The 57,671-nt window shown below is 41.4% G+C and carries 49 protein-coding genes and 1 tRNA gene (2 of these 50 only partly in view); 20 read left to right on the top strand and 30 right to left on the bottom strand.

Going from position 1 to position 57,671, the window contains the following annotated elements:
* Together ACPZ3T_RS29060 and ACPZ3T_RS29065 are read right to left on the bottom strand one after the other, a co-directional pair.
* Positions 1-146: the beginning of a hypothetical protein gene (locus ACPZ3T_RS29060; RefSeq protein WP_490272895.1), read on the bottom strand. 316 nt of this gene lie to the left of the window's left edge; the window shows 146 of its 462 coding nt (coding positions 1-146); its start codon is at positions 144-146; the stop codon falls past the left edge of the window.
* A 21-nt stretch (positions 147-167) separates the two neighbouring features.
* On the bottom strand, positions 168-506 hold the full coding sequence (locus tag ACPZ3T_RS29065) for a 2Fe-2S iron-sulfur cluster-binding protein (protein WP_490272896.1): 339 nt from the start codon (positions 504-506) through the stop codon (positions 168-170).
* 76 nt (positions 507-582) lie between these two features.
* Here ACPZ3T_RS29065 and cimA point away from each other — a divergent pair, with 76 nt between their 5' ends.
* Positions 583-2,262 carry a citramalate synthase gene (gene cimA / locus ACPZ3T_RS29070; RefSeq protein ID WP_490272897.1) on the top strand — a complete coding sequence of 560 codons (1,680 nt, stop codon included), beginning with the start codon at positions 583-585 and terminating at the stop codon, positions 2,260-2,262.
* A gap of 195 nt (positions 2,263-2,457) precedes the next feature.
* Here the strand turns inward: cimA and ACPZ3T_RS29075 are convergent, their stop codons facing one another.
* Together ACPZ3T_RS29075 and ACPZ3T_RS29080 are read right to left on the bottom strand one after the other, a co-directional pair.
* Entirely contained in the window at positions 2,458-3,423 is a 966-nt protein-coding gene (locus ACPZ3T_RS29075; protein WP_490272898.1) for a sulfurtransferase, read from the bottom strand.
* A gap of 482 nt (positions 3,424-3,905) precedes the next feature.
* Complete coding sequence (locus tag ACPZ3T_RS29080; protein WP_490272899.1) at positions 3,906-4,661, bottom strand: choice-of-anchor W domain-containing protein; 756 nt, start codon at positions 4,659-4,661, stop codon at positions 3,906-3,908.
* Between the two features lie 270 nt (positions 4,662-4,931).
* Between ACPZ3T_RS29080 and holB the strand changes: the two genes are divergently transcribed.
* Positions 4,932-5,897 carry a DNA polymerase III subunit delta' gene (gene holB, locus ACPZ3T_RS29085; RefSeq protein ID WP_490272900.1) on the top strand — a complete coding sequence of 322 codons (966 nt, stop codon included), beginning with the start codon at positions 4,932-4,934 and terminating at the stop codon, positions 5,895-5,897.
* Here the strand turns inward: holB and ACPZ3T_RS29090 are convergent.
* The 3 genes from ACPZ3T_RS29090 to ACPZ3T_RS29100 all read right to left on the bottom strand — a co-directional run bounded on the left by ACPZ3T_RS29090 (position 5,894) and on the right by ACPZ3T_RS29100 (position 8,253).
* Complete coding sequence (locus ACPZ3T_RS29090; RefSeq protein ID WP_490272901.1) at positions 5,894-6,010, bottom strand: histidine kinase; 117 nt, start codon at positions 6,008-6,010, stop codon at positions 5,894-5,896. The genes holB and ACPZ3T_RS29090 overlap by 4 nt on opposite strands.
* A gap of 39 nt (positions 6,011-6,049) precedes the next feature.
* Positions 6,050-7,168, bottom strand: coding sequence for an ABC transporter permease (locus tag ACPZ3T_RS29095; protein ID WP_490272902.1), 1,119 nt, complete (start codon positions 7,166-7,168; stop codon positions 6,050-6,052).
* A 209-nt stretch (positions 7,169-7,377) separates the two neighbouring features.
* Complete coding sequence (locus ACPZ3T_RS29100; protein ID WP_490272903.1) at positions 7,378-8,253, bottom strand: Npun_R2479 family HD domain-containing metalloprotein; 876 nt, start codon at positions 8,251-8,253, stop codon at positions 7,378-7,380.
* 568 nt (positions 8,254-8,821) lie between these two features.
* Between ACPZ3T_RS29100 and ACPZ3T_RS29105 the strand changes: the two genes are divergently transcribed.
* A tRNA-Gly gene (locus ACPZ3T_RS29105) sits at positions 8,822-8,893 on the top strand.
* Positions 8,894-9,429: 536 nt separating this feature from the next.
* Positions 9,430-9,594 (top strand): hypothetical protein, encoded by a 165-nt coding sequence (locus ACPZ3T_RS29110; protein WP_490272904.1) that lies wholly within the window; start codon positions 9,430-9,432, stop codon positions 9,592-9,594.
* Here the strand turns inward: ACPZ3T_RS29110 and cas12k are convergent.
* Positions 9,559-11,298, bottom strand: a complete 1,740-nt coding sequence (gene cas12k, locus ACPZ3T_RS29115; protein WP_490272905.1) for a type V CRISPR-associated protein Cas12k — start codon at positions 11,296-11,298, stop codon at positions 9,559-9,561. The two genes, ACPZ3T_RS29110 and cas12k, sit on opposite strands and share 36 nt — an antisense overlap.
* Before the next feature lie 158 nt (positions 11,299-11,456).
* On the opposite strand from cas12k, the gene ACPZ3T_RS29120 reads away from it, so the two are divergent.
* The gene (locus tag ACPZ3T_RS29120; protein WP_192881541.1) at positions 11,457-11,618 is read left to right on the top strand and encodes a hypothetical protein; all 162 of its coding nucleotides are present in this window, start codon (positions 11,457-11,459) and stop codon (positions 11,616-11,618) included.
* Between the two features lie 73 nt (positions 11,619-11,691).
* On the opposite strand, the gene ACPZ3T_RS29125 is transcribed toward ACPZ3T_RS29120, so the two are convergent.
* The 3 genes from ACPZ3T_RS29125 to ACPZ3T_RS29135 all read right to left on the bottom strand — a co-directional run bounded on the left by ACPZ3T_RS29125 (position 11,692) and on the right by ACPZ3T_RS29135 (position 14,341).
* The gene (locus ACPZ3T_RS29125) at positions 11,692-13,557 is read right to left on the bottom strand and encodes a GmrSD restriction endonuclease domain-containing protein (RefSeq protein ID WP_490272906.1); all 1,866 of its coding nucleotides are present in this window, start codon (positions 13,555-13,557) and stop codon (positions 11,692-11,694) included.
* 127 nt (positions 13,558-13,684) lie between these two features.
* On the bottom strand, positions 13,685-13,999 hold the full coding sequence (locus ACPZ3T_RS29130) for a hypothetical protein (RefSeq protein WP_490272907.1): 315 nt from the start codon (positions 13,997-13,999) through the stop codon (positions 13,685-13,687).
* A 141-nt stretch (positions 14,000-14,140) separates the two neighbouring features.
* Positions 14,141-14,341, bottom strand: coding sequence for a hypothetical protein (locus tag ACPZ3T_RS29135; RefSeq protein ID WP_490272908.1), 201 nt, complete (start codon positions 14,339-14,341; stop codon positions 14,141-14,143).
* Positions 14,342-14,845: 504 nt separating this feature from the next.
* On the opposite strand from ACPZ3T_RS29135, the gene ACPZ3T_RS29140 reads away from it, so the two are divergent.
* From ACPZ3T_RS29140 to ACPZ3T_RS29165, 6 genes are all read left to right on the top strand, one after another.
* Complete coding sequence (locus ACPZ3T_RS29140; RefSeq protein WP_490272909.1) at positions 14,846-15,949, top strand: DEAD/DEAH box helicase; 1,104 nt, start codon at positions 14,846-14,848, stop codon at positions 15,947-15,949.
* A 28-nt stretch (positions 15,950-15,977) separates the two neighbouring features.
* The gene (locus ACPZ3T_RS29145; protein WP_490272910.1) at positions 15,978-16,772 is read left to right on the top strand and encodes an IS5 family transposase; all 795 of its coding nucleotides are present in this window, start codon (positions 15,978-15,980) and stop codon (positions 16,770-16,772) included.
* A 104-nt stretch (positions 16,773-16,876) separates the two neighbouring features.
* Positions 16,877-18,619 (top strand): DUF8741 domain-containing protein, encoded by a 1,743-nt coding sequence (locus ACPZ3T_RS29150; protein WP_490272911.1) that lies wholly within the window; start codon positions 16,877-16,879, stop codon positions 18,617-18,619.
* Positions 18,620-18,667: 48 nt separating this feature from the next.
* On the top strand, positions 18,668-22,582 hold the full coding sequence (locus tag ACPZ3T_RS29155) for an Eco57I restriction-modification methylase domain-containing protein (RefSeq protein ID WP_490272912.1): 3,915 nt from the start codon (positions 18,668-18,670) through the stop codon (positions 22,580-22,582).
* A gap of 17 nt (positions 22,583-22,599) precedes the next feature.
* The gene (locus ACPZ3T_RS29160) at positions 22,600-23,388 is read left to right on the top strand and encodes an Rpn family recombination-promoting nuclease/putative transposase (RefSeq protein ID WP_490272913.1); all 789 of its coding nucleotides are present in this window, start codon (positions 22,600-22,602) and stop codon (positions 23,386-23,388) included.
* Between the two features lie 104 nt (positions 23,389-23,492).
* Complete coding sequence (locus ACPZ3T_RS29165; RefSeq protein ID WP_490272914.1) at positions 23,493-28,862, top strand: DEAD/DEAH box helicase; 5,370 nt, start codon at positions 23,493-23,495, stop codon at positions 28,860-28,862.
* Positions 28,863-28,923: 61 nt separating this feature from the next.
* On the opposite strand, the gene ACPZ3T_RS29170 is transcribed toward ACPZ3T_RS29165, so the two are convergent.
* The 6 genes from ACPZ3T_RS29170 to ACPZ3T_RS29195 form a co-directional block, all read right to left on the bottom strand.
* Positions 28,924-29,433, bottom strand: a complete 510-nt coding sequence (locus tag ACPZ3T_RS29170; protein ID WP_490272915.1) for a TniQ family protein — start codon at positions 29,431-29,433, stop codon at positions 28,924-28,926.
* A 29-nt stretch (positions 29,434-29,462) separates the two neighbouring features.
* Complete coding sequence (locus tag ACPZ3T_RS29175) at positions 29,463-30,269, bottom strand: TniB family NTP-binding protein (RefSeq protein WP_490272916.1); 807 nt, start codon at positions 30,267-30,269, stop codon at positions 29,463-29,465.
* Between the two features lie 3 nt (positions 30,270-30,272).
* Positions 30,273-32,237: a TnsB C-terminal domain-containing protein gene (locus ACPZ3T_RS29180; RefSeq protein WP_490272917.1), complete on the bottom strand. Its 1,965-nt coding sequence runs from the start codon at positions 32,235-32,237 to the stop codon at positions 30,273-30,275.
* 167 nt (positions 32,238-32,404) lie between these two features.
* Complete coding sequence (locus ACPZ3T_RS29185) at positions 32,405-32,686, bottom strand: helix-turn-helix domain-containing protein (protein ID WP_490272918.1); 282 nt, start codon at positions 32,684-32,686, stop codon at positions 32,405-32,407.
* 454 nt (positions 32,687-33,140) lie between these two features.
* Positions 33,141-33,752: a hypothetical protein gene (locus ACPZ3T_RS29190; protein ID WP_490272919.1), complete on the bottom strand. Its 612-nt coding sequence runs from the start codon at positions 33,750-33,752 to the stop codon at positions 33,141-33,143.
* A 73-nt stretch (positions 33,753-33,825) separates the two neighbouring features.
* On the bottom strand, positions 33,826-34,056 hold the full coding sequence (locus tag ACPZ3T_RS29195; RefSeq protein WP_490272920.1) for a hypothetical protein: 231 nt from the start codon (positions 34,054-34,056) through the stop codon (positions 33,826-33,828).
* A 50-nt stretch (positions 34,057-34,106) separates the two neighbouring features.
* Here ACPZ3T_RS29195 and ACPZ3T_RS29200 point away from each other — a divergent pair, with 50 nt between their 5' ends.
* The gene (locus tag ACPZ3T_RS29200; RefSeq protein WP_490272921.1) at positions 34,107-34,523 is read left to right on the top strand and encodes a biotin carboxylase; all 417 of its coding nucleotides are present in this window, start codon (positions 34,107-34,109) and stop codon (positions 34,521-34,523) included.
* Between the two features lie 49 nt (positions 34,524-34,572).
* Here the strand turns inward: ACPZ3T_RS29200 and ACPZ3T_RS29205 are convergent, their stop codons facing one another.
* The 3 genes from ACPZ3T_RS29205 to upp form a co-directional block, all read right to left on the bottom strand.
* Complete coding sequence (locus ACPZ3T_RS29205; RefSeq protein ID WP_490272922.1) at positions 34,573-34,851, bottom strand: YggT family protein; 279 nt, start codon at positions 34,849-34,851, stop codon at positions 34,573-34,575.
* A 145-nt stretch (positions 34,852-34,996) separates the two neighbouring features.
* Complete coding sequence (locus ACPZ3T_RS29210; RefSeq protein WP_490272923.1) at positions 34,997-35,347, bottom strand: ssl2009 family thylakoid membrane protein; 351 nt, start codon at positions 35,345-35,347, stop codon at positions 34,997-34,999.
* Between the two features lie 209 nt (positions 35,348-35,556).
* Entirely contained in the window at positions 35,557-36,207 is a 651-nt protein-coding gene (upp, locus tag ACPZ3T_RS29215; protein WP_490272924.1) for a uracil phosphoribosyltransferase, read from the bottom strand.
* A 509-nt stretch (positions 36,208-36,716) separates the two neighbouring features.
* Between upp and crtH the strand changes: the two genes are divergently transcribed.
* Positions 36,717-38,234, top strand: coding sequence for a carotenoid isomerase (gene crtH / locus ACPZ3T_RS29220; protein WP_490272925.1), 1,518 nt, complete (start codon positions 36,717-36,719; stop codon positions 38,232-38,234).
* Positions 38,235-38,438: 204 nt separating this feature from the next.
* Here the strand turns inward: crtH and ACPZ3T_RS29225 are convergent, their stop codons facing one another.
* The 6 genes from ACPZ3T_RS29225 to ACPZ3T_RS29250 form a co-directional block, all read right to left on the bottom strand.
* Positions 38,439-41,780, bottom strand: a complete 3,342-nt coding sequence (locus ACPZ3T_RS29225) for a PAS domain S-box protein (RefSeq protein WP_490272926.1) — start codon at positions 41,778-41,780, stop codon at positions 38,439-38,441.
* Between the two features lie 635 nt (positions 41,781-42,415).
* Entirely contained in the window at positions 42,416-43,576 is a 1,161-nt protein-coding gene (gene bioF, locus ACPZ3T_RS29230; protein ID WP_490277409.1) for an 8-amino-7-oxononanoate synthase, read from the bottom strand.
* A 317-nt stretch (positions 43,577-43,893) separates the two neighbouring features.
* A complete protein-coding gene (locus ACPZ3T_RS29235) occupies positions 43,894-44,151 on the bottom strand; it encodes a type II toxin-antitoxin system RelE family toxin (protein WP_490272927.1) in 258 nt (85 codons plus the stop codon).
* Entirely contained in the window at positions 44,129-44,350 is a 222-nt protein-coding gene (locus tag ACPZ3T_RS29240; protein ID WP_490272928.1) for a hypothetical protein, read from the bottom strand. The genes ACPZ3T_RS29235 and ACPZ3T_RS29240 overlap by 23 nt, the downstream gene beginning before the upstream one ends.
* A 41-nt stretch (positions 44,351-44,391) precedes the next feature.
* Positions 44,392-45,030, bottom strand: coding sequence for a Holliday junction branch migration protein RuvA (ruvA, locus tag ACPZ3T_RS29245; RefSeq protein WP_490272929.1), 639 nt, complete (start codon positions 45,028-45,030; stop codon positions 44,392-44,394).
* Positions 45,027-45,776, bottom strand: a complete 750-nt coding sequence (locus tag ACPZ3T_RS29250) for a sucrose-phosphate phosphatase (RefSeq protein WP_490277410.1) — start codon at positions 45,774-45,776, stop codon at positions 45,027-45,029. Before ACPZ3T_RS29250 ends, ruvA begins: the two co-directional genes overlap by 4 nt.
* A 146-nt stretch (positions 45,777-45,922) precedes the next feature.
* On the opposite strand from ACPZ3T_RS29250, the gene ACPZ3T_RS29255 reads away from it, so the two are divergent.
* Positions 45,923-46,183 carry a hypothetical protein gene (locus ACPZ3T_RS29255; RefSeq protein ID WP_490272930.1) on the top strand — a complete coding sequence of 87 codons (261 nt, stop codon included), beginning with the start codon at positions 45,923-45,925 and terminating at the stop codon, positions 46,181-46,183.
* Positions 46,184-46,339: 156 nt separating this feature from the next.
* On the opposite strand, the gene ACPZ3T_RS29260 is transcribed toward ACPZ3T_RS29255, so the two are convergent.
* Positions 46,340-47,806: a diguanylate cyclase gene (locus ACPZ3T_RS29260; protein ID WP_490272931.1), complete on the bottom strand. Its 1,467-nt coding sequence runs from the start codon at positions 47,804-47,806 to the stop codon at positions 46,340-46,342.
* A 284-nt stretch (positions 47,807-48,090) separates the two neighbouring features.
* The gene (locus tag ACPZ3T_RS29265; RefSeq protein ID WP_490272932.1) at positions 48,091-49,497 is read right to left on the bottom strand and encodes a glycosyltransferase family 2 protein; all 1,407 of its coding nucleotides are present in this window, start codon (positions 49,495-49,497) and stop codon (positions 48,091-48,093) included.
* 583 nt (positions 49,498-50,080) lie between these two features.
* Here ACPZ3T_RS29265 and ebsA point away from each other — a divergent pair.
* The 5 genes from ebsA (at position 50,081) to ACPZ3T_RS29290 (ending at position 53,755) form a co-directional block, all read left to right on the top strand.
* Positions 50,081-50,458, top strand: coding sequence for a type IV pilus biogenesis protein EbsA (ebsA, locus tag ACPZ3T_RS29270; protein ID WP_490272933.1), 378 nt, complete (start codon positions 50,081-50,083; stop codon positions 50,456-50,458).
* A gap of 296 nt (positions 50,459-50,754) precedes the next feature.
* Positions 50,755-51,843 carry a phosphotransacetylase family protein gene (locus tag ACPZ3T_RS29275; RefSeq protein WP_490272934.1) on the top strand — a complete coding sequence of 363 codons (1,089 nt, stop codon included), beginning with the start codon at positions 50,755-50,757 and terminating at the stop codon, positions 51,841-51,843.
* 258 nt (positions 51,844-52,101) lie between these two features.
* Complete coding sequence (locus ACPZ3T_RS29280) at positions 52,102-52,605, top strand: DNA recombination-mediator protein A (RefSeq protein WP_490272935.1); 504 nt, start codon at positions 52,102-52,104, stop codon at positions 52,603-52,605.
* Between the two features lie 76 nt (positions 52,606-52,681).
* On the top strand, positions 52,682-53,077 hold the full coding sequence (locus ACPZ3T_RS29285) for an MAPEG family protein (protein WP_490272936.1): 396 nt from the start codon (positions 52,682-52,684) through the stop codon (positions 53,075-53,077).
* Between the two features lie 186 nt (positions 53,078-53,263).
* The gene (locus ACPZ3T_RS29290) at positions 53,264-53,755 is read left to right on the top strand and encodes a YajQ family cyclic di-GMP-binding protein (RefSeq protein WP_490272937.1); all 492 of its coding nucleotides are present in this window, start codon (positions 53,264-53,266) and stop codon (positions 53,753-53,755) included.
* A 329-nt stretch (positions 53,756-54,084) separates the two neighbouring features.
* Here ACPZ3T_RS29290 and ACPZ3T_RS29295 read toward each other — a convergent pair whose 3' ends face one another.
* The gene (locus tag ACPZ3T_RS29295) at positions 54,085-54,318 is read right to left on the bottom strand and encodes a hypothetical protein (RefSeq protein ID WP_490272938.1); all 234 of its coding nucleotides are present in this window, start codon (positions 54,316-54,318) and stop codon (positions 54,085-54,087) included.
* Positions 54,294-55,655 (bottom strand): lipid-A-disaccharide synthase-related protein, encoded by a 1,362-nt coding sequence (locus ACPZ3T_RS29300; protein ID WP_490272939.1) that lies wholly within the window; start codon positions 55,653-55,655, stop codon positions 54,294-54,296. Before ACPZ3T_RS29300 ends, ACPZ3T_RS29295 begins: the two co-directional genes overlap by 25 nt.
* A gap of 291 nt (positions 55,656-55,946) precedes the next feature.
* On the opposite strand from ACPZ3T_RS29300, the gene ACPZ3T_RS29305 reads away from it, so the two are divergent.
* Positions 55,947-57,671, top strand: the 5' portion of a protein-coding gene (locus ACPZ3T_RS29305; RefSeq protein ID WP_490272940.1) for a BamA/TamA family outer membrane protein. It continues 294 nt past the right edge of the window; only the first 1,725 of its 2,019 coding nucleotides appear in the window; the start codon lies at positions 55,947-55,949; its stop codon lies off the right edge, out of view.

Raw genomic sequence — 57,671 nt, forward strand, 5'->3', positions numbered from 1 at the left:
GCAGGCAACACTTTTGATGCTTTATCACCTGGAGTGTTGCTAGTGAGTTTTTGTCCTTCACCCATAGGAAAATTAATGCCTAGTAATGTACCCATTAAAATGGCCAAGCCTCCAGCCATTAAAACTAGTGGTGTCCATCTGCCCATCTTGATTGTCTCCTTTTTAACCTAACCTTCTGGTTGCCATAGGACTTGAGAACCTTGACCCCAAAATCCGTCAAATTTAGTTACTTTTACATCGCCTAGTACTTGAGTCTGACAGGCTAAACGCAGGTCTTTTGTAGGAGAATGGGGAGGAAGCGAACGCCGCGTTTGATCACGCCAATTCGCTGCTGACACCTCACCTTCTACTTTGACCGCACAGGTTCCACAACTACCAATTCCTCGACAGTTTATTAGCCTAGCACCGCCATTGTAGAGGTCGATACCATTTTTTAACAGAATTTCGCGTAAATTAGCTCCGCTATTACACTCAATTATCCGACCCTGAGCTAGTACCCTAGGCATATTCTAATCACCAAATAGACTTTTTTGTTGTATCTTTGCACATTGCCTTTCAAGTTGTATCCACAGTTTGAGTTTTATGACTATGAATCCCTTACCCCACATTTGGCTTTATGACACCACACTACGGGATGGCACTCAGCGCGAAGGGTTATCAGTTTCCATAGAGGACAAGCTACGCATTGCTTATAGACTTGATCAATTAGGAGTTCCTTTTATTGAAGGCGGTTGGCCTGGGGCGAACCCTAAGGATGTTCAGTTTTTCTGGCAACTACAAGAGAATCCGCTTAAACAATCAGAAATTGTTGCATTTTGTTCAACTCGTCGTCCTCATACAAGTGCGGCCGATGAACCAATGCTACAAGCCATACTGACTGCTGGTAGTCGTTGGGTAACGATTTTTGGCAAATCCTGGGATTTGCACGTCACATCAGGTCTAAAAACCACTTTAGAAGAAAATTTGGCAATGATCCGCGATACTATCGAGTTTTTTCGCTCTCAAGGGCGGCGGGTGATTTACGATGCTGAACACTGGTTTGATGGCTACAAGCATAATCAAGACTATGCTTTACAGACATTAAAGGCAGCAATGACAGCTGGTGCAGAATGGCTAGTTCTGTGTGACACTAATGGCGGCACTTTACCCCATGAAGTTAGTCAAGTTGTCCAAGATGTAGTAAAGGCGACTAGGGACTGGGGATTGGGGACTGGGAAAGATTCTTCCCAATCCCCAGTCCCTAATCACCAATCCCCAATTCCCCAAATCGGTATTCATACTCATAATGATTCAGATATGGCGGTAGCCAATGCTTTAGCAGCAGTTATGGCAGGGGCAACAATGGTACAAGGCACAATTAATGGTTACGGTGAACGGTGTGGCAATGCTAACCTATGTTCACTTATTCCTAATTTACAGCTAAAACTTGGTTATAGTTGTATTGCTGAACACCAGCTGCATCAATTGACTGAGGCTAGTCGTTTTGTTAGTGAAGTAGTTAACTTAGCTCCTGACGAACACGCGCCGTTTGTAGGACGTTCGGCTTTTGCCCATAAAGGGGGTATTCATGTTTCAGCTGTGGAGAGAAATCCCCTGACTTATGAACACATTCAACCGGAACAAGTAGGAAATCGTCGCCGCATTGTGATTTCGGAACAGTCGGGGATTAGTAATGTGTTAGCCAAAACCCGCACTTTGGGAATTGAACTTCATAAACAATCCCCAGAGGCTAGGCAAATTCTCCAACGTCTCAAAGAATTAGAAAGTGAAGGGTATCAATTTGAGGCGGCTGAGGCTAGTTTTGCTCTATTAGTGTACGAAGCTTTGGGCGATCGCCAAAAATTTTTTGAAATTAAGGGTTTCCAAGTCCACTGTGATTTAGTGGAGGGTAAAGAAACTAGTAACGCTCTAGCTACAGTCAAATTAGCTGTCAATGGTGAAGATAAACTAGAAGCCGCCGAAGGAAATGGCCCTGTGGCCGCCTTGGATGCAGCTTTACGCAAAGCTTTGATGAATTTCTATCCTCAAATCGCCAATTTTGAGCTAACAGATTACAAAGTGCGGATTCTCAACGGACATCGAGGAACAGCATCCAAAACCCGTGTTCTAGTCGAATCTGGTAATGGTTCTCAACGCTGGACAACTATTGGAGTCTCGACAAATATCTTAGCAGCGTCTTATCAAGCAGTAGTCGAAGGGTTAGAGTATGGTTTGTTACAAGAGTTAATCAGTAAAACTCCTGTCACTCATCGGAGCATATAGGGATTTCTAGTGAAGTGAGGTACAGATAATATTTTGAAACGCAGAGGGACGCAAAGTAAAGCGCAAAGGTACGCAGAGAGTTGTACCTCAGTAGAATAGGAAACGCTATATAAAGTTGATGAACGCAGAGTCCCGAAGATTAGATATATATTCGAGACTCTGCCCACTTTTTAATTACGAATTACGAATTACGAATTAGCTTACTGCTTCTGGCCCAGTAGCCACAGGTACATCTGATTGAGTGCTGTACTCAGTCCAAGAACCTTCATAAACTCGCACTTTGGGATAACCGAGCAAATACTTTAACACCACATATTGTAGAGTGGCTTCCTGTCCTGTGCTGCAACTGACAATAATGTCATCAGCAGGAGTAATTTTTTTGTCAGCTAGAATTTGTTTAATTTCATCCACAGATTTGAACTTGTGAAGATTTTCAGGATCTGTAAAGCTAGTCCAAGGAATATTTCGCGCACCGGGAATATGTCCATTCCGTACCCAGAGTTTTTCCTTGCCTTGGAATAAATCTGGTGGTCTAGCGTCGATAAATGTCATACCTTTTTTGCCAATCAGCTTTCTGACATCATTTAACGAGACACGCACAGCAGGATGATACTTGACTGTGAATTTACCGACTTTATATTTAGGAAATTCCTTAGCAACTGTTTGAGATGCAGCAGCATAACCTTTGTAGCCACCATCTAAGATAGCTATATTCTTCACTCCAGAACGTTCTAGCAAATAAGCCACCATCGTTGCACCTAGGACATCGATGCCATCAGAATAAACGAGTACACGGCTATTATCAGTTACGCCTGAATTGGCAAATATTTTTCCTAAAGTTGGATTGTCCCAATATTGTACCGGTAGACCTTCCCTCGGGCCACGAAAGGCTTTATCAGGAATGTTGACTGCTCCGGGTAAGTGACCAGCTATATACTCTAGAGCAGGATTACGGACATCTAAAATCCTCAAATTAGGATCTTTAGCATTCTCGGCTACCCAATTAGGCGAAACAAATTCAATCTTGGTGCTAGATGAAGTTCCCCAGGCTGGCAAATATAACATGGGAGTAATTAACAAACAAGCACAAAGAGCTACCCCCAAAGCCAAGAATTTGTTTTTCTTCACCTTTGCCCAGAAGGATTTTCGTACTTTCATCATTATCTTTAGCTCGCTAAATATTCTGTTGCATCTACGCAGAAGATAAATTGAAGCATCGACAGAATTTACCTCGATTTCAGCCATCAACAATCTTTTACAGATGTATACAAGCATTTCATATACATAGGCGCAACACAAGTGCTAAAAATGCAAAAAGTACGCTCAGAGGGATAATAAGACCAATTCAACCGAGGTTTATCAGATATTTTTTGATAGACGCGATTTATCGCGTCTATAGAGAGGGTATTTTGATCATTTTGACAGTAGGGACGTAATCTCAGAGGATGTTTGAAAAGTATTGTTATTAACACCAAACTCTCTCTAACCTAACCCCCCTAGCCCCCCTTCCCTACAAGGGAATGGGGGTTTTAAAGCCTCTCTCCTTGTAGGGGAGAGGTTTGGAGAGGGGTTTTTAGTATCATTGATGACTTTCTAAACATCCTCTCAAGCTTTTGGCTGAGAACTTATCCCTACTTTCCACCCTACCGAATTTGTTTATTGAAAGTTAACTCTTTTACAGATTGTCGTCTTTTACTGTAACCAACACCCGCAATACCAGCTAAGAATATTGCACCAACACTAACAGGTTCAGGTATAGAGGTTGTAGAACCAACCTTAATCTGATACGCCAGTCTTGAACCATTAGGAGTTGCACCACTCCAATTCATTAATACTTGACCTGTAAGAGTAAAGGAGGAAGATATATCCGCAATTTGTAAATAGTCTATATCACTTCCCGCCCCAGAGACTGAAGAGAATAAATTTTCACCAATTGCTGTGCCATTGAAGACTAAATTACTCAGGGTTACGGAACTATTATCAGCAGCACGGGTACGGAGAAAAATACTATTAGCATCACTAGTAAAAGCATTACTACTAAGTGTTTGCCCATTGACAGTGTAATTCACCTGAGTGCCTGTGTATTCTAAGGTGAAATTTACTGGTGTACCATTCCCCCATATACGCTGACCTGATTCCACAGGAACACCAGTAGATGTATTAATACCTAATTCCCGATCGCCATTTAAGTTATTATTACCAATCCGACCCTCAGCAACGAATAATTCTGTAAATTCACCGTTATCTAATAGATTATCAAAATCTGCATCGGTAAAACCCGATCTATTAATCAGTGTAAAAGCCTGGGCTGGATTAGTTAAGAGGAATAAACTGATAGTGGTTAATCCTAAAGCCTTTAATAACTTGCTTTTGTGCAGAGATATTGGTGACGATAACATTGTTTTTTGTTGATGGTGGCTAAGTTTTTTAAAAAGAAAAAATTCTGTTTTTTATTTAACAGAATTTGTTTCGGTATATATTTACAAGGTTAATACTGTAATTGTCAATTGTCCAGAGATTTTTGATAACTTCATTAAATTTTTTATTCTCTAGATAAAGGCTGTATTTTCTCTTGTCAAATACCGTAATAATAGTTAATTTTTCTGATGGTAATTTTACGGGAAAATAAATTAAGAATTACTAAGAATTAGTAGATTTACATATATAAAATGCAAGAATCCTTTGCACCATTATTAGGACAACAACAAGCCGTTGAATTACTAACTCAAGCCGTCAAACAAAACCGAGTAGCACCAGCTTATATGTTTGTGGGTGCAGATGGTGTAGGACGAAGTTTAGCGGCGCGGTGCTTTATTGAGTTCTTATTTGCTAATGCTATAAACAACCAATCTTTACCATCTTTACAGCAACGTTTACGTCAAGGTAATCATCCTGATGTGTTATGGGTGCAGCCTACCTACCAATATCAAGGACAACGCCTCACAGCCGCAGAAGCCGCCGAGAAGAAACTTAAACGCAAAGCACCCCCGTTAATTCGCCTAGAGCAAATTCGAGAAATTACCGAATTTCTCAGCCGTCCTCCCTTAGAAGCACCGAGGAATATAGTAGTGGTGGAAGAAGCCCAAACAATGGCAGAACCAGCCGCCAATGCGTTACTGAAAACCTTAGAAGAACCTGGAAAAGCAACCATTATTCTCATCACCCCTTCCCCTGAGTCGGTGCTACCAACTTTAGTATCACGCTGTCAACGGATTGCTTTTACTCGCTTAGATACAACCTCATTAACTCAAATCCTCAGACAAACAGGTAATGAAGAAATATTAGAGCATCCAGCAATTTTGAGCATAGCAGCTGGTAGTCCGGGAAATGCGATCGCAGCTTACGAACAATTACAAGCAATTCCCCCGCAGTTACTGCAAGCTTTAATCAAATCACCGACATCCGAACGTCAAGCCTTAGAACTAGCCAAACAAATTGACCATGATTTAGACACAGAAACTCAACTATGGTTAGTCGATTATCTGCAACAATCTTACTGGCAACAGTGGCATCAACCACTAATGATGAACCAATTAGAACAAACCCGTAAATATCTACTAGCTTACGCCCAACCCCGCTTGGTTTGGGAATGTCTATTATTATTCATCTGCCAAAATTTAAATTGGCAAAATTAAATTGGGAATTGGGAATTGGGCATTGGGCATTGGGCATTGGGCATGGGGGTAAATATTTCTACCTTGTCCCCCTTATCTCCCTTGTCTACCTTGTCTCCCCTGTCCCACCGCACCCTGCCCCCTGCCCCCTGCCCCCTGCCTCCCCTCCCCTGCTATCTCCGCAAACTCCGGGGGTCAAGTGCATCTCTTAACCCATCTCCCAGCAAATTGAAAGCTAAGACTGTGAAAATAATTAACAAAGCTGGCGGCCAAATTAACCAGGGTTGTAGTACCACAATGGAAGCGTTGCTAGCTAAAGACAGCATATTTCCCCAAGATGGGTCAGGTTGTTGAATACCCAAACCAATTAGACTTAATACGGCTTCCGAACCAATAAAACTGGGAACTGCCAAGGTAGCAGAAATAATTACATAGGTAGCTGTTTGTGGCAGAACATGACGGATAATAATATATAGTGGTTTGCCACCCATTGCCCTTGCAGCTTGGACAAATTCCCGCTCCTTAATTGACAGGACTTGTCCACGAATTACCCTAGCTAAACCAGCCCAGCTAATTACAGAAGTAATCAACACAATCAATAAAAATCGCTGGCTGCTAGTTAAACCAGCCGGCAAGACTGCACCCAAGGTCACTAACAGATAGATACTAGGGAAAGTCATTAACACTTCTACTATTCGCATAATAATGCTATCAGTCCAACCACCAAAGTAGCCAGAAATCCCACCTATCAATAAACCCAGGGGAAAGGTGAAAAGTACCCCAATAATTCCAATAAATAAGCTGATGCGTCCACCATACAACAGGCGGCTTAACTGGTCACGTCCTTGCTCATCAGTCCCTAAAAGGTTGAATTTTGCATCCCCATCTGCTCCAAACAAATGCCAATTTAAAGGTATACCAGGGATGATAGTTACCTCTTCCCATTTTGGCGGTAATGGCAAACTCAACTGAAACAGTCGGTATTCTGACCCAGAGACAAATAATCTAATGGGAGAAGGCTTTGTATAGTCTACAATTAATTGGCGATCGCCTGTTTCTAAATCTGTATCCCCTTGAATTGTCGGATAAATATGCGGGCCAATAAACTGACCCGATGTTTTAGCAACCCAATAAATTCGAGTAGGTGGTAATAGTGAACCATTGGCTTGTGACACGTAAGGATTATATGGGGCAATAAAATCAGCAGCAATCACTGCCACATAGAAAACCAACAACAAAATTGCCCCAAATCGCGCCAAAGGATTTTTTTGAAGTCTTTGCCACCAATTCATAGTTTTTAGTTATGAGTCATTAGTTATTAGTCATTAGTTAAAGGTGAATAGTCAATATAGTCAAGGGTACAGGTAAAGAAACCTACGGCTGAAAAACTTTAACCCCATGCCCTATGCCCCATGCCCCATGCCCCAAAATCCGTTAATTTTGAATTTTGTAGCTTGCTTCCCGCAGGGTATTTTGAATTTTGAATTGATATGCCCAATCATTAAGCTTGTAATTGCTCAATTAAGTATTTTTGTTCTTCTTGGTTTTTTTCATGTTCTACAACAAATACATTCGAGTAGAGATTAGCAATAATTTGCTTGCCTTGTTGGGTTAAAGATAAATATCTCAGTCCATCTTGAATGTAAGGATGAACGCCATTCCAATAGAACTTAGCGTAATTTTTGCGTAAATCAGCAGGATTTGCATAACCTAAAACTTTGGTGACTCCAGTTTCTTCAAACTCATAAAATAAAGATGTAATTTTCTTTAAATAACGTGGGTCACTTAATTGCCCAATCAAATCAGCAGCACGCACCAACCCTGCAAAAGTAGTTGTTTCTTGATGGTCTTCTGCTGCCGGTACAGGAAATCTAGTTAATTCAATATTAGTTTTAATTACATCAGCATCTATTAACTTATGGCCACCGAAACGCTCATCAATAAATAGTTTAGCTCTATCGACATGATAAGCCGTCAAACTAGCATCAGAAGCCCCAGGAGGAAGAGAAATCATTCTGCCATTGCTGCCTGTAGAATATAAACCCTTATGTTCTTTATCCTGTCGGCAGACTCCCTTGACATAACCTATATCATGACATAACAACGAAATAATAAAATGCAACCAGTCTTCACTAGAAACACCACCCTCTCGGATATGTTTACCCCGGAGAATTTCCTGTCCTACCAGGGTAACTAATATAGAATGTTCAACATTGTGGTAAAGGGCATCACTGTTGGCTATGTTTTCCAACGCCATATTCCCAGCCCAGGCGATAATATCTTGATAATCATTTTTGAAACAACCATATGTACGGCTGTATCCTTCTCTGATTTGCTTAACAAAAGCATCTATTAAAATCTCAGTAGCATTAAACATATTAGTTACTTGGCTTGATAAATTATTGCAAGTTTTTTACAAACAATACCTTCAGGGAAAACCTGAATTACATCTTCAAAATATAGATATCTCCTGATGTTCTATTTTCTAGCCTTATTTACTCGGTGACTGTGATCTAAAGAATAAGCATATGTGATTCAAATAACTATGATTGATTCACAAGAATATAAAATGATGTTGCTATTCTTTACTTGCGTAAAAATACTGTTATTTTTATATGAAAATCAAAAGTTAATATTTACTGGATTGCTATAGGTGCAATTATGGCAGTTAGCTCCTGAAGAATCAGGCTCTGTAGAATATATCGTAATTAAGATTAATAATTTTTATAGTTTAGTCCCGTAAGCGATCGCACATTTAATTTGCACATCTTTTTATCTTCATAATTGACTGTTAACTGCTAGCAGTCAATAACTTTTATGAATGGTTATGGCATTTCAAGGCTTAATAGCTGATTTGTATAATTTTAGGTTTTCTTCACAATTAAATAATTCTTCAGTTGATTTATGCTATGTTTGTGATATAATCCCCGAATAGATTATCACAAGCGGGTGTAATTCAGTGGTAGAATGTCACCTTCCCAAGGTGAACGTCGTGGGTTCGAGTCCCATCGCCCGCTTTGAAAAGAATTGTACAGCGACGAATTATTTGACTGTGGCGACAAATTATTTGTCAAAACATCCAAAACGACAAATTATTTGTCTTTGTGATTTTTTACTGACCAATTCTTAAAATTTGGGTTAATTGGCGTAGCAACTACCATATTAAACTCACGCGCTAATATTTTGCTACACCAAGTTTCGAGAGGCATATTTTATTACTCTACACTCAACACTGCCCCTACCTAATGATGAAGTTACTAATCATTAAAAGTAAAAGGTGCATATCGTCTTCACAAGGAAATACCTATTGATTTCAACCTTCCATTAGCAAGCATGGCTTTTGAAATTTCAGTGTTGGGAAGGTGACATTCCTTTCAACCCTCTTAAGCGAATTGTAGATGGGATAGTTGTTGAAACTTTTTCGATTTCTGGGATAAACCCACTCTAGTTATTTCAAACCACTCTTAACTGGGATGATTGTTGAAACAGTTATCTGCCAAACCTATGCTCAGATAATGACGTTCTTTCAACCCACCCTTAGCTGGGATGGTCGTTGAAACTTCTAATTCTCCAATATCATCAAGGCAATTTTGAGCCTTTCAACCCACCCCTAGCCGGGATGGTCGTTGAAACTTTGAGTCGATGGGTAAACTTGTCGATGGACAAGTCTTTCAACCCACCCCTAGCCGGGATGGTCGTTGAAACTGTTCCCGCCTAGACCCTTGTGATACAATTGAATTTCGCTACTAATTTGCTCACGCATATCGCGGAGTTTTGGAATAATTATGCTGCTTGCTTGATAGGTTTTGGCGTTAGCGAAGCTCGCCGAAGGCATCGCCAAAATTGCATCAGCCAATAATCTATCCACGTATTGTCCTAACTCTGATTCACCAAAGGAGTTTGGCGCATTCCGTTTCTGAGCTTTGTGACGTTCATGAGATAGGCGTTGCTGTTGTTGTCGCTGGCGATTGAGAAGGTTGTAGTTCTTGCCAAGTAGTTGTTTGACACTGCGATAAGCTAGAACTTCATTTTTAATAACATCGACTACAGCTACTGTGACTGGCTTTTCTAGACCGAAACTAACACCGACTAGTATTGAGGGCTGACCTTGATAATTAGGCTTGCTGGGACGAGGGAAAGGGTTATTAATCCTATCTAGCGTGGATTGCTGACGAGTGATAAAAGCTTGCTGTTTATCATTTAGTTCATCTTTCTGTGTCGCTTTTGTTAAAGTTTCGGTTATTTTTGTGCTTTTCTCATCAACTACCTGTTGAGTTCCTTCAATAGTCCACATTCGAGTATCTAAAGCGCAGTAAAGATGTAGTTGATTGACTTTCCAGGGTTCACCTTTTTCTTCTCCTGGCGACCAAGCAAGCCTTCCTGAACGCAGAGTAAACAAACTGCTTGAGTATTGGTTTTTATGATTGCGTTTAAGTTGTTGATCTTCTAGGAAGCGTTTGAAGTAGTGCAAATGACGCTTATCACAGTAAATCTCAAAGGTAAGTTTTCCCAAGCCATTGAACCGAACGAAAAGACGACCTTTGTCATTTTGCAACCATGTCATATCTTCGTTAGATTCGTAAGCCACAGGAAAAGGGACATCAGCAGATTTTCTTAATAGTGCTGCTTGCCAAGCTTTTGCCTCATTTTCATTTTGAGGTACATTGGCTGTAGCAATTTCTAACGTCTTTAACCACTCTTCCCCTGTTAAATCTCTACCTTTAGGTATGCGACTTTGGAGTTGGTTTTTTAATCGCTCAATTTCTATTTCCTTTTTGCGCCTATTTTTAGTAAATTCTTCTGAGTCTTCGTCGAGTTCACTAATTTGACAGTTATTTTTCAGCAGATATGCGATCGCACAACGAGTAAGAGCGTCTTGTGTTTCTTCGTAAGTGTTTAAAAGAATTTGAAAAAGTGAAGATTTTTGTAACTTTGCAGATTTTTTAGTTCTTTTGCTCTTTCTCTGTTTTTTATTCTGGTCGGACTGGGGGGTAGATTGGGTAAGAATTTCGTTGGCTTTAGTACGAATTACGTTTAAGTTACATTGACTTTCTTGTTCAAGTTGTAGATCACTTTTGAGTATTGTCAGCCAACGTTCTTTCCCTTCTATTTGCCGCTTTCTTCGTTTTTGTAAGGCGAACCAGGATTTATATACATAATCTACTAGAGCGATCGCTGAGGTGTAAAAGCGTCCAGGTTGACCAGCAAAACGCTCTTGAGTTTTGAGGGAGTTAACAAGTGTTTTGAGTAATTCAGTAGGTATTTTGCCTTGATCTAGCCAAGTTTCAAAGTCTGGGTGTTGTCCTACCTGTGCCAATAGTTCATTTATAAGTGGTGTGTTTTTGTCAGTCATCAGTTCCCACAGTTGGCGGAGGGTTTCTTCTTCTGCAACCAGGCGGCATTGAATTGTAATAATGCTCATGGTGTCCTCCGCTTTGTAGATTCGATCAAACTGACGAGGTTTTTGTTGTTTTTGCCTTTGCATTATACCGCAATGCCGCAATAGCGCAATGCCGCAAATGTGTTTTTACTCAGAGGCTGTGTAAAAATGAAAGCCGCAAACTTTGACTTCAAATTAGGATGGCAGAAGAAACTAGAGAAGTTCGGGGGAGACTCCCTAAAGACTTAAAAATCGCGTTTGAAATCGCCTGTGCGCGTCTGGAAGTAACGCAGACTGCGGCTTTAGAGGAGGCAATTAGAGATTGGTTAAAAAAGAAAGAATCCTCAGACAAACAAAGTTAGGAGAATTGAGAAATATGTTGGCCACAAACTCCACTAGAGAGGGTGTAAAGTAGGCTATTCTGAGCCTGATGGCTCAATAGTTAGTGATAATTTCGGGATGCAACTTATACTCTCTGCCATTCCCGTTATGACAATCTCGAACAAAATCCTCAGAGGATTCAAAACTTAAACTCTTGCCCATAGCCTTGCCAATTAGCGTCAGCAAATTATTTGCTCGCATCTGGAAAAAGGCTTCAAAGTCATCTCTTCGCAAAGTTTTTGGGGATATAGCGTGCGATCGCAATATTTCATCAAGTCTTTTTGCTGATGTCCCAGAAAGTTCAAACTCCTCTAAATAAAGGGAAGGTGCTTTACTCCCAATCTTCTTGTTGGTTTTGGCACTTAAAGGTGTACGGTTAATCAAGCAGTTATATTTTTTGGGTTCAATGTCTTTTTTGCGACACCATGCCACAGGGAAGATATGGTGCGAATCTATCTGTTCTTCAAAATAAATAACATCATTGATTTCTTCCCCAGTACACCAATCAATTGCCCCCTCACGTCGTAGTAAAGCAGCTAATCCTTGATAGACTGCACCATAACGTTTTCTAACGCTAATCAACCTATCAAAAGAAAAATCCGCTTGCACAATGGTAAGCGGTAGTGAACCACCTGCTAACCAATCTGGTACTTCTATCACGTCTCGTCCGGCTCGTGCCTCATACCAGCGTGTATATACTTCACCAAACATCCCACACCATAACCAGCGTTCCAGCATAGAACGTACTTGGAGAGAACGGGAACGCCCTCCGAGAATGGTAAAAATGGTACTCAGAATCACTAATTGAATGGGGTAAGCTAAATCATCTGCATCAAAGATTTTTTGACTATGAAGGAAACGTGCAGATTCTTCAAAACCCCTGGAAACTGGATCAGCCCATTTTTGATATTCTTCCTTGGTGAGTCTTAGCACTTCAGCCCGATCGCAAGTAACGCTTGGTAATTTATCGATATTCCAGCCTTTTGTTATAGCTTCTATCCTCTTGGCGTAACCAGCCATCAACGTTACTGCTTGTACAAAATCTGTACTTCGGAGCTTACGCAATACTTTTAAGGACTGAAAGCGATTTTCGCGCTGCTTCCAATCATCTCTCAAACTAAAGTCAGCAGTGCAATAGCTGGAACTCATTAAGTCGAAATAATTGAGGTCACAGCCAGAAGTGTTTGTATCTTCAAATACTTGGCATACAGCTTCTTTCGGTAAGGAGTCACGCAGTTGAATAACAGGTATTTGATAATGGTCAAATTTCTTTAGAACTTCCAGTTCTAAGGTGTCAATTAGCTCTAGCTTTTGGGGATCGTATTGCCAATATTTGGAAAATTTACTACGCCATTCAGAAAAAAAGAATACTTTAGATAAAGGGAACAATAATGCCTCATACTCTTTTTCAGGAGTGGAACAATCTATTAAACCACCCATGAAGATTCGTGCAATTTTGGATTCAGGTAAGGCAACGATCGCCGTAATGCGATCGCATTCTGGATGGAGGCATTTTTCAATATCCAGGTAGTACCACTTTTTAATAATTTTTTGGCTTTTCTGGTCTTTGATAATTACAGGTTGCTGAGATAGCAATACCATAAACAGGGTCGTCAGGCGTTGCTGCCCATCAAGGATTAATAAGTTTGGAACATGATTTTCTGGTTTTAAGACTCCATCAACTAAGCGGGGTTTGAATTGTCGGCTTTGAATGCTTTGTTGGAGCATCATGACTGCGCCAATTGGGTAAGCCAGAGATATGCTGGCAAGTAAACGGCGCACATGGGTATCATCCCAAACCCAATCTCTTTGAAAATCTGGAAGTTGAATACGTCCAGTTTTAATATCTTTCAGGACATCAAGAAGAAAATACTTAGTGATGTCAAAGGTAGAAATTGAGTTCATTTGGTGTTCTGGCATTTTTGTCATCAAGAAAGATGCGACTGCTCGTCATAGTTAGTACCTATGTACCTCAGCCTAAGATTCCCCTTGTATTAACAGCAAGGGGTTTTTGGGGCAATTAGTCGTGAGTAGCGATCGCTTTTGTTTATTCTTGAGGAAAGTCTGGAGGTAAAGTCACAGTTCCTTTAGTAACAAGCTGTCTAAATTGGTTAATTAGGTCTGCTTGCCTTAGTATGCGAGTAACGTATTTAGGTCGTCGGCGAAAGTCAGTCCCCCAGTCCTTAACAGTTTTTGGGCTAGTACCTGTAACTTGGGCGATCGCATTGATGCAGGCTTTGCGATAATTGCGACCTGGTTCTTGACTAACCCAACGGCGACAATATTCCATCGGTTCTAGGGGCAACTGACGGAGCATATCAATTCGATGATTATTCTGATGGGAGTTGCTCCCAGTCTGCATCTTCTGTTTTGCTGAATCAGATTAAGGAAGCAGAGGATTAGTGAGAATAACTGGTTAGCTCAAATATCTTCTGCTTGCTCAACTCAAGTTAAAAAATATCAGCTCAGATTACAAGCATTTTAGTCACGAATCACGACTAAATTATTTTTGAGGATAATCAGGAGGTAGGACGATTTTTCTAATTTGGTTAAGCATATCTGCCATGCGTAATATATGCACTACATAGTTAGGTCGCCTCTCAAAGTTTTGACCCCAATTCCCTATAGTCCTTTCACTTAAGCCTGTTGCTTCAGCTAGAGCAGCAATACAGGCTTTTCTGTATCCCCGTTCATCAGGGGACATTTCAACCCATCGTTGACAATATTCCAAAGGCTCCAAAGGCAAGTCACTGAGCGCATCGATCCTATATTGAGTTGTCTGAGGATTACTGTCTATTGCCCAGTTTATTCTTAGCAACTTTTAAACTCATGAATCGTGACCTTTAGTTTAACAGAGATCATGACTTAATTTAACTTATGCTAAATATACGGTTTTATTGCTCTCTTCGCTGGCGATCGCATTTTTACATTTATTAAGAAGACAGCATTGAAATTTGGTTTATTCTACGGTCATTCTAGTAAAATATAGTACGTAAATACTATTGACGATCTACATTGGTGCTGTTGAACTTGTTTATTAATCCTTATAAAATCTATATTTAAATTATAAAAATCTAGTGTTTACGCGGTTAGCTTCACCGAAATTCCCGAAGTAAAACAGTATTTATTAGCACATAATCAGAGGTAGATAAAGGGAAACCTACTTTCCTTTCTACTTTCTGCTGTCTACTCTTCAATACAGGGAAATATGACAGAAACCTTGAACCACACTCCAGGTTCTATAGTAAGTTGTCGCAATCGGCAGTGGGTCGTATTACCTGCCGAAAATGAGGATGTTATTCGCTTGCGTCCCATTTCAGGAAATGAAGAGGAAATAGCTGGAATTTACCAGAAGCTTCGGGAGTTAGGCATAGAAACTCTTGAATCAGCAACTTTTCCGTTACCTAGCTCTATCAGTATTAAAGACCATACAGCAGCAGTTTTACTGATGGATGCAGCACGTCACTTGCTGCGAAGTGGAGCGGGGCCATTTCGGTGTTTGGGACGTTTATCATTGCGTCCTCGTCCCTATCAGTTAGTACCTTTATTGATGGCGTTGCGATTAGAAACAGTGCGCCTGCTTATTGCTGACGACGTGGGAATTGGGAAAACCATCGAAGCTGGATTAATTGCCCGTGAACTTTTAGATAGAGGTGAAATTAAGCGGATAGCCGTCCTTTGTCCTCCTCATTTATGCGACCAGTGGCAGCAGGAATTACGCGAAAAGTTTCATATTGATGCGGTGGTAGTACGTTCTGGAACAGCTTCTAAATTGGAAAGAGCGATCGCAAATGGCACTCATATATTTAGTTACTATCGACACCTTATTGTTAGCCTAGACTATGCCAAGGCAGAACGCCGTCGTGCAAGTTTTATTACACACTGCCCTGATTTTGTAATTGTGGATGAGGCGCATACTTGTACCCGTCCCAGTAGCAAGAGTACATCACAGCAACAACGCCATCAATTAATTCAGCAGATTGCCGAAAAACGCGATGCCTGCGGCGGGCTGCGCCAACGCCATTTATTATTACTTTCTGCTACACCTCACAGTGGCATTGAAGAATCCTTTTTATCACTGCTAGGATTGCTTCAACCTGAGTTTGAACAATTAACCTTAGACCGCCTAACAGAGAAACAGCGAGACAAACTGGCAAGCCATTTTATTCAGCGTCGGCGGGCAGATGTTAAACAGTGGTTGGGCAATGAAACACCTTTTCCTGAAAGGGATTCGGAAGAAAAACCTTACAAGTTATCTAAGAGGATGTTTGGAAAGTCTAAAAAAACTCCAGTAACTGTATTCTGTCAGTAGATAAAAAAGCGACAGGGTTACTAGAGCAATGTCTACATCATATCCAACAGACCTGACAGATGAACAATGGGAATTGTTATCAAATCTGATACCGCCTGAAAATCTAGGGTGTCGTCCTCGTTGTGTTGATCTACGTGGGGTGGTTAGTGCTATCTTTTATATTCTTTGTGCGGGTTGTGCATGGCGAATGTTGCCGCATGACTTTCCGAAGTGGCAAACGGTCTACTACTATTTCCGCAAATGGCGAATGGATGGTACATGGGAAGGTATGAATCATAAGCTACAACAATGGGTGCGGGTTGTGGAAAACCGAGAAGCTAATCCCAGTGCGGTAATAGTCGATTGCCAATCTGTGGATAATGGAACAATGGTGTCAAAGGATGTTGGTTTTGATTCAGGTAAGTTAGTAAAAGGACGTAAACGCCATTTGCTGGTTGACACCCTGGGATTGGTCTTAATGGTTGTAGTGACATCAGCATATGAATCTGATAAAGCTGGAGCAAAGAAATTATTTGCACAAGCCTACAACAGGATCAGCGATCGCCTGACACGGTTAGTTTGTATTTGGGTTGATGCTGGATACCAAGGTGAGGGATTTATGAAATGGGTGATGGACACTTACCATTGGATTTTAGCGGTTGTACGTCGTCCAACTGATACCAAAGGCTTTGTTCTACTGCCAAGACGTTGGGTTGTTGAGCGCAGTTTTGGTTGGTTTAATTGGTGTCGCCGGTTAAGTAAAGACTACGAAATTTTACCGCAGACCCATGAAACATTTGTACAAGTCGCAATGATTCGGTTAATGCTGAGAAGACTTGCTTGATTGATTAGTTTCATACTTTCCAAACATCCTCTAAGGAATATAAACAATTATTCGATGATGTCTACAGCTTTGCTCGTGGGCTAGTAAAAACTACCACAAACGACATGAGCTATGCCCAGCGTCGGGGACGTTATTGGTCAGCCTTGGCGTTGATTCGTTGTGTAATGTCTTCTCCAGCCGCCGCAGTAGCAACATTAAACCGTCAGGTGAGTAAATCAGGCGACGATAGTTTACTTGCTGATTTAGACGAAGACTTAATGAGTTCTTACGTTTACGACCCTACAGACCAGGAGCAAGCTGTTGATGCGACTCCGACTGTAGTTATAGAACAAGGACAGCAAAGCTACGGCGATACAGATAAGCGTAAACTCCGAGCTTTTGTGCAAGCAGCCCAAAAGTTACAGGGTGATAAAGACCAGAAATTACAATCATGTATTGCTTCCATACAAACCCTGATTTCAGAAGGTTTTAACCCGATTATTTGGTGTCGCTATATTGCCACAGCAAATTATGTTGCTGATGCTCTCAAGCAAAAACTAGAAAAGAAAGGGAGCCAAATTCGAGTCATTGGTATTACTGGGGAACTTTCAGAGGATGAACGAGAAATTCGCCTGCAAGAGTTAAAGTCATATCCTCAAAGAGTTTTAGTAGCTACCGATTGTTTAAGTGAAGGGGTAAACCTGCAATCTCACTTCAGTGCTGTGATTCACTACGATTTACCCTGGAACCCCAATCGCTTGGAGCAACGGGAAGGCCGTATTGACCGCTATGGTCAAACTGCAAGCCAGGTTAAGACATTGCTGCTTTACGGTTCAGATAATCCGGTGGATGGTGCAGTTTTGGACGTGCTAATTCGTAAGGCTGTACAAATTCACAAGACCTTGGGAATTACCGTTCCCGTACCTATGGACAGCACCACAGTGTCGGAAGCTGTTTTTAAATCTTTGTTTGACCGCGCTCATGATGCGGTGCAATTGTCTTTGTTGGATTTGCTAGATGAACAAGAATCTGCTGTTGAGCAAGTTCATAAAAATTGGGACAAAGCTGTAGAGCGAGAAAAGATTAGCCGTACCCGGTTTGCTCAACGCTCAATCAAACCTGCGGAAGTAGAGCAAGAACTAATTGAATCTGAGCAAATTCTTGGTAGTGAACAGGATGTGCAACGGTTCGTATTGTCAGCCGCAAATCGCCTATCTTGTTCGTTAACCAAGAAAAAACAAGGTTGGTTACTGTCTACAATTCCTAATTTTCTCCAGCCTGCACTGGGGGATAAGCCGCGCTTGTTTACGTTTACAACCCCTGCACCAGAAGGGGTGGAATATGTGGGGCGAAATCATCCATTAGTAGAAGGTTTAGCGCGTCACATTATTGAAGATGCGCTCTCAAATAATCAAGACCCTGTAGCAGCGCGGTGTGGTTTTACTACGACCGATACTGTCACCAAGCGCACGACTTTACTGTTAGTGCGGCTACGGCATTTGTTAAACAGTCCCAAACACCAAAGTTTGCTGGCGGAAGAGTGTGCAGTAGTTGGGTTTACTGGCCCACCATCTAATCCTATTTGGCTGACACCAGAGGAAGCAAAATCTTTGCTGGAACAAGCTAACCCTGTGGGCGATGCGCCTCCAGGTATCAAACAAGCAGAAATTGAAGAGTTGCTCAGTCAAATCACAGAGATTGAGTCTGATTTAGAACTATTTGCTAGAGAACGATCGCATTCTCTTTCCCAATCCCATCGGCGAGTCAGAGCTATGACCCAAGAAGGGCAGATTCAGGTTAAACCCCAGCTACCAATGGATATTCTGGGCGTTTACATTCTTCAGCCGGGAAGAATTCGTAATTCGTAATTCGTAGTTCGTAATTTTTTAGACAACATTTAATATTAGGTGTGAGAGATGAGTGTAGCAGGGATTACATTAACAGGCGTTCAGATTGAAGGTAATTTGTTAGCAGCAGATATGACTGCTGAATTGCTGGCGGGTAATCTGAAAGGGCAAGCACCAGAAGATTTTGGTTTTAGTAAAAGCGACAAACTAGCAGATGAAATTGCGATCGCTTGGGGTGATGCTAAAGCTTATTGGGCAGCATTTCAAAGGCAATTAGACAGGTTAGATGCTGATGACACCGCCACCAGCGTTACCCGCGAACTGTGGGTAGTTCCCTTGCTACGAAGTCTCGGATATGACCCAGTTTATACTGCAAAAGCCGAAGTGGTGGAAGGACAAACCTATGCGATTTCCCATCGTGCAGAACCAGGAGAGAATAAGCCACCTATCCACATTATTGGTTGTCGCATCAAAGTAGACCATCGTCCTCCCAGTGGCACACCCAGGTTATCAGCACACGCATTGGTGCAAGAGTATCTTAACAAGACAGAACATCTGTGGGCGATCGCCACTAATGGATATCGCTGGCGGTTACTGCGTGACTCTTCGTTGATGACTCGTCTTACCTACATCGAGTTTGACTTAGAACAGATTCTCAACGGTGAGAACTTTGCTGAGTTTGGGCTATTTTATCGGTTGTTTCACCGTTCCCGCTTGCCTGAAGGTGTGGATGATGCGGATAAGTGCTTGCTGGAATATTACCACCAAGAAGCACTGCAACAGGGCGGACGAGTACGCGACAGACTCAGAGATGGGGTAGAAAAAGCACTAATACAGCTAGGCACAGGTTTTCTCCAGCATCCAAGTAATGACAATTTGCGGCAAAAGCTAACTGCTGGTAAAGAGTTGACAGATATCGGATATTATCGTCAACTGTTGCGGCTAATTTATCGTCTGCTGTTTTTGATGGTGGCAGAGTCGCGCAATTTATTATTAACTGGTGAGGATGTAGAGAAAGCGCGAATCTACCGAGAATATTACAGCATTGAGCGGCTACGAGAGTTAGCCGAGCGTCCCCATTGGCGGCGGGAAGGCTTTCAAGATTTATGGCAGGGTTTGCGCGTAACATTCCTGCTATTTGATGAGAACTGGAGAGGAAGATACTTAGGATTATCACCACTAAATGGCGATTTATTTGGTTCCTACACTCTGCCAGCTTTAGATGATTGTGCGATTGATAATTACGATTTACTTGTAGCGATTAAGCACTTGTCATTGTATCAAGAAAAAGGACAAGTAAGACGAGTAAATTATGCTGGGTTAGACATCGAGGAATTAGGCAGTGTGTATGAAAGTCTCCTTGATTTTCATCCTCAAGTAATACAAAATCAAGGAATATATGAATTTGATTTAGTACCAGGAATAGAACGTAAAATAACTGGCGCACACTATACACCACCACAACTTGTACAACAGCTTATAAAAATCTCATTAGAACCAGTTATTGAAACAAAATTAAAATCAGTAAAATCTACAGATAATCACGATTTATTGCAAGCACAGGAAGCAGCATTATTAAGCATAAAAATCCTTGATACAGCCTGTGGCTCTGGCCATCCACTATTGGCTGCTGCACGTCGATTAGGAAAAGAATTAGCAAAAATTCGCACTGGGGAAGCAGAGCCAGGTACTGAACCTCTAAAATTAGCGATTCGAGATGTCATCCAAAACTGCATTTATGGGGTAGATATAAATCCCTTAGCGGTTGATTTATGCAAAGTCGCCTTATGGATTGAAGGCTTTTCTCGCGGTTTTCCTCTTAACTTTTTAGACCACAGAATTAAGTGTGGTAACTCCCTTGTGGGAGTGATGAATTTAAGTTGTTTGGATGCAGGAATACCTGATGAAGCATATAAAGCAGTTACAGGTGATGATAAAACAATATCAACACAATTTAAAAAGCGGAATAAAAAAGAACGCGAACAAAAAGGACAACTATCAATTGATGAGAAATTAAAAACCGATAGCGTAGATTATGCAGAAAAGTGGCGACAGTTGGGGATAATTCCTGAAACCACACCACAAGAAGTTAAATATAAGCAAAAGCAATATCAAGAGAATCTGCAAGAATCTAGTTGGTGGTTGGAATATTCTGCTTGTAACTTATGGACAGCAGCATTTTTTATGCCATTAACTGAGCATAACTTGCAGTTACTACCTACAACTGAAGCATTAAACCGTTTAAAGCGTGAAAAAGTACAAAAAAATGCCAAATCAGACGATAATTATGAGCTAATAATTACGAATTACGAATTAAGTAAGGTTGTAGATGCAGCAAATAAGTTAGCTGAAGAAAAGCACTTTTTTCACTGGTGTTTAGAGTTTCCTGAAGTATTTGATGCAGGTGGATTTGATTGCGTTTTAGGAAATCCACCTTGGGAGCGGATTAAATTGCAAGAAAAAGAATTTTTTGCTTCTCAAAGTGCGGAAATTGCTAACGCCGTAAATAAAGCAGCACGGGAGAAGTTAATTAAGGAACTACCGAAGAAAAATCCTGAATTAGCACAAGCTTTTGAAGATGCGAAACATGATGCTGAAGCACAAGGTAAATTTATTCGGGAGTCGGGTAGATTTCCTTTAACTGCGGTGGGAGACATCAATACTTATGCTGTTTTTGCTGAGACTACAAGAAAGTTAATTTCTTCTGAGGGTAGGGTTGGGGTAATTGTTCCTACCGGAATTGCAACTGATGACACTTGTAAAAAGTTTTTTGGAGATTTAACACAGAAACAGGCTTTAGCCAGTCTGTATGATTTTGAAAATAGAGAGGGGTTATTTACGGCTGTAGATAGTAGGATGAAATTTTCTCTACTAGCTATTAGTGGTAAACCAATAAAACAAGGTAATTTTGCCTTCTTTTTGACTCAGGCTAAACAACTAGATAATCAAGCTCGTCTATTCCAGCTTTCACCTCAAGACATTGCCTTAATTAATCCTAATACTCTTACTTGTCCAGTTTTTAGGACTAGCCGAGATGCAGAATTAACCAAAAAAATATATCAATTTGTTCCTGTTTTGGAGAATGAGAAAACGGGAAGTAATCCTTGGGGTATTTCATTCATGACAATGTTTCATATGTCCAATGATAGTGGATTGTTTAAAAATGAGGCAAATAATGATTTAGTTCCTCTTTACGAAGGAAAAATGGTTCAGGCATTTAATCACAGAGCAGCAAGTGTTATCACTAATTTTCAAAACTTGCAACGCCTTGGTCAGCCAGTTGAAACTCAAACAGAACAATATTGTGATCCAAAATATTTCCCTAAACCTCAATATTGGGTTAGTGAGAAAGAAGTTTGTGCAAAACTACCACAACCATCATCAAATTATTCAATTGGATTCAAGAGTGTTACAAGCCCAACAAACGAGCGAACATTTATTGCTACAGCTTTACCATTTTCTGGTGTTAGTAACTCAATGCCACTTATACTAGCAAATTTTAAAATTCATTTGTTAGCTTGCTGCTTACTAGCAAACTTAAACGCTATTATCTTTGATTTTGTTGCCAAACAGAAAGTCGGAGGTGTGAATCTTAACTTTTTCATAGTCAAACAACTCCCTGTCCTTCCTCCAAAATCCTATACCCAAGAAGACATCAAATTTATCAGCACTCGCGTACTCGAATTAGTCTACACTGCTTGGGATATGCAACCCTTCGCCAAAGATATGGGATACGACGGCGAACCCTTCATTTGGAATCCCAACAGACGAGCATTATTAAGAGCAGAACTAGACGCATATTACGCCAAACTTTATGGACTCACCCGTGATGAACTGCGATATATTCTCGACCCTGCGGATGTCTACGGTGAAGACTTCCCCAGCGAAACATTCCGCGTTCTAAAGAATAACGAAATTAAGCAGTTCGGTGAATATCGCACCCAAAGATTAGTGCTAGAAGCATGGGATAGAATGTTTTCATAATTCGTAATTCGTAATTTATGAAAACAGATGCAATTTTCTATGAGATATTTAAAGAATTTCCCCAAATTTTCTTTGAAATTATTGGTAGGACTGAGACTAACACCAATATTTATGAGTTTACTTCACCAGAAATTAAACAAAAAAGCTTCCGATTGGATGGTGTCTTTTCCCCTCTTGATGAATTTATTCATGAACCACTGTACTTTGTAGAGATTCAATTTTACAAAGATGAAGAGTTTTATGACCGACTGTTTACAAGTATATTCCTTTACTTTACACAATATCAGCCAGCTAACCCTGACTGGTTTGCAATAGTTATTTATGACAAACGCAGCAATGAACGTACCTATCCTCAACGTTATCGTTCCTTGTTGGAACCTCATCTACGTCGCTTTTACCTAGATGAACTTGACGACGCACCAGATAATTCTCTAGGAATAGGAATTGTACGCTTAGTTGTAGAGAGTGAAAATAAAGCCGGAGAATTGGCTAAAAACCTAATTGACAAAGCTAAGGAGGAATTGACAGACACTCTCATCCAAAGAAAAGTTTTAGAATTTATAGAGACAATCGTAGTCTACAAGTTTCCTAACTTAAGCCGCGAGGAGATAGAAACCATGCTGAATTTAAACTTGTTGAAAGAAACTAGAGTTTATCAAGAAGCGAAAGAAGAAGGTAAGGAAGAAGGAAAACTGGAAACCAAATTTAAAATGATACCAATTTTGCTGGAACTAGGACTAAGTGTTCAACAAATTGCTGAACGTTTAGAACTAGATGTGGAGGAAGTAAGAAAAGTTGCAGGATAACAATAATATTTTGTTATTTTCCGTGTCTATAACGGGAAACATAGTAGATAGGGTGCGTTAACGAACCAACGCACCCTATTTATTAATAGTTAGAATCAAATTATATGAAAATCACTATAAAATTACAAGAATTATTACAGCAACCTGAAAATGCAATTTTACCTATTAGTAATTTATTAGGACAAAAATTAGCTTTGCTAGATTGTACAGGAGTTGTAGCTGTTACACCAGAGCAATTAACTTTGCTATTTACAAGTATTCCTCAAAATTGGGATATACAAGAAATTGAAGAAATCTTCAACTCTTCAACTATCACTCCAGCCTTTAACCACCAACTCCAAGAATGGATTAACCAACGCTTAGGACGCACCCCACCCCCATCATCAATTACGAATTACGAATTACGAACTACGAATTATCTTGATATTTTTAATTTCCGCAACGAAGTAATTGGCGACTACCGCCGCTATATTGAAAGCTTCCTTAAAATCCGTGACGAAAAAGTAAAAACCTTTGTCGATAACGAGTTAGAAAAAGGTCAACTCTGGACTGACCCTTTAGTGCAACTTAACCCTAAATATCGTCCAGGTGCATCTGTCGCCACATTAGTACAACAAGGAGTTCTCCATCCAGACTGTAAACGCTATTTCTCAAAAGATGGTGAACCTTTTACCTTCCACTACCACCAAAAACAAGCCTTTGAAACTGCACAACGTCAAGAACACTACGTTGTCACCACAGGAACGGGTTCGGGTAAAAGCCTAACTTATGTTGTTCCCATTATTAATGATTTGCTTCACAATCCTGAAATTAAGGGAGTTAGGGCTATTTTGGTTTATCCCATGAATGCCCTAATTAATTCTCAAGAAGAAGAATTAAGAAAATTTCTCAAACAAGTACCTAACACCCACATTCGAGTTGAAAAGTATACAGGGCAAGAAAAACGAGAGAAGAAAGTCGAAATTCAAAACAACCCGCCGCAAATCTTACTCACAAATTACGTGATGCTAGAGTTAATGCTCTCTCGCACTCACGAAGATAAATTAGTAGAATCTCCCGATTTAAAATTCCTCGTACTAGATGAACTGCATACTTACAGAGGACGGCAAGGTGCAGATGTCAGCATCTTAATTCGCAAACTTCGGCAACGCTGCGGAAAAGCCAAGCAAACATCAAACAATTACGAATTACGAACTACGAATTACGAATTACTCTGCATTGGTACTAGTGCCACCATGTCTTCCGAAGGTTCCCGCCAACAACGCCGTCAGGTAGTCGCAGATGTTGCTAGTAAATTATTCGGTGTGGAAATTCAATCCAGCAACGTCATCGATGAAACTTTAGAACGTTCCATCCAAAGTGCTGCACCCACCACAGAAAAATTGCGTGAAAGCATTATCGAAGGTTTACGGCCAAAGTCCGAACAAACCTTAGAGGCTTTTCAACAGCATCCCTTGAGCCACTGGGTAGAGATGAACTTTGGTTTAGAAGAAAAAGAAGGTCATCTCGTCCGCCGTACACCCATCACCCTAGAAGCAGGTGCAGAACAACTCGCAAATCAAACCCAACTGGACGAGGAAACTTGCTTAAATATCCTCAAGCAGATATTTCTGTGGGGAAGCAAAACTAAGGGGTTGGCATTCCGCCTACATCAGTTTATTTCCCAAGGGGGTAGCGTTTACGCCACCATAGAAAATCGCCACCAACGACTTCTCACCCTGGAAGGTCAATACACAACCACCGAAAACCGCCTGCTTTATCCCCTCGTCTTTTGTCGAGAATGCGGACAGGACTATTATGTAGTGCGCTACGATGCGGAAAAAGATATTGTACTGCCTCAATTACCCACAGCCTTAGATAGTCTTGATAATGAAGACATCAAGGAAGGCTACCTAACTCTTGATGAACCAGGACTTTGGGATAAAGAAGACGAAGAGAGACTTCCTGACTCATGGTTTAAAGAAACTAAAAAGCAAGGGCGTATTCCTGACAAAAAATATGCAGCTTTTATTCCTCGCAAATTGCAAGTTCTCCCCAACGGTAAAGTCATAAACTCTGTATTAGAGGGAACAACTTGTTGGTTTATTCCTAAACCCTTTCTTACCTGTCTTCACTGCGGCGTATTGTACGACCAAAAGAAAAATGAATTTACCAAACTTTCTCGTCTGAGTAGTGAAGGACGTAGTACCGCAACTACCCTACTTTGTCTTTCTAGCGTCAGTCGCCTCAAGCAAGTTTTCACTGACGATAAAGCCAAAGCCGCGAAAATCCTCAGCTTTACCGATAACCGTCAGGATGCTTCATTACAAGCAGGACATTTCAATGATTTTGTCCAAACCAGCTTCTTGCGGGCAGCTTTGAATAGTGCGATGCAAGAAAATCAACAATTAACTCACAAAGCACTGGCGGCAGAAGTTGTCAAAAAAATGGGTTTATCCCAAGCAGACTATGCGCGTCAAGTTGCCGAATTTGGTATTGGGAAACGCAAGAATGAAGAAGCTTTTAGTAACTTAATTGAATATCGACTATACGAAGATTTACGTCGCGGTTGGCGAATTGTTCAACCTAATCTAGAACAGTGCGGTTTATTAACCATAGAATACGCCGAACTATTAGCAACTTGTGAAAATACTCAACTCTGGCAGAAATACCGCCATCCCATTTTACTGCACGCCTCACCTGCACAAAGATATTTTGTCATCAAAACCTTTCTTGATCACCTGCGGAAAAAATTGGTTATCGATGCCGAAATTTTACAGAAAAACGGCATAGAACAACTACGGAAGGAAGTATCTCAAGCACTAAAAGACCCTTGGACAATTGATGCTTTTGAATATTTACACGAAGCTGCTTGGGCAAGCCTCAGCCCCACAGAAAAGAAAGGTAAATCAAGAACAATTAGGCTAACATTTCGTGGCGAAATCGGACGTTTTCTGCGTTCTAGTCGAGCATGGGACTGGTTGCATAAACCTTTATCAGAAGCAGATTATAACGAATTAATTAATGCTCTAGTCCATGCTTTAGCAGATGCAGGTTACTTATACAAGAAGCAAGAAGAAGTTCAGCTAAAAATTAATTCAATGGTCTGGGTCGCCTCAAAATTAAGTGAGATTCCCCCCGACCCTTTAAATTCCCGTCGTTTACAAGGTAGCGACAGAAATACTTCAGTCAATCAATTTTTTCAAGACTTCTACCAAACTAACGCCCATCAAATTAAAGCACTAGAAGGGCGAGAACATACCGGACAGGTCAAAAACGAAAAACGCCAAAAACGAGAAGATGAATTCCGTCATGGCAAATTAGCGGCTTTATTTTGTTCCCCAACAATGGAATTGGGGATAGACATTTCCGACCTCAGCGTTGTTCATCTGCGAAACGTTCCCCCCAGCCCAGCCAATTACGCCCAACGCAGTGGTCGCGCAGGAAGAAGCGGACAGGAAGCTTTAGTAATTACTTATGCTTCCATTGGTAGCGGTCACGACCAATATTTTTTTAAACGTCAAAGTCAAATGGTGGCTGGTGTCGTCGCCCCACCCAAATTAGAACTAGCCAACCAAGATTTAATTACATCTCATGTGTATTCTATTTGGCTGGCACACACTGGCTTAAACTGGGAAAATTCCATGAACCAAATTCTGGAGTTAGATTCGCCAGACTGTCCGCTAAAACAAGATGTGAGTGAGAAAATCAAGCTAAGTCAGGAAAAATTAGCCAAATGTCTCGCAGCTACAAAACTAATTTTATCTGATATATTCTGCCAAGACGACCTGAAGAAAACCTCTTGGTACTCGGAACATTGGTTACAATTCACCCTAGAAAATGCACATAATGCCTTTAATCAAGCTTGCGATCGCTGGCGTAGGCTGTATAAAGACGCACAGGAACAATTAGAAACAGCCCGCGATAGCATGAGTCGTTACACGAGGGGCTACGCTACCCAAGAAGAACGAGATACTGCTAAAGCCCAAGAGAAAGAAGCACTACGGCAAATCGACCTGCTAGTGGGACAAGTCGAAAGCAACAGCAATAATCAGTTTGAATTTTACCCTTATCGCTACTTTGCTGCCGAAGGATTTTTACCAGGATTTAACTTCCCGCGCTTACCAGTCCGGGCATTTATTCCTACAGACGAAGGCGGCGAATTTATTTCCCGCCCCCGCAGCGTTGCTTTAAGAGAATTTGCACCAAGTAATGTTATTTACTACGAAGGCAGTAAATTTATGGTGGCTAAAACCAAAATGCCTGTTGGTGGTGCTGATTATCAACGAGTAAATGTCTGCTTTAAATGTGGTTATTTCCATGAAGGGATAGCCAGTAACCGCGACACCTGTGAGAACTGCGGCGCAAAACTTGCCGATAGTAACAACAATAAGGCTTTACTTACTCGCTTATTATCAATGGAAACTGCGATCGCCTGGAGACGAGAACGCATTACCTGTGATGAAGAAGAACGCCTGAAATACGGTTACAACGTCACCACTCACTTCCGTTACGATAAGCAAAAACGCCAATCAGCCAGAGTAAAAATTGCCGATGGCACAGAATTACTCCGATTAACCTATAGTGCTACAGCTGACATCTGGCATATTAATCGCGGACTTAACAAGAAAAAAAGCGAAGAACGTGGATTTAAACTCGATATCAAAACTGGTATTTGGGGCGAAGCCAGAAATGACTCGGCAAAAGATAGCATTCACACCGACGTTAACTTAATGGTGAACAACACCTGCAATATCTTAGTTGTGGAACCATTAAATGTACCCACAGACAACAGAGAAGCTTTTATTACCACCCTACAGTACGCCTTAGAAACTGCCATCCAAGCAGTGTACAAATTAGAAGCCGACGAACTCGACTCCGAACGCTTGGGGGACGGTAAATATTTGCTATTCTGGGAGGCTGCGGAAGGCGGTGCTGGTGTCCTTTCTCAACTATTAGAAAAGCCCGAAGCTTTTCAAAAAATTGCCGATGCAGCTTTAGATATTTGCCATTTCCAAGAAGCTAAAGATAGCTGCGTTCAAGCTTGCTATGAATGCTTGCTTTCTTACCGCAACCAATTCGACCATGCTTTGATAAATCGTCATCTCATAAAACCCTTACTTGACGAACTGCAAAACAGTACAGTGCAGATAGAAGGGATATGTCGTGATGAACAGTATCAACAACTGTTACAACAAACAGATCCAAATTCCCAATTTGAGCGCATAGTTTTAACAGCAATTTATCAAGGCGGATATAAACTACCAGATTCTGCACAAGAATTAATTCCAGAGGCGAACTGTAAGCCAGATTTTCTTTATAAGGAAGATGGCATTGCTGTTTTCTGTGACGGTTCAGTTCATGACAGCCCTGAGAAACGTAGACAAGACAAAATTGTGCGAGAAAATCTTAAGCACAATACCACTTACCATGTTCTTGTCCTCAGACATGATGAAGATTGGCAAACAGAGTTGACCAAACTAGCAAGTTTGTGAGTGGTTGTAGAGTTTTAGAGTGCGATCGGCCGTATTTACATACTCTAAGCTGAAGCAAATTTCAAAGACGCTTCTGACGCTTCGCCATCTTTGCAAAAGGCAAAAAGCAGTGGGTGCATTCACCTTGCGCCCAATCTGCGGGAATTGGGAAAGGAGTTTCACAGTTAGTACATTTCGTTAATAAGCGTAAATTGTGGCGATCGCATTTCATTTTGTCCTTATACTGCCACTCAATTCGATGATAAGGCTCTTCTGCATAGCAGACAGCACATAATTTAATTGGGCGAGGCTTCATAGTCATTCCCTTTAGTGGCAGCGTCCCTTTGATTTTTTCGACTTCCACCTCAACAAACCTTGCTAATGACTCTAAGTCTTGTTGAGTTGGGAATGGGTTTAGGTAAAGTTTTTTCCATCTTGTTACTATTGCACCAACTCCCGCTTCTCTACCAACTTGATACCCAGTTAGTAAATTTGCTCTCTCAAAACGGCCTAAAAAGTGGCTTATACTTTCCCCTGGTAATGGTTCAACGATATTTATCCAAGCTTCAAAATTATAGACTTCTTCTGGCATCTGGATTGATAACTTTGATGATATGTCTTTTAGCTTGCCACTAATGAATAATCACCTTCAATACTATCTAAAAGTGACTTATCAATTTTATTAACACCAGATTCTAATGCTTTAACTGCTGCATCTCTCAGAATTTGGTCTAGTAATCTAATTTGCCCAGCAGTTTTTTCCTGTAAAATAGTTATGATTTCCTGATTCTCTGCTAAATTTGATGGCTTAGGCAATTTTAGAATTTGCTGTTCCCAAACCTTTACAGTTTTTGTAAAGTTAGCCCCTGATAGTTTTTCAAAACTAAAGTAAGATGCAAAACGTCCAGCGACCTGCTCATCTTTACTAATTAACGTGTCAAGTCGGCTACTTGTACCCACCAATATAGGAATAATCTTCACTTTATCAAATAAGTCTCTTACATCTGGCAATGTTTTAAATTGAAGTCTATGAGCCTCATCAATAATTAATATTTCCACTTTACATTGTTTAATAAAATACCATGCTCTTTCTCTTAACTGAGTTTCATTGCCACCTTTCGCCTTAAATTTCAGAGTTTCAATAATTGTTTTAAATAAAAGCGATGGACTACAAGAACTACCTGTTAACTCTATATATAATACAGGGACAACTGGGTTTTGATTTGGAATTTTAACCGATCTGTTTTGGTAGGTATAAAAAAGAGAAGCTGTAGTTTTGCCCAAACCTGACTCTCCTACTGCCCTTCCAGGTTTTCGTAATTTTCGCCTTTCATCTAACCAAGCACTAAATCTTTTTACTTGTTCGATATTTAAAATATCTGGCTGTCTAAGACGCTCAATTTCTGTTTGGAGTTCTTCGGTTGTCATAATTTATAAACCTAGCTCTTCACGCAATAGTTTGAAACCAACTTTTTCTATTGGCTCATCTGCTTCAGGTTGAGAAGATAATAACTCAACCTGTTCATTTTTATTTTCTTTCAAAACTTGTGGTCTTTGCTCTAAACGTTGTTCTTCAGAACGACGGCGTTCAGCTTTAGTTTTATTCTTTTTCTGTTTTAAGAAGTTTCTGCGTCTAATAGCTTCTTCTAAGATGGAAATGTTATTGATGCCTTTGCCAGTATTTTCTGCTTTTTTACGTGCATATTTAACTTCCTCAATTGACAGTCTTTCTGCTTCTAAACCAACAGCATAGGCACGGGCTAAAAATATTTCTTTATTATTTTTGCGACCATATACTAGAACCATAGTGATGTCTCTGGGGTCGAACCTTAAGATAACTTTTTCTCCTGCGTAAGCTCCTAAATTTTCTCCCCTATAACGAAGACCAGAAAAATTGAGATAGCCATTGTCATATACAACCCGCTCGGCTGCCTTCATTAAGCAAATGTCAAGCTCTCTATCGTTCAGCAAAGTAGGAGGTCTTTGCACTCCTTTCTCCCAACGCTCAATTCGACTTTGTTTGGGAGTTAGAGGGTTGGCTTGACTTCGGGCATCGGGCTTTTGGTTATAGCTATCAACGATGTAACCAACAATTAGTTTTTCCAGTTCAGGAAGACTTATACAAGCTTTTTCTTCAGCTCCCTCCGGCCGGTCTTTGACACTTGACCCCGTGTAACCTGGCATTTCAGAAAGTAGACCACTCATGGTTCTAAATGGTCGCTCTACAATACCGCCATCTGAAGGTTGACTTCGCAGTATTGGTTCAAAATCTAATTCGTTAGCAATCCATTCCACTAAATGTTTAGAGCGAAAATCTTTACCACCATCTGTATACACATATTTAGGTACACCGTAAGCACTCCACTTACATCTAAGTTCGTACTCAGAACTATAACGTTTTGGCATGATTGCATTACGCAGTGCCAAAGCGACAACTTGAGAACTGGGTGCAGCAAAACCTAGACGGAACCCTACAATACAGCGAGAGTAACAATCTATTACCGTCGTTAATTGAGGACGACCTATATCCTCACCATCTTCGTCTACTAATATAATGTCAGCTTTAGTATGGTCTATTTGCCAAACCTGATTAGTGTATTTAATCGATATCTCTTGGCCATCACGGGTTTTGATTACGTGTTCTGAACCATGCCACCCAGGGCTGCGGCTAGTGCGCGACTTATGCCTTTTCTCCTCGACTGGTTTGAGCCATCTTTCTACTGTTCTAGTGCTGGGAGGCTTGCCATACTTTGACCAATACTTAAAGCCCTCTGCTTTTTCCTTAATTTTTATTAGCTTCTTTAATTCCCAATCTAAATCTTCTCCCCGCAATCCCTGACTTTCTAACCTTGATATTTCTGCTTCTAATTCTTTTTTGGCAAATTCGTAAGCTGTAGTCTCAATTTTCTCGGCGACCTGAGTGCGAGTCATGCGATCGCTGCCTTTATTACCTTGTTTATAAATGTTGAGACTCAAGTTATACCAGTATTCGCTTTTTCGCACCTGTCCTTTGTCTGCTCTAGGAACTTCCGCTAAAGCAGCTAGACCTTTTTCTTCCCAAGATTTAATCAAACGTCTAACCGTTCGTTCTGATTTACCCAGCTTTTTGGCTGCTTCCTTCAATTTTTCACCGTAAGTTAAGCGATCGCATGGTTCACGTAAATTACGAATTATCTCTAGTTTTACTCTTTGTTCTCCTGAGAGCCTGAGTTCTGAGTCCTCTAAGTATCTCTGATCCAGGAACTCAACTGATTTATCTTCTGCTATGGAGTTCTCATCTTCACTCAATGATTCAACTTCCATTGACAAGTCGAGTAGGTCTGCATCCTCATCATCCAAAAGGAAGTCATTTTCATCTTCTAGTTCAAACTGGTTATCTACATCTAAATAACTCATAGATGTGATTTATCTTTGATTATTTGGATACATTCATACTACGCTGAAACAGCGAATAATTGACACTTAATTTTTCGCTAAATTAATAATTGTCATCTAATAAGTCGCAGTTGTTTAAAAAAGTCATGTAATTTGTCGCCAAAGACTGAATTAGCTTGACTCAGCTTTCATTGCTGAAAACTATTGATATATATGGATTTCCAGTTAAGATAATGCTGTGACAAATAATTTGTCGAAGTGGTCAAATAATTTGTCGCTCTACAGCAATCTAAAGCCTGACAAATGCCATTTAACCTTTCTGGGGCTAATCGTGGCATTTCGTCAACCTTACGTAGCCTGTACACCGAATTTTCAGTTATTCCTAACGCTTCAGCTAAATCCTTATTCCTCACTCGCTTTCGCGCCATCACTTCATTTAATTTCCAGCGAATCACTTTATCCATAGGCATATCACTACATCCCCAGTTTAGTGGCTGTGAGGCGTAGATTTCTCTACTCGTGAATATTTTGCTTTTAGCGTAGATTTATCTACTTTAAAGCTTTATTAATCTACACTTGAAGTATTTCTACGCCAGGCGTAGATTAATGAGTAGACAAAACAAAAGCGATCGCCCTCCGGGAAGAGACTGCGATCGCCTTTTGTTATACCAATTCGTAATACTCGCAAAGCGAGTTCGCGGAGCGTTCTCGGAGAGTAGCAAGCTACGTAATACTCGCAAAGCGAGTTCGCGGAGCGTTCTCGGAGAGTAGCAAGCTACGTAATTCGTAATTAAAAAACTTAGATGCAGCAAGGCTTTGAGGGTTTACATCTGTATCAGTTTTTTCGTGAAATGGTATTAAACCCCATTCACGAGATTATTCATCATGATTGTACAAGATGGATTTGATAACCACACCTTTTAATTACTTTTTTGGCCAACGCCAATTGAAACGATTCCACTCATAGATGCCTTGAATTTCGTACTCAGTACCGTTATAAAAGCGGACAATGCAGTTAGTAGAGGTATCGTCACTATGATGAATTTCCTCAATTTTAATCACGATGGAGAGAAACCATTCTCGCTTGCAGGGGCCATCGTTCTGTACCCATTCCCATAGGCCATTGGAAACTTCGATGCGATCGCCTACTCTTAGTTTTAGTGCATCCTCAAAATAAGCATATTTGTCAAAATGATACGACTCCACACGATTTAGCCACTGTAAACCATAGCGTTCTCGAATAAATTGCACTTTACCTGAGTCGTTGTTATGCAGCCAGTCGTTTAGTAACTGCACCTTCCAAGTGCGGTTTTGTTGTTCCTCTAGCTTGACAAACTCTAAAAATATTTCTAGTTCCTCTGGAGTCAGTTCATCTAAAGGATTAGGAGTATCTGACTTCTGAGATTTAGATTTTGTGTGAATTTCCTCGACCAATTGTAATAAAATCTCTTTTTGCTTGTCAGTGAGAGGACAGCTCGCTGCATCACAACGATTAAAAGCTGCTTGCAAAGCTGTTGCGATCTCATCTGGTGTCATAATTTAATAATAATCGAGGGTCTGATTTAATAATTATTACAAAAGTTAAATAGAAGTTTCTAGTCATGGGGTATTAGACATTGGGCATGGGGCATTGGGCATTGGGCATGGGCGTAAATATTGCTCCCTTATATCCCCTGTCTCCCTTGTCTCCCCTGTCTCCCTTATCTCCCCTGTCTCCCTTGTCTCCCCTGTCTCCCCTGTCTCCCTTGTCTCCCTTGTCTCCCCTGCTCCCCTGCCCTGCTCCCCCGCTCCCCTGCCCCCCTGCTCCCCAGTCCCCATCTTTCCTTGCTACCTTATACACTTATGCCAAAGAAAATCAGAATAACACCTAACTTTAATTACCCAAGACTGATGACAGCCATCTTGATTTCCTGTCTCATACTCGTAATCTCATGGGTATGGACTCCTGTGGCTGTAGCGTTGACACAAATTAAACTCTCTGACTTATCTTACAAAGACTGTCCACCAGAATTAGCACAAGGGGCTGTGATTAGTAGTGGTAGTGCGCGGGCTAATTGCTTTATTGTCACTGGCAAAGCCCAAAATAGCACGTATAAAACCGTCTACGATGCAGATATCTATGGGCGCATCTATGATGCCAACAATGACCCTATATTACAAAATCGTAGCCGTCTAGGTTCTATTTCAGAAGTGCCACCAGGCACTAGTGATTTTGAATTAAGAATTTCTGTACCTGCAAATCAGCCTTTACCTCTAAAGCTGAAGCAGTTTAAAGCTTCCGGGTTTAGCGCACAAATTCGTAAATGAAAATTATTAAGTAGGGTGGTGTAATCCACCCTACGAAACTGTTACGCTTTTAGAATGCTCTGACCAAACTGAGAAGATAAGGACTGCTTAGAAGGTTAGTAACTAAATTCAACAGCACAAAGGCGAGGATGGGTGAAAAGTCCATGCCACCCAATGGGGGAATAATTGAACGGAATAAATTCAGATAGGGATCTGTGATTTGGCTTAAGGCTGCAAATGGTTGATTATACCAGTTGACTTGCGGAAACCAAGTTAATAAAACCCGAATAATTAGCAAGTAGCTGTAAATAGTTAAGAAAGTAACTAACGTAGTAATCAGTAAATACATGGATGGTTAAGTTTCCTACTAGGTGTTAAAAGCGGTCTTACTATAGATTTTAATTTAGTCTAGGTCATGACGTATGCACAGAGCTACCGCATTAACCGCCATGATTGGGCAGTGGTGAGTTGTGAGTTGTGTCCATCCAACCGCTTTAAGAATCTTGGCTTAGGGAACGGTCATTAACAGATGAACTAGAGCCGCCGTTGACATTACCTAAATGCTTCCTGACTTCATCGATGGTGGCATTTAATTGAGCAATCTTATCTTCTAGCGATCGCCTTGCTGTTTCCATTTCCATCCCTTGATTCTCTGAGGATATCATCTGACGGCGTTTGGTTGGTACTTTCTTATTTTCTGTGGAGGAGTTCATTAGTTCTGTGCCTTCTTCCACCATTTCTTCATCCCGACGAGAAGCAATCACAGCACCTAAAATTCCCCCCACTACACCACCAAATATCGCCCCTGCAAAAAAACCACTAGCAAAACCATCACGTTGACTCATAATTCTATCCTCTTAAAGCAACTTAGCAAGTTTTTAGATCAGTTGATTTACCAAAACAAGTTAGTTTTAATCCTTATGGGACGCTACCGCGTAGCTTGCTTCCCCTGAGGGGTACGCCGTGAGCCTCAGCCCAACGCTAGAAACCCCACAAGCAAGTGGGTGGCTGCATTTAATTTTGAATTTTGAATTGTCCCTAGCTGCATACTAACTTATGTGCCAAAGATGCGATCGCCTGCATCTCCTAATCCCGGTACAATAAACCCTTGACTATTGACTGTCTCATCAATAGTGGCAGTGTAAATAATTAATTCAGGATAAGCTTGGCTCAATTTCTGTAAAGCTGGCGGTGCAGCCACTACACAAACAATCCGTATTAAAGCCGGATCAACTCCCCGCCTAATCAATTCTGACATAGCTGTCATCATTGAACCACCTGTAGCCAACATCGGATCAGTAATTAACACCCTAGTTTGGGGGTCAAATTTTTCTGGTAATTTGTTGAGATAACAAGCAGGTTCTAAAGTTTCCTCATTTCGCACCAAACCCAGATGATAAATCGACGCTAAGGGTAGTAAAGTTTGCGCCCCTTCTAATAACCCCAAACCTGCCCGTAAAATCGGTACAACTGCCACAGGCACTTGTGGATTAACCACTGTCCCAGGGCAGCTATCCAAGGGAGTTTGTAGCATGATATCTTGTGTCGGCAACCATTCCCTCGCCGCTTCATAAGTAAGCCAGCGTCCTAACTCAGTCATCGCACTGCGAAATAAAACCGCAGGCGTAGCAGCATCACGGGCAACCGCCAGCCAATGCTTAATTAAAGGATGGGGGGGAACATAAACACGCAACTGTACCGCCATAGTTCAAAATCGCCGCTTCTTACTCTACAAGAACTGAAACCTCATCATACTCTTTCCTGGGAAGTCAAAATTCAAAATTAAGGAATTTAGGGACATGGGGCATGGGGCATTGGGCAATTCAATTTTGGATTTTGGATTTTAAATTTTGGATTGGATTTCAATCTAAAATCCAAAATCTAAAATCTAAAATTCTTTCCCCTGCTCCCTGCTCCAAATTATTGCAATAAATTTTCATTAATAGTTGACATCTATTCTCAACCAAGGTTATATTATTATCAGTGTTCTCCTCTCTTTAAGGATCGGCAGACGGGATTAGTCGGCGGTAGCAGACTCGTCCCTCTTTTTTATTTATTTAGGTAGTTAAAAGAACTTGCTCAAGATGTCTGGATCAGCATTTGCCTGATGGCAATTAACCGAGATCAATCAATTAAAAAAAATCTATGGTTGATATGAATAGGAGTAATATATAATACAGATTTCTCCGTTAATTTCTGGTAATCGCTGCTCCTATGTCTACCACTTTTAGCACTACCCCATCTGTATTTGACGTAATTATAATTGGCTCTGGTATTGGTGGCTTAGTAACAGCAACCCAGCTAGCCGCCAAAGGCGCGAAAGTTTTGGTACTGGAGAGTTATTTAATTCCTGGGGGTAGTGCTGGTTATTTTGAAAGTGAAGGATATCGCTTTGATGTGGGAGCATCGATGATCTTTGGCTTGGGAAATAAAGGCACAACAAATTTACTTACCCGCGCCCTCCAAGCTGTCAATACTAGCATAGATACAATTAGCGATCGCGTCCAGATTCATTACCATTTACCCCAAGGTTTAGACCTGAAAGTTGATCGGGTTTATGATAACTTTTTGCAAAATCTTATTGCTTACTTTCCTCATGAAGCAAAAGGGATTCGTCGTTTTTATGACGAATGTTGGCGGGTGTTCAATTGTCTCAACAAAATAGAGTTACTGTCTTTAGAAGAACCTCGGTATCTGCTGCGGGTATTTTTGCAGCATCCTTTAGCTTGTCTTGGGTTACTCAAGTATCTGCCTCAAAACGCTGGAGATATAGCCAGGCGTTATATTAAAGACCCCCAATTACTACAATTTATCGATATGGAATGTTACTGCTGGTCTGTAGTTCCAGCCGATATGACACCCATGATTAATGCTGGGATGGTCTTTTCTGATAGACATTACGGCGGTGTTAATTATCCTCAAGGCGGTGTAGGACAAATTGCTCAAAAGCTGGTAGAAGGTCTAGAAAAGAAAGGAGGTAAAATTTATTACCAATCCAAAGTAACCAGAATCCTCACCCGTAAAGGTCGTGCTGTGGGTGTGCAAGTAGCTAGTGGTGAAATTTACCTGGGTAAACGCATAGTATCTAATGCTACACGTTGGGACACATTTGAAAAATTACTACCTGTAGAGAAAATGCCCCGTAATGAGAAAAATTGGCAGCAACGTTATACAAAATCGCCGAGCTTCTTGAGTCTGCACATGGGGATAAAACAGTCAGTTTTGCCGGCGGGGACAGAGTGCCATCATATTATTTTGGAAGACTGGCAAAAGATGATGTTACCAGAAGGCACGCTATTTGTGTCTATTCCTACCTTGCTTGACCCAGATTTAGCACCAAAGGGACATCATATCATTCATGCCTTCACACCGCACTGGATAGATGATTGGCAAGGAATGTCTGCCAGGGAGTATGAAGCGAAGAAAGAAGATGCAGCATGGCGAATTATTGACCGACTAGAAAAGATTTTTCCTGGTTTAGATGCGGGTTTAGATTATCTCGAAGTAGGAACACCGCGCACCCATCGCCGTTTTTTAGGGCGAGTAGATGGAACTTACGGGCCAATACCCAAGCGCAAGTTATGGGGGTTATTAGGAATGCCCTTTAATCGCACATCAATTCCAGGGCTTTATTGTGTTGGTGACAGCACATTTCCCGGTCAAGGCTTAAATGCTGTAGCGTTTTCTGGCTTTGCCTGCGCCCATCGAATTGCGGTAGATTTGGGGTTGTAATGGGCATTAGGCATATCAATTCAAAATTCAAAATTCAAAATTCAAAATTAAAGAATTTTGGTTATGGGGCATTGGGCATTGGGCATTGGGCATTGGGCATTGGGCATGGAGGTAAAAATCTACCTTGTCTCCCTTCCCTTGTCCCCCTTGTCTCCCTTGTCTCCCCTCTCTCCCCTGCCCCCTGCTCCCCTGCCCCCTACACCCCTACACCCCCACACCCTCCGACACTGGTAGCCGGACTGTAAAAGTTGCCCCTTTACCTAAACCTGGGCTGTCAGCTGCAACTGTACCACCGTGGAGTTCGACAAAATGGCGAACAATTGCTAGCCCTAGTCCTAGTCCCCCCTCTGCTCTTGTGGTTTTAGAGTCGGCTTGGCGGAAGTATTCAAAGACATGGGGTAAAAATTCGGGTGTAATACCTTTACCTGTATCAATTACCTGAATTTGGGCTTCAACTCCTACCTGTTGTAAACGGACTTCTACTCGTCCCCCTGGGGGTGTGAATTTGACGGCATTAGAAAGTAAATTCCAGATTACTTGTTGTAAGCGATCGCTATCTCCCATCACTGGGGGTATATGATCATCTAATAATGTGTGTATCTGAATTGATTTAGCATCTGCGGCTAAACGCACTGTCTCTAGGGCGGCAATAATAGTGCTGGGTAAATAGACTCGGCGAATATTCAAATTCAGCTTACCCCGAAGAATCCGGGACACATCCAGCAAATCATCAATTAATTGTGTTTGTAATTTAGCGTTGCGTTCAATGGTTTCTAGAGCTTGATTGATGGTATCTTCACTATATTTGCGGGTGCGGAGTAATTTAGCCCATCCCAAAATCGGGTTGAGGGGAGTCCTGAGTTCATGGGAAAGGACGGTAAGAAATTCATCCTTGACGCGGTTGGCTGATTCCGCAGATGCACGGGCTTTTTTTTCAGCTTCGTAAAGTTGGGCGCGGGCGATCGCTTGGGCGCATTGTTGTGCTAAAGTGAACATAAATCTTTGATCTTCCGCGCTAAATATTTGTTCCTTAGCAAAGCTCAAAGCCAACACCCCAATTGTGTGCTGTTCAACTATCAAAGGAATACAAGCAAAAGCACAATTGCCTGTGAGGGATGGTACATTGGCGATAGCTGGATATTTACTAGCTAAAGTGGTAACATTTTCTAAAAAAATCGGCTCTCCAGTTCTGGCAGCTTCCGCTATGGGAACATTATCTGTGATGGGAAAACTAGCCCAATTGTCTCTAACCGATGTAGGATAACCAATAGCTTCTATAATCTTGAGAGATTTCCCATCTTCCTCTAATAAAACCACAGAACCAGCAGAACCGCCTAAAGCATCGATTCCTTGATTAACTACCACATCAGCCACTTGTTGAGGAGTGAGGGCTTCGGAAAAGGCCGCAGTGATATTTTGTAGCCTAGCGGTGCGACTTACAGCCATTTCTGCGGCTTGTTTTGCCTGTTGAGTTTCTTGGTAGAGTCTGGCATTATCAATGGCTGTAGCTGCACGACGGGCAATATCTTCGGCTAATGCTAAGTCTGGGGGTTGATAATATCGGACTGATTCACCGATGACAAAAGAAATTACCCCAAACAATTGATATCGTGAGTAGAAGGGAATCACCATTAAAGAACGTATTCCCAGACTTTGCAGTAGTTGTAGGTGTTCTGCATCTCTAGCTATCTCTACTAACAAAGAATCTGGTAATTGCGAATAAAAAACGGATTTTCCTTGCAGGATAGCTTGGCGGAATGGATGGTTACTGTGATTAGTAGTGGGATAGCGGCGTTGAATTTCTGCCAAGATTTCGGATGTTTGGGGATTACTAGAGGCGATCGCTACCCGTTTAATTGACAAGTCTGGTTGTAAAATATCTACAGTACACCAGTCTGCTAGAGTAGGGACTGCTAACTTCGCTACGTTATTCAACGTCACCTCATAATCTAAAGAAGCCGCTAATGTGGTGCTAGCTGCAACTAAAAAATTTTGTGCTGCTTGTGCTTGTTTGCGTTCACGGAGTGCGGCTTGCCGTTCGCTAATATCCTCTACAATTCCCAAAGCATATTGTGGTTCTCCCTGCTCATTGCACACGGCGGATGAAGTCAGATTTACCCAGACAATAGAACCATCTTTGCGTATATATCGTTTCTCTAGCGAATAATAAGTGATCTCTTGTGCTAACACCCGTTCAGCTTGATTACAGTCTGTTACCAAATCATCAGGATGGGTAATGTCCTGAAAATTGATCTCGATTAACTCATCCTGACTATAACCTGTAAGTTCACATAGTGCGGGATTGACTTGCAGGAATCGACCATCTAAACTAACCAAGGCAATACCTAAAGCCGCCTGGTTGAACATTACCCGAAATCTCGCTTCACTCTCCCGCAATGCTTGCTCAGTTTGTTTCTTTTGGGTAATATCTAGTCCAGTTACACCTACTCCTAACAATTGCCCATCTGGTAAACAAACTGGATAATAACTCACCAGTCCACAACGATAAACCCCTGAGGGATAAGTTTCTCCCATGACTTCTTGATTCAGTAATGGTTTTTTCGTTACCATTACCTCACGTAAAATTGGCTCTATTTGATTAGCCCAATCTGGTAGTATTTCCCTAACAGTTCGCCCCAGATGTTGACTTTGGGGTACACCATTAATTAGAGCTAGTGCCTCATTAGCATAGACATAACGCAGTTGTGCATCTAAAAAAGCTAGAGCTACAGGTGAACTAGCTAACCAAGCATTCAGTAACGCTAAGGATTCTTCTTTCTGTTGAATGGCTTGTTGCAAGTTTTCCCGCAATTTGGCTTTTTCTTGCTCTGCTTGCTGACGTTCCGTAATGTTAAGTGCGGTACAAGTGATGCCTTGAATCTGACCATTCACTTTCAGAGGTTCTACTAGCAAATCATAATACAAAGCCTGGCCGTGGACTATTACACACACCTCTTCACGAGCAGAAACATCCCTCTCTAAGACTTTGCGCTTAATTATCGTCAGTTGTTCTGCTATGGGAGACGGAAATAATTCATAGTCAGACTTTCCCAAGATTTCTTCAACAGTCGCCCCACCTTGGGGATTATGAATCCACTGATAGCGTAAATTTAAATCTTGCTGAAAGACTACAATTTCTGAGCTACTTAATGCTAATCGAAACCGCTCCTCACTGGCTTTGAGTTTATGCAAGTTGACTTCATCTGCGCGCTTGGCATTGCTTAAAGCAACGCACAACATGGTTAAGAATAATCCTTGCAAAACAAACAATGCCAGTTTTACTAAACTGGCAATATCAAAAGAGAGTTCATATTGGGGACGAAAAAAATAATAATTGCTTAGTAATACAGATAAACCAATTGCCAACAGCCCCGCATTCCAACCCCCATACCAAGCACTGACGATCACAGCACTAAAAAATAGTATAAAAGGAGTGCCACTCATTTCTACCCAAGGATCTAGCATGAGCATTAAGACTAATGCTAACGTAACTGTTAACACAGCTATACCAAGGCGTAATAAAGAATAACTCGCAATATAGGGCATGAAAATTTACGACAGCCAATACTGATTGTAGAAGCTTTACATACCCTAAGCTAGTTTGCACGATTTTGTAATTTATCTCTAGATAGATTATTTTGTTAGCTAAAAAGACTTCTTTAGCTAGATGCTAAATCTAGATTTATTAAAACTGAATGAAAAATGTATTTTTAAAATTGCAACTTTTCGGAAATTTTAAAAAAATAGATATTACACATGATAAAGTGAGTACTAACTTGATTCTAAGAGATAACTTATAAAGTAAACGTTAAATTGTGGACTACTTTATCGCAACCCTCAACGCACCGAGAAAGATGGTGCGTTACGGCTAATTCTCAGAGGATGTTTAGAAAGTCATCAAGGATACTAAAAACCCCTCTCCAAACCTCTCCCCTACAAGGAGAGAGGCTTTAAAACCCCCATTCCCTTGTAGGGAAGGGGGGCTAGGGGGGTTAGGTTAGAGAGAGTTTGGTGTTAATAACAATACTTTTCAAACATCCTCTCAGTGTCTTATACCAATTTTCTATGAAGATGCACCAAATAAATGATGTAGAGACGTTGCATGCAACGTCTCTACAGCACAGAATAAAGCGCATCTATGGCTACGCCAGGCAAGCTACATCAAGAAACGGTATTACGAATTACGAATTAATCAGCACCGCTACCAATTTTTCTATGTGTGCAGGTTGGTGAGTAGCCATTAAAGAGATTCTGATGCGACTGGTGGGAACTGTTGGCGGACGAATAGCGGGGGCAAAAATGCCGGCGGCTTTGAGTTTTTCCCCAGTTTGCAATGCGGCTGTCGCGTTTGCTAACTGAAAACAGCAAATGGGTGACTCTGATGGTAATAATTGTAGGTTGGGTAATTGCTGCTGTAGTAGTTTTTGAAAGTAATTAACATTATTCCACAATTGGGTGCGCCGTTGTGGTTCTTGTTGGATAATATTCACTGCTGCTAGGGCGGCGGCTGTGTCTGCGGGTGATAATCCTGTAGTGTAAATCCAACTGGGGGCGCGATTTCGTAAAAAATCAATTAAGGTTGTACTGCCAGCGACATAACCGCCTAAACTCCCTAAAGCTTTGCTTAATGTGCCAACTTGAATTAATTCTCTACCAGTACACCCAAAATATTCGACGCAGCCAGCACCAGTTTCACCCATTACCCCAGTCGCATGGGCTTCATCAACTAGCAGCATACAACTAAATTCATCAGCTAAATCTAAAAGTTGCGGTAATGGGCATAAATCGCCATCCATGCTGAAAACAGTATCAGTCAAGATGAGACAACGACGGTAGTTTTTTCTGTGTTCACCTAAGAGGATATGCAGTTGTTTAATATTACAGTGGGGGTATTCTAGAACTGTTGCCCCACTGAGAATCGCGCCATTTTTGAGGCTGGAGTGATTATATTGGTCAGATAAAATTAAATCTCGCTTACCCACCAAAGCCGCGATCGCACCAATATTAGCTAGATACCCAGAACTAAATACTAACGCATCTTCAGTTTGTTTTAAATTAGCGATCGCTGTTTCTAATTCTCGGTGTAATTGGCGATGTCCACTGAGTAATCTAGAACCAGTGCTACCAGTGCCAAACTCTTGAGTAGCAGCCACAGCCGCCTCAATTAAACGTTCATCCCCAGCCAATCCCAAATAATCGTTACTGGCAAAATTAATGACTTCCTGCCCCTCTAAAACCACAGTCGCACCAGGCAAACCATGTATAGTTTTTACCGAACGATACCAATCAGCCCGATGAATCGTTTCTAGAGATTGTTGTAACCAAGCATAAGGTTTGGGCATGGGGCATTGGGCATAGGGCATTGAAGACAAATATAGCGTTTCCTAGTCTGCTGAAGTACAAATCTTTGCGTACCTCTCTTTAAAAGTTGAGGCACTGCGTTGGTGAGGTAGTGCGATCTTGGGGGTTTCCCCCATGAGCAACTACCGAAAGGGTTTCCCGGCTTGTAGCAAGTGGCGTTCCTACGAAGGGAAACCCTCCTCCAGAACTTTTCGCTGCGCTTTACTCCGCAACCCTCTGGGTTTCAAAATATTATCTGTACCTCACTTAACCGGGAATCGTTATATCTGGCATATATTAGCAGAAAATTATTTTGGTGTTAATTTAACAACGCCTCATACTCATCATGACTACCGATCCAAAGCCAGTAATAATCATCTCCCTGTTTTAAAGCCAAAGCACGATATCCACCAGTTACACGCGCAGACCAAAGATTTTTACCAACTTTTTTAAAATGTAGAGATGGATGGGATTGATTTTCCTGCCAAAGTTGATATGCTTTCTTCGCTTGTTCTTTTATATCGTTCGGTAGTTGAGCATAAGCTTCCCAAAAATCAGGAGTTGTTAAGGATTTCATCTATATCTTGCACCCGGTTTGCCGCAATATCGGCTTCAGCTTTCGCAATTAGTTGATCTAATTTGCCCGATGTCAAATCATTTTCTATTTGCTTATCCCAGATTTGTTCCAAATATTCTTCCAGCCAAGCAGCTAGTTGACGAATATCATTTTCTGGTAGTTGTTTGATAGCGGCTTCAATTTCTGGTAAAGTACCCATATCAGATTCGATATTTCAATACATTTTATCTACTGATTACTTTAACTCACTTGCTCACTACTACTAAGGTGAGCGATCGCTTGTTTGATCCAGTCTTCTACGTAGGCATCCTTGGGTAAACCAATGTCTTCACTCACTACGTGTAAGGCGTGACTAACTTCGTGGGCTGTGTAGCCGAGGGCAAAGAGAGTCATTTGCACTTCTTCTAAAATACCAGGTGCTGGCCCTTCGGTAGCGACGAAGAAGCCTGCTGATTTACGCCATTCGATTAATTTAGCTTTCAGTTCTAAACAAATGCGTTCAGCGATTTTCTTGCCCACACCAGGGGCTTGAATTAACATTTGGGTGTTAGCAGCAATGATGGCTTGGACTAAATCTGGTAATTCCAGAGTATCTAATAATGCGATCGCTAAGGCTGCACCTACACCACTGACAGTTAATAGATGACGGAATAAATCTCTTTCGGCTGGGGAAGCAAAACCATACAGTAACGGTACTTCTTCCCGAATTTGGTAATGGGTGAAAATCTGTACTAGGTCGCCAGTAGTAGGTAATTGCTTGGCTAACCGTTGGGGAATTTGCAAATCATAACCCATACTGTTGACTTCGAGAGTCAACAGTACGCGATTGTTACCTACATTTTGAATACCGGCGACTATACCTTTGAGATAGCTAATCATTCTAGGAAACCGAAATGTTTTAAACCTTCAAGAATGCCACCCGCACAAAAACTTTGTGCTAGGTAACGATGGTCTGCGGGATAATCGCTGTGCCATGTCAGCAACTCTGTCCGGGCGTTCCCGACTATGATTCCCCGTTCGTTGCCCACAGCGAATAAAGCAATATCATTACCTGAATCACCACAGACAACTGTTTGTTCTGCTGCAAATTTCCACTTTTGACGTAGAAACTGCATTGCCTGACCTTTATCGCTGCTACGCGGCACAATGTCAAGGTCAATACCGCTACTATAAATTAACTTTACATTAACTTCACATTTCTCTAACTCTGACTCAAGTTGTGGTATCACACTAGCAGCTACTTCTTGCTGAAGGAAAAAGCTAATTTTAAAGGGACGTTGTTCTGAGTCAGGCTGTAGGACTAACTCAGGCATTTTCTGAGTAATTGATAATATCAGTTCTCGGTGCCAACCCAGACTGAGAATTTCCGACCAAGCTGCATCAGGACTACCACTACCATCAAGATAAATCTCTGTACCCACAGAAAGCACTAAGGCATCTGGTTCTATGAGATTTTTTTCTTCTTGAAGTTGTTTGTACAAAACAGGCGATCGCCCAGTAGCATAGACTATCTTCGTACCATAGGCTTGCCGATGCTCCGTGAGGATTTGACTCAGTTGTATTAGGGCTTGGTCATTACCTACCAATGTGTGATCTAAATCTGTGACAAACAAAAATGGTTTCATTGCTTTCATCATGATTTACTCCAAGTGATATGGTTGCCGAAATACTGAAAAATTTTGGATTTAGAAATCAACTACAAATTTAGTAGAAAAACCCACCACAAACATCAATAAAGATTTTCTATCCCTACTCCCTGATTAATCAGAGAATGCTTAACTCAACTCAAATACGTACTGTAGTTATCAGCCTCATAACCTCCACTACTTTACTAGGAATTGGTACTTTTGCTCCCAATTCCTCAACTAATTTAGTTGCAGTCGCGCAAACTAAACAACTGCGCCCTACCCGACTCACCGCCAAAGAAATGCGTCAAGTCGCTACGCTCCAATTCAAAATTCGTCTTGAAAAGTTTCCTACGGCGGGAAACCCGCCTACAGAACTTTTCGCAAAATTCAAAATTCAAAATTAAATACCCCACGGATAAATCCGGCGGCTTGAATTAATGCTGTTTCACTTTTTTCTTCTCCATAAATAATGGGGCTTGTATCCTTTTTTCTTTGGTCAAGACGATTGCTGAAGCTGAAAAAATTTTAAGAGATGAATTTCAGTTTTTACCTTAAACTTTTCAAAAGCGGATTTGATTGCGCCCGTTGTTTTTCGACTCTCGCACCTTATCACTAGCACGCTGCAATAGAGAGACAGGATCATTGTCTGGTATCATTTCCACAACCCCAATGCTGGCGGTAACGTGAAATTGCTGACCATTATAAGCAGTCACGATTTCTTTACTCAAAGCTAGGCGGATTCTTTCGGCAATCTGACACCCTGTATTCAAATCAGTGTCAGCCATAACAATACAAAATTCTTCCCCACCGTAACGTGTAACCCAATCTACTGCTCTGACGTTATTTCTCAGTATTTTTGCGGCTATTCTCAAAGCTTGATCGCCAGTGGGAAAACCGTAATTTCGATTGACTGCGCCAAAATTATCTAAATCTAGCAGTAAAACTGTAAGTCTTTGTTGATACTTGATAGCCTTTTCTATCTCACGGGGCAGAAGTCGATCAAGATAGCGACGATTAAACACCTCAGTCAGTCCGTCATGTTCGGCTTCTGCACGGTACTTTTTCGCCAAGCGAGTGGCTTTAAGCACCATCTCACTTACCATCCGTTCCGCAGTTACCCGAATGCGATGCTCAAAATCAGTAATTAATTTATCCTGTCCGGCGGCATCTGCGATCGCATTAAATTCTTCAGTTGTCACAACTTGATTGCGTCCCTGCTTTTTGGCAGCATAGATACATTGATTGATCTCCTCCCATAGTTCCTCAATGGAAGTTTGTTCACCCATCGGAACTACTGCTAAACAAACTGTCAAATGCACACAAGACACATTATCAAGCTGAAATTCATAAGCATGGAGTTGCGTCTTGATAAATTCTGCAAAGGCTTTCCCCTGTTGAATATTGCCACGGACACAAATAGCGAACTTATCGCCACCTGTGCGAGCCACAATACCAGCACCCAAGGCATACTGTTGGAGAATTTGCCCAATTGATTGTAATATTTGATCGCCTGCACTATGACCATAGCGATCGTTGATAAACTTGAAACGATCAATATCTAAGTAAATTAAACATACAGGCTCGCTATCTTCTTTAGATACTAAAAGCCGCATTGCGTAATCTTTAAACTTCTGAAAATTCGCTACACCCGTCAGCTTATCTAGATTTAATGATTGCTTTTGTTCGCTATAGCAGAGAATGCGCTGTAAACGCATTCCTATTTGCTGATTAATAGCATCACGTTTACAGGTGTCATCCCCTACTGCTAACCAACAAAGTACAGCAGACTCTTGCTCAATTGTGTCTACTACAACCAGTGTCGGTAAGCCAATAGTCATGTATTGATGCTGAATTTGCTCCAGAGTTTCACATCTGTTGATGTCAAGTACAAGCACATCAAAGTTTTTCTGAGATACAGATGCAGCATCAAGTTCAATCCATTCGCAGTTAAGAGCTAAATTTTCTAGTTGGGGTAAATCCATGAGACTATACCAACCAACTCGCACCAGTTTTAACTGTTCATTCATTTAATACTCTACGTACTGACAACTGTAGAATAGCTTTGGTTTATCCCAAATGCCTAGAACAACCAAAGAACTTCTTGAAAATTGCGACAAATATTTAATCTAGAATTACACAAAAAAAATAGAACCCCAAATTATTTAAATAATTTGGGGTTCTCCGACTTTTAAAAACAGAAATGAGCGGTCATTACTAAAAAAATCAAAAAATACAAAATTCAAAATTCTATTTTTGAGTTTTGCATTTTACACAGGATTTAACAGGTTCAATTGCGAACTGTGAACTGAATTTAATGGCTACTGCCTGTATGCACCGTTTTCACCCATTTCAGACGCTTTGGTCTAACGGACATCCGCGCTGTTGTACTGCTCATAACTACTAGCCAGTGCAGCATATACAAAGTTCCGCGCACTGTTTGAAGCAGCAATACAAAGGGTGTATAAACATTGAATTTTTGCTCTTGGCGTATCCGCCTCAAGCCAGCATACATACCCACAACTGACATTGTGATTGATAAGCCTGTTACCGGGCCTAAAATTGGTAGGCGATGACGGGTAACTGACATCAATAAATCTGGGACTGCTGCTGTGGGCAAAATGTACATACTAAACATGAACATTAGCAAATCCCAGGTTTTGCGCGTACCCATGCGATTTTTCAGGATTAAATCCCAATAATCCAAAAAGCGTTGATAGCCACCCTCAGCCCAACGGTTGCGCTGATGCCAGAGTGCAACTGCATTTGTCACCCCTTCTTCCTGGACAGCTGGGTAAAATACGCATTCAATATCCCAGTTATCTAAATGCAGGCGGAAAGTCATATCCAAATCATCGGTGATGGTTTCTTCATTCCATCCGCCAAAGCCTTCTAAGGCTGTACGCCGCACGAATTGGCCATTACCTCGCAGTTCGCCAATGCCACCCAATCCGGCGCGCTGCTGTTGAAACCAAGTATCTAGAGCCATTTCGGCCATTTGTCCCTTTGTCCAAAAGTTCTCCTTGGCGTTGGCGATCGCTTTTCGCACTTGCACCGCCCCCACCTTTTCCCGTTGGAACAAAGGTACTACTTGAAGTAATAAATCTGATGCAACTTGAGCATCGGCATCAAACACAGCAATAATTTCCCCTTTTGTCAAGGGGAGAACTTGATTTAAAGCCCCAGATTTACCGCCGACTGCTTGAGCAGAACGTCTAAGTATTCTAAGTTGACTGTACTCTTGAGCTAGTTCCGCTAACACATGGGGTGTTTTATCGGTACTATGATCGTCAATTATCCAAACTTCGTATTGCCCGTTGGGGTATTCCAGATTACAAAGATTTTTGACTAATTTACCAATTACAGCCTCCTCATTTTTGGCCGCTACCAGCACAGAAACAAAAGGTAATTCACCCTGCATTTCTTTTTGATAGCGACGGGGTTTAGCAAACACTATGACCAAAGCGTGAATACCAAGGATGGTAGTCAAACCCAAGACAAAGATAGAACCCCAGGAAGCTAAATGTAAGGCGATGGTGCTACTCCAGACTATGGTTAAGACTAGAGCGGCTTTACCCCTACGCCCTTGAAACCGGGATGGTAAAGACAAATCCCGTGTTTCTACCACTGACTCCTCAGTTACTGATAGGTCAGACAACAGGGAGTTAAGTGGATCAAGTTCTTTGTAGGAATCGTTATCGGGCCAGGAATTTGCTGGCATAAGTTACTTGATTCAAAAACCAGTATTTGTCTACACCTGAAAAGAAGCTGGGAATCAGGTAACGCTAAACTGTATTAGCCAACTTTGTTAATGTTTAGCCATGATTTGAGAGCGCAAATAGTATAAGTAATACTGATAACTCGCAACACAATAGACTTGTTCCTTAACCGGAACTTTGACTAGGGCTAACTCACAGCAAAGTAGCAACAGCTTATTGTTGGCAGAAATTGCAATAACAGCATTTACTCCCGGACGGCAGTAATTTGCAGCATTATTGCGCCCAGCTTCCCTAAAAGCTAATGCAGCCTTATTGTAACTGAAATTTTAATATTTCTTAGCAGTAACTTTTGTGATGACTATCATGATTAGGGGTATAGGGGTATAGGGGTATAGGGGTATAGGGGTATAGGGGTATAGGGGTATAGGGGAAAGAACAAAATAAATTCTTTCTTCCCTTACACCCTTACACCCTTACACCCTTACACCCCTCCCCTAACTGTGTGCAACGCTAATTTTTTGGGAATACTTCATGCAGAGCCACTAATATCCCTAGTTGTCAACTAATGTTGAGGAAGATTCAACAATGTCTATTGAACAACTCCAGCCTGTTAATGCCCAACAAGCAAACGTTTACTTACCTTACATTCAAGGTGCGGCGAAGCGGAATTTTTTACCCTATGCGATCGGACTTTATCAAAAAGGTATTTTAGAAGGACACCGTAAAATAGAAGCTGGTGAAAACGTTCCTTTTGTCGCTTCTTGGAATGTGGCTACCCTACCTTCTGATTTAACCCGTTGCCGGATGCAGTTTGATGGCAATGCGGAGTTGAGTTATGAAGTGATGATGGCTAGTTTTGAATTTATTAGCTTTTTAATTGAACTTATGGAAAATTATAAACGCTATAAAGTAACTGATTTTTCACAATCTTTTTACCGTAAGCTACTGCGTGTTGATGAATAATTGAGTTGATTACAGCTTGCAGGTTGTCAGGGTTAAGTTACCATGAAAACATCCTGACAACCTAGTTTTTGTTTGTCAATAACAAATTTAATCTAAAATTTATATCTTAATAAATACTAAAAATATAGTAGCGTCATAGTAAAAATGTATGACTATAAAAGCACGGAAATTTACTTTCAGAAAGAATTTTTAGGGAAATTATATTTTGCGATCGCTAAGATGATTCTGCCAGAACGAATTAAAATTAATAAACACCTGGCTGGGTTTTACTTCCTTTTGAAATTAGGAGTGCATGTGTGCCAAAATCTGCTAAATATTTGCTGATTGGCTCAACCGAAACTTACAGTGGTAAGTCGGCCACAATCCTGGGTTTGTCTCATCAGTTGCAGCAAAAAGGATTGGATATCGCCTATGGTAAACCTCTGGGCAATTGTTTAAGTACCTCTGATGGCACTGTAGTTGACGATGATGTCCAGTTTATTGCTCTTAGTCTCAATTTGTCGGCAAACCGCATTGTACCGACAATGCTGGCTTTAAATGCAGACAGTGTGCAGAAACGCTTACAGGGCGAAGACAAAACCAATTATCGTCAGTCCTTAGTAGAGCAGTATTTACAAATTCCCAGAGGGGATTTAGTGCTGCTAGAAGGCCCTGGAAATTTGACAGAAGGTTATCTGTTCGATTTATCTTTGCTCCAGGTGGCTGAGGTCTTAAATGCTAGTGTCATGCTAGTAAGTCGATACAATTCACTACTGTCTGTAGAGTCGATATTATCTGCCAAGAAGCGTTTAGATGATCGCTTAATCGGAGTAGTCATCAACGACATTCCTCCAGGAGAGTTAGAGACAGTCAACAATGTCATGCGCCCATTTTTAGAACAACAGGGGATTCCTGTCATGGGAATGCTACCCAACAACGATTTACTGCGTAGTGTCAGCGTAGGTGAACTAGTCAAACAACTCAAAGCCGAAGTTTTGTGTCGCAGCGATCGCTTAGATTTAATGGTGGAGAGTTTAGCGATTGGGGCGATGAATGTGAATGCGGCAGTGAAATATTTCCGTAAGCGGCGTAATATGGCAGTAGTCACAGGAGGCGATCGTGTAGAAATTCAACAAGCCGCCTTAGAAACTTCCACCCAATGTCTCATCCTCACCGGACAACTACCACCACCGCAATTTATTCTCAGTCGGGCTGAAGAATTAGAAATCCCGATTTTGTCAGTTGACTTAGATACCCTCACCACTGTGGAAATTGTTGATCACACCTTCGGTCAAGTGCGCGTTCATGAACCCATCAAAGTTCACTGCATCCGCCAACTGATGTCTGAGCATTTTGACATTAACCGCCTATTGTCTAAGTTAGGTTTAACACCAGCAACAGTCTAATCCCAATAGCATCATCAATTACTTACCCCCTGCCCCTCCGCAATTGCTCCACTTGGGCAAAGCCCTTCCCTACGGGACACTTCGTGAACGCGCAGCGTCTCGGAGAGAAGACCGCATTGCTCTCTGCCCCCTGCTCCCTGCTCCCTGCCAATCTCCAGATTGTTTAAGAAAACTTAGTAGTATGTAACTCAAGTTCGCTTCCGATTTACACGGTGTTTGGTAAAATAGCTGGGTTGTTTAATCTGATTACCTCCGTCTTTGAGCCAGTCAACAGACCTTATTAACCTCGATACATTGGCGCAAGAACTGGCGACAATCCAGCAAACAGGTTCTAAAAGAATCGCCTTGTTGGGGTCGCGTCATGTGCCAATTACCCATCAAAATCTGATTGAAATGATGACTTATGCCTTAGTTTTATCAGGCAATCGAGTCATTACATCCGGTGCTGCGGGTACAAATTCAGCTGCTATTAAGGGTGCAATGCGGGCTGATCCGAATTTGCTGACGGTAATTTTACCTCAAAGCTTAGAACGTCAACCCTATGAATCTCGCCAGCAATTAGAGCAGGTTATGCACTTAGTAGAAAATCCTAGTAATGATAACTTGTCCTTGGCTGAAGCTAGTTACATCTGTAACAAAGAGATTGTCTCCCGTTGCCAACAGCTAATTTGCTTTGCATTTCATGACAGTCGCACTCTGCTTCAAACTTGTGGAGATGCTGAAGAACAAAGAAAGGTGGTGACACTTTTCTACTTTGATTAGTCAGCAGTCAACAGTCCACAGTCGAGCCAATGACTGACTATGAACTATAGACGAATGACTATGGAGTAGAGAGCGAATGATTATTTTTTTGTATGCGATCGCCGCAGCTGCGGTGTTAATTTACGTGCCATTTTTAGCTGTAGGGTATGCCCGTGTGCGAGTTGGGTATAATATTTCTGCCCCTCGCACTATGTTTGATAAATTGCCACCCTATGCCCAACGAGCCACCTGGGCGCACCAAAATTCTTTTGAAACATTTATGGTGTTTGCGGCGGCGGCATTAATGGCTTATGTAACTGGTGTAGATTCTGTGATAGCAGTATGGGCTGCGATCGCCTTTGTTGTGGCTCGGCTGCTATTTTCGATATTTTATATTTTGAATATACCCCTATTGCGATCGCTGATGTTTGGCATTAGCACTCTTAGCTCTATTACTCTGGTGGTGTTGAGTATCATGAAAGCTCAAGGTTAATTAGGGCATAGGGCATTGGGAATACGGCATTGGGGAGGCAGTGCGGTCTTGGGGTCTCCCCAAGTGGAGCAACTGCCGTCATGGTAAAAAATCATGATTCGCTGAATTTATCACCAGTTCCCAATCACCAGAAGATCCTAATTTTGAATTAATCTCCAGTCCAACATTTCAAGTTCGACATTTGTTATGGCTTCTACTTATTCCTTTGACATTGTGAGTGATTTTGATCGGCAAGAATTGGTAAATGCTGTTGATCAAGTCGTGCGAGAACTCAAAAGTCGTTATGATCTTAAGGATACCCAAACTACTGTTGAGTTGGGTGAAGAAAAGATTACTGTCGGCACTGATAGCGAGTTTACCCTAGAGTCGGTTCACAATATTTTGCGTGAAAAAGCTGCCAAGCGAAATCTTTCTCAAAAAATCTTTGAGTTTGGCAAAATAGAATCCGCTAGTGGTAATCGTGTGCGTCAAGAAATTACCCTGAAAAAAGGCATCAGTCAGGATATTGCTAAACAAATATCCAAATTAATTCGAGATGAATTTAAAAAAGTCCAAGCATCAATTCAAGGTGATGCTGTCAGAGTTTCTGCTAAGGCTAAAGATGATTTGCAAACTGTTATACAACGGTTAAAGCAAGAAGATTATCCTGTGGCTTTACAATTTACAAATTACCGATAAGAGAGGTTGACACTCCCCCGACTTTTTGCTTAAACTTCGCTACGCTCGTTTAAGCAAAAAGTCGGGGGATTCTCCAAGAAGCACTTAGAAGGGACAGTCAAAAGTCCCACTACCTGCTCGACATCACTGAACATACGACACCCATGAGTCTTGCAGCTACGTTATTCAATTAATTAAATGCTTTCCGGGGTTCTCCACTAAGCCAATGTTGCGGTACACTCAGCTACTTGCCATTACTTACATTCTTGGGATATCGACTCAATGCGATTCCGAAGATGCCGGGAGTTCGCCGTACTAAGAAGCTTCAACGTGCAGGAGTATTACCTTACTCACTCTGTTATTTTACCATTTTTTTTGACTGCAACTAAAGTTGCACAAGTCACTTTTCCACCTCGATCTAAAGATGCGAGGCTACCAAGTTTCCCGCTAAAGTCGGGTGTAGGGGTGTAGGGGTGTAGGGTTGTAGGGGTGTAGGGGTGTAGGGGTGTAGGGGTGTAGGGGAAATAAATTCTACCTTGTCTACCTTGTCTAGTAAGAATTAACCAAACTTCTCTACTAAACACTCAGCAATTCTTCTAGCTGCGCCTGGTGTACCCATTCTGCGCCTACCATTCTCGGTGATAATATGCAGCTTGTCAGGATAAGTGAAAAGCGATCGCACTTGTTGAGGAACTTGTGCTGGTTCTGCCACTAAAATCAGTGATACGCCGAGGAGTCGGCTTTGGGCTTCGGCGAAGGCTGGGGTATATTGTGGCCCCTCTCCAGGAATGGCGATCGCTGGTTTACCTAAACCGATAAACTGTTCTGTAGCTGTGCCTGCCATTGCGATCGCTATATCTCCCCAGTGTAAACATTCGTTGTATGCTTGTTGAGTCAAGATGAAATGGGCGTTTTTTTGTTGGAAAATTAAAGCATTGGCATCGGGTAGGGGCAGGGGTGATGCTGTGGAGGGTTGCCAGCCTTGAGCGTGGATAGTTTGGGCTAGTATACTCAAGTCTAGATTAGGTGCGATCGCTGCTAAAAACACCACGTTACTAGAATTGTGTACAAATGAGTTTTGCTCGTGGAAACTAGTCATTAAAGCCGACACCGCCACCATCATTACTTGCCAATTTTTATAGGCTTCCGGCGCACGCGAGCCAGGGAGCAGGGTAATTATTAACGGTCTAGTTATTTCTTGTTGTTGGCTATCAGCACGATAAAATTGTTGAGTGTTAAACCTTGGTTGTAAACCATCCATCATCGGATTTCCCACATCAAAAGCGGGAATATTCCACTGATTTAAGATTTGTGTCGTTAACCCATCCCTAGGAAACACAGCACCACAACGGCGACGACTCATTAACCACCTCTCCCAAGGATGATAAATCGAACCAGAAAAGTTTTCCCATTTGGCGGCTTTTGATTCCCTAACTAAGATTCCCCCTTCATCTCGGACATAATATTCTGATTTTGCAGTGCCGACAAAGGCATATTTAGCACCACTCATAAAAGCAAACAACAAAGGGACAATATCCCCCACGGCTAAAATAGCGTGTTTATTACCTAATTTTTTCTGGGAACGCACCCAACGCCGCATGGCTTGAATTTGACTCCAAGTTAGCTGTATCAAACCGCCTTGAACATCCCTTGCTAATTGTCGGCTATCCATGTATATAAACCCACCAGAAGGCATAGTCCGCACTGCACCAATCAGGGGGATATCTAACCGTTGGTAAGCTCCTCCTTCCCCCACTATAGGTAAAGCAAAGATATCTGGTGGATTTGATTGTTGCCATAGTTCCTGCAAAATGCGGATAGCAATGATATCTTCTCCATGCCCATTACTTAATACCAATAGCTGCAAGCGAGAACTGGCGGTTGGTGAATGGGTTAGGGATAATTGGGATATATCACTCATCAGTGTTTTATTCTCAGGCTTTTAAGAAAGATAGGGGTGTAGGGGTATAAGGGTATAGGGGTGTAGGGGAAGAAAAAAGTGTTTCTTGTATATTTTGCTGGTGTGTAGTTGGGATAGTTTGGAGGTTGATCAGAAACAAAATATCAAAATTAACGTTCTGTTTAGGTAATAGGTATTAAATCAGTGAACAGTGAATAAAATATGTTGTCGGTGCAAGCTTGCTTGTGTCGCTAACTGTTGTATTGATGGGTGTTTGATCATTTTGAATTTTGAATTTTGAATTTTAAAAGTATGCGTGTTCCTTCTACTACAATTTTAACTTTAGCTACTTTAGCGGCTGGTAATATTACGCAACAAGCGATCGCGGCAGATGCTCACGCTTCAACTCCGACTGCACCAGACAATAATTTAGTAGTTCCAGTAGTGGAAGAAACCCCGGCACTTGTCAATGCTGTGGCTGCTCCAGAAGCAGACATAACTCCCCAGTTTTCTCCATCGCCAGTCATCGCTCAAAAACCTGTTGTTTTACCTCCTGCACCTCCGGTTGTAAATCCACCAGCCTCTCAGCCTACCACAACTGAAAGCGGTTTGGTCGTCACAGCTACTGATGTGCAGATAGTGGGGGCAACTCCTGAGTTACAGCAAGTTATCCGCCAATTAATTAAAACCCAAGTGGGAGGGGAAACCAGCGAAAGCCAATTACAGAGGGATGTGGCAGCAATTTTACAAACTGGTTTATTTGTGAATGTAAATGTTAATACCCGCACGACTGCATCGGGGTTGAATGTAGTATATCAAGTGCAACCGGTGGTAGTGCGATCGCTGCAACTCGAAGGAGCGAAAGCTCTCACTTATCAAGTTGCTCTCAAACCTTTTCAATCCCAAATCAGTAAACCTATTAGTCCCCAAGCACTCAAAGGCGCAGTCCAACAAATTAATCAATGGTACACCGACAATGGTTATAATTTGGCGCGAGTGTTATCAATTAAACCTAGTGGGGAAGGTATTCTCACGGTGAATGTGGCGGAAGGTTTGGTGAGTGATATTAAGTTCCGGTTTGTGAATGATGAAGGTAAAACCGTTGATAATAAAGGTAATCCGGTGACAGGACGTACTAAACCAGATTTCTTAAAACAACAACTACAACTTAAGCCAGGACAAGTATTTAAAGAAAATATTGTCCGCCAAGATGTGCAGAATTTGTATCGTACTGGCTTATTCCAAAGTATTAATGTGGCTTTTGAGGGGGATGCTAGTAACCTTGATGTAATTTATGAACTCAAGGAAAATGGAGCGCGTGCAATTAATTTGGGTGGCAGTTACAACGCTGATACAGGATTAATTGGCACTGTCAACTATCAAGACCAAAATATTGGCGGCAGAAATGATATTTTAAATGTCAATGTCGGTTTAAGTACCCGTGATTTGCAATTTGATAGTAAATTTATTAGTCCCTATCGTGCCACTAATCCTGATCGTTTAGGCTACACGGTGAAAATATTCCGTAACCGAGAAATTTCGGAAACCTTTGATGATGAAATTAAGTTAGCTAATGGCGATAAAGTCCGGGAAGGTAAGATTGGTGCGGGTATCAGTTTACAAAGACCGATTGATGATTGGGATACCTCATTAGGATTTAATTATACTCGTACTAGCATCCGCGATCGCCAAGGTAATATTAACGCGATCGATGTCCAAGGCAACCCCCTCTCAGCTAGTGGTACTGGGGTTGATGACTTAGCTACGGTATCTTTCACCGCTACCAAAGACCAACGAGATAACCAAATTAATCCTACTAAGGGTTCTGTATTGACTTTAAGTACAGAACAATCTCTACCTATCGGTAACATTTCCATGAATCGCCTCACAGCTAATTATAAACAATATGTGCCAGTGCAACTATTTAACAGTCCAAAACCCCAAGTCTTTGCTTTTAACGTGCAAGGTGGTACAGTGCTGGGTGATTTACCTCCCTATGAAACCTTTAACTTAGGTGGTTCTAATTCCGTGCGTGGT

It is taken from the genome of Aliinostoc maniaoense (assembly GCF_058172895.1).

Bases quoted from the DNA above. Each gene is read 5' to 3' on its own strand.
- ACPZ3T_RS29065 (WP_490272896.1), bottom strand. From the start codon at position 506: ATGCCTAGGGTACTAGCTCAGGGTCGGATAATTGAGTGTAATAGCGGA.
- cimA (WP_490272897.1), top strand. From the start codon at position 583: ATGACTATGAATCCCTTACCCCACATTTGGCTTTATGACACCACACTA.
- ACPZ3T_RS29075 (WP_490272898.1), bottom strand. From the start codon at position 3,423: ATGATGAAAGTACGAAAATCCTTCTGGGCAAAGGTGAAGAAAAACAAA.
- ACPZ3T_RS29080 (WP_490272899.1), bottom strand. From the start codon at position 4,661: ATGTTATCGTCACCAATATCTCTGCACAAAAGCAAGTTATTAAAGGCT.
- holB (WP_490272900.1), top strand. From the start codon at position 4,932: ATGCAAGAATCCTTTGCACCATTATTAGGACAACAACAAGCCGTTGAA.
- ACPZ3T_RS29095 (WP_490272902.1), bottom strand. From the start codon at position 7,168: ATGAATTGGTGGCAAAGACTTCAAAAAAATCCTTTGGCGCGATTTGGG.
- ACPZ3T_RS29100 (WP_490272903.1), bottom strand. From the start codon at position 8,253: ATGTTTAATGCTACTGAGATTTTAATAGATGCTTTTGTTAAGCAAATC.
- cas12k (WP_490272905.1), bottom strand. From the start codon at position 11,298: ATGAGCATTATTACAATTCAATGCCGCCTGGTTGCAGAAGAAGAAACC.
- ACPZ3T_RS29120 (WP_192881541.1), top strand. From the start codon at position 11,457: ATGGCAGAAGAAACTAGAGAAGTTCGGGGGAGACTCCCTAAAGACTTA.
- ACPZ3T_RS29125 (WP_490272906.1), bottom strand. From the start codon at position 13,557: ATGCCAGAACACCAAATGAACTCAATTTCTACCTTTGACATCACTAAG.
- ACPZ3T_RS29130 (WP_490272907.1), bottom strand. From the start codon at position 13,999: ATGCAGACTGGGAGCAACTCCCATCAGAATAATCATCGAATTGATATG.
- ACPZ3T_RS29135 (WP_490272908.1), bottom strand. From the start codon at position 14,341: ATGTCCCCTGATGAACGGGGATACAGAAAAGCCTGTATTGCTGCTCTA.
- ACPZ3T_RS29140 (WP_490272909.1), top strand. From the start codon at position 14,846: ATGACAGAAACCTTGAACCACACTCCAGGTTCTATAGTAAGTTGTCGC.
- ACPZ3T_RS29145 (WP_490272910.1), top strand. From the start codon at position 15,978: ATGTCTACATCATATCCAACAGACCTGACAGATGAACAATGGGAATTG.
- ACPZ3T_RS29150 (WP_490272911.1), top strand. From the start codon at position 16,877: ATGAGCTATGCCCAGCGTCGGGGACGTTATTGGTCAGCCTTGGCGTTG.
- ACPZ3T_RS29155 (WP_490272912.1), top strand. From the start codon at position 18,668: ATGAGTGTAGCAGGGATTACATTAACAGGCGTTCAGATTGAAGGTAAT.
- ACPZ3T_RS29160 (WP_490272913.1), top strand. From the start codon at position 22,600: ATGAAAACAGATGCAATTTTCTATGAGATATTTAAAGAATTTCCCCAA.
- ACPZ3T_RS29165 (WP_490272914.1), top strand. From the start codon at position 23,493: ATGAAAATCACTATAAAATTACAAGAATTATTACAGCAACCTGAAAAT.
- ACPZ3T_RS29170 (WP_490272915.1), bottom strand. From the start codon at position 29,433: ATGCCAGAAGAAGTCTATAATTTTGAAGCTTGGATAAATATCGTTGAA.
- ACPZ3T_RS29175 (WP_490272916.1), bottom strand. From the start codon at position 30,269: ATGACAACCGAAGAACTCCAAACAGAAATTGAGCGTCTTAGACAGCCA.
- ACPZ3T_RS29180 (WP_490272917.1), bottom strand. From the start codon at position 32,237: ATGAGTTATTTAGATGTAGATAACCAGTTTGAACTAGAAGATGAAAAT.
- ACPZ3T_RS29185 (WP_490272918.1), bottom strand. From the start codon at position 32,686: ATGCCTATGGATAAAGTGATTCGCTGGAAATTAAATGAAGTGATGGCG.
- ACPZ3T_RS29190 (WP_490272919.1), bottom strand. From the start codon at position 33,752: ATGACACCAGATGAGATCGCAACAGCTTTGCAAGCAGCTTTTAATCGT.
- ACPZ3T_RS29200 (WP_490272921.1), top strand. From the start codon at position 34,107: ATGACAGCCATCTTGATTTCCTGTCTCATACTCGTAATCTCATGGGTA.
- ACPZ3T_RS29205 (WP_490272922.1), bottom strand. From the start codon at position 34,851: ATGTATTTACTGATTACTACGTTAGTTACTTTCTTAACTATTTACAGC.
- ACPZ3T_RS29210 (WP_490272923.1), bottom strand. From the start codon at position 35,347: ATGAGTCAACGTGATGGTTTTGCTAGTGGTTTTTTTGCAGGGGCGATA.
- upp (WP_490272924.1), bottom strand. From the start codon at position 36,207: ATGGCGGTACAGTTGCGTGTTTATGTTCCCCCCCATCCTTTAATTAAG.
- crtH (WP_490272925.1), top strand. From the start codon at position 36,717: ATGTCTACCACTTTTAGCACTACCCCATCTGTATTTGACGTAATTATA.
- ACPZ3T_RS29225 (WP_490272926.1), bottom strand. From the start codon at position 41,780: ATGCCCTATATTGCGAGTTATTCTTTATTACGCCTTGGTATAGCTGTG.
- bioF (WP_490277409.1), bottom strand. From the start codon at position 43,576: ATGCCCAAACCTTATGCTTGGTTACAACAATCTCTAGAAACGATTCAT.
- ACPZ3T_RS29235 (WP_490272927.1), bottom strand. From the start codon at position 44,151: ATGAAATCCTTAACAACTCCTGATTTTTGGGAAGCTTATGCTCAACTA.
- ACPZ3T_RS29240 (WP_490272928.1), bottom strand. From the start codon at position 44,350: ATGGGTACTTTACCAGAAATTGAAGCCGCTATCAAACAACTACCAGAA.
- ruvA (WP_490272929.1), bottom strand. From the start codon at position 45,030: ATGATTAGCTATCTCAAAGGTATAGTCGCCGGTATTCAAAATGTAGGT.
- ACPZ3T_RS29250 (WP_490277410.1), bottom strand. From the start codon at position 45,776: ATGAAACCATTTTTGTTTGTCACAGATTTAGATCACACATTGGTAGGT.
- ACPZ3T_RS29255 (WP_490272930.1), top strand. From the start codon at position 45,923: ATGCTTAACTCAACTCAAATACGTACTGTAGTTATCAGCCTCATAACC.
- ACPZ3T_RS29260 (WP_490272931.1), bottom strand. From the start codon at position 47,806: ATGAATGAACAGTTAAAACTGGTGCGAGTTGGTTGGTATAGTCTCATG.
- ACPZ3T_RS29265 (WP_490272932.1), bottom strand. From the start codon at position 49,497: ATGCCAGCAAATTCCTGGCCCGATAACGATTCCTACAAAGAACTTGAT.
- ebsA (WP_490272933.1), top strand. From the start codon at position 50,081: ATGTCTATTGAACAACTCCAGCCTGTTAATGCCCAACAAGCAAACGTT.
- ACPZ3T_RS29285 (WP_490272936.1), top strand. From the start codon at position 52,682: ATGATTATTTTTTTGTATGCGATCGCCGCAGCTGCGGTGTTAATTTAC.
- ACPZ3T_RS29290 (WP_490272937.1), top strand. From the start codon at position 53,264: ATGGCTTCTACTTATTCCTTTGACATTGTGAGTGATTTTGATCGGCAA.
- ACPZ3T_RS29300 (WP_490272939.1), bottom strand. From the start codon at position 55,655: ATGAGTGATATATCCCAATTATCCCTAACCCATTCACCAACCGCCAGT.